55 protein-coding genes (2 of these 55 cut by a window edge) are annotated in these 56,276 nt (G+C 74.0%); 30 read left to right on the top strand and 25 right to left on the bottom strand.

Going from position 1 to position 56,276, the window contains the following annotated elements:
* The 3 genes from BMW99_RS12115 to BMW99_RS12125 form a co-directional block, all read right to left on the bottom strand.
* On the bottom strand, nt 1–386 hold the 5' portion of the coding sequence (locus BMW99_RS12115; protein WP_069461776.1) for a PucR family transcriptional regulator. It extends 880 nt beyond the left edge of the window; the window shows 386 of its 1,266 coding nt (coding positions 1–386); its start codon is at nt 384–386; its stop codon lies beyond the left edge, outside the window.
* Nucleotides 387–1,046: 660 nt separating this feature from the next.
* Entirely contained in the window at nt 1,047–3,338 is a 2,292-nt protein-coding gene (locus tag BMW99_RS12120) for a M4 family metallopeptidase (RefSeq protein ID WP_069461775.1), read from the bottom strand.
* Nucleotides 3,339–3,744: 406 nt separating this feature from the next.
* Nucleotides 3,745–4,836, bottom strand: coding sequence for a hypothetical protein (locus tag BMW99_RS12125; protein WP_069461774.1), 1,092 nt, complete (start codon nt 4,834–4,836; stop codon nt 3,745–3,747).
* A gap of 761 nt (nt 4,837–5,597) precedes the next feature.
* Between BMW99_RS12125 and BMW99_RS12130 the strand changes: the two genes are divergently transcribed.
* Nucleotides 5,598–6,458 (top strand): NAD-dependent epimerase/dehydratase family protein, encoded by an 861-nt coding sequence (locus BMW99_RS12130; protein WP_069461773.1) that lies wholly within the window; start codon nt 5,598–5,600, stop codon nt 6,456–6,458.
* 80 nt (nt 6,459–6,538) lie between these two features.
* Nucleotides 6,539–7,414, top strand: a complete 876-nt coding sequence (locus BMW99_RS12135; protein WP_075016772.1) for a LysR family transcriptional regulator — start codon at nt 6,539–6,541, stop codon at nt 7,412–7,414.
* A 103-nt stretch (nt 7,415–7,517) separates the two neighbouring features.
* Here BMW99_RS12135 and BMW99_RS40720 read toward each other — a convergent pair whose 3' ends face one another.
* Nucleotides 7,518–9,026, bottom strand: a complete 1,509-nt coding sequence (locus tag BMW99_RS40720; RefSeq protein ID WP_143080527.1) for a hypothetical protein — start codon at nt 9,024–9,026, stop codon at nt 7,518–7,520.
* A gap of 639 nt (nt 9,027–9,665) precedes the next feature.
* Between BMW99_RS40720 and BMW99_RS12150 the strand changes: the two genes are divergently transcribed.
* The 3 genes from BMW99_RS12150 (at nt 9,666) to BMW99_RS12160 (ending at nt 12,398) form a co-directional block, all read left to right on the top strand.
* On the top strand, nt 9,666–10,922 hold the full coding sequence (locus BMW99_RS12150) for an MFS transporter (RefSeq protein WP_069466939.1): 1,257 nt from the start codon (nt 9,666–9,668) through the stop codon (nt 10,920–10,922).
* Between the two features lie 224 nt (nt 10,923–11,146).
* A complete protein-coding gene (locus tag BMW99_RS12155) occupies nt 11,147–11,809 on the top strand; it encodes a double zinc ribbon domain-containing protein (protein WP_069466938.1) in 663 nt (220 codons plus the stop codon).
* Between the two features lie 124 nt (nt 11,810–11,933).
* Nucleotides 11,934–12,398: a phage tail protein gene (locus tag BMW99_RS12160; RefSeq protein WP_069466937.1), complete on the top strand. Its 465-nt coding sequence runs from the start codon at nt 11,934–11,936 to the stop codon at nt 12,396–12,398.
* Between the two features lie 64 nt (nt 12,399–12,462).
* Here BMW99_RS12160 and BMW99_RS12165 read toward each other — a convergent pair whose 3' ends face one another.
* A complete protein-coding gene (locus tag BMW99_RS12165) occupies nt 12,463–13,197 on the bottom strand; it encodes a hypothetical protein (RefSeq protein WP_069466936.1) in 735 nt (244 codons plus the stop codon).
* A gap of 249 nt (nt 13,198–13,446) precedes the next feature.
* Between BMW99_RS12165 and BMW99_RS12170 the strand changes: the two genes are divergently transcribed.
* Complete coding sequence (locus BMW99_RS12170; RefSeq protein WP_069466935.1) at nt 13,447–14,682, top strand: DUF3103 family protein; 1,236 nt, start codon at nt 13,447–13,449, stop codon at nt 14,680–14,682.
* 214 nt (nt 14,683–14,896) lie between these two features.
* Nucleotides 14,897–15,394, top strand: a complete 498-nt coding sequence (locus BMW99_RS12175) for a DUF5709 domain-containing protein (RefSeq protein ID WP_069466934.1) — start codon at nt 14,897–14,899, stop codon at nt 15,392–15,394.
* Nucleotides 15,395–15,441: 47 nt separating this feature from the next.
* Here BMW99_RS12175 and BMW99_RS12180 read toward each other — a convergent pair whose 3' ends face one another.
* The 3 genes from BMW99_RS12180 to BMW99_RS12195 form a co-directional block, all read right to left on the bottom strand.
* Complete coding sequence (locus tag BMW99_RS12180; RefSeq protein WP_143080528.1) at nt 15,442–16,194, bottom strand: hypothetical protein; 753 nt, start codon at nt 16,192–16,194, stop codon at nt 15,442–15,444.
* 75 nt (nt 16,195–16,269) lie between these two features.
* Nucleotides 16,270–16,923 carry a hypothetical protein gene (locus tag BMW99_RS12185; protein ID WP_075016776.1) on the bottom strand — a complete coding sequence of 218 codons (654 nt, stop codon included), beginning with the start codon at nt 16,921–16,923 and terminating at the stop codon, nt 16,270–16,272.
* A 478-nt stretch (nt 16,924–17,401) separates the two neighbouring features.
* The gene (locus BMW99_RS12195) at nt 17,402–18,214 is read right to left on the bottom strand and encodes an NAD(P)H-binding protein (RefSeq protein ID WP_069462089.1); all 813 of its coding nucleotides are present in this window, start codon (nt 18,212–18,214) and stop codon (nt 17,402–17,404) included.
* Between the two features lie 85 nt (nt 18,215–18,299).
* Here BMW99_RS12195 and BMW99_RS12200 point away from each other — a divergent pair, with 85 nt between their 5' ends.
* A complete protein-coding gene (locus BMW99_RS12200) occupies nt 18,300–18,713 on the top strand; it encodes a winged helix-turn-helix transcriptional regulator (protein ID WP_069462090.1) in 414 nt (137 codons plus the stop codon).
* Between the two features lie 73 nt (nt 18,714–18,786).
* Here BMW99_RS12200 and BMW99_RS12205 read toward each other — a convergent pair whose 3' ends face one another.
* The 3 genes from BMW99_RS12205 to BMW99_RS12215 all read right to left on the bottom strand — a co-directional run bounded on the left by BMW99_RS12205 (nt 18,787) and on the right by BMW99_RS12215 (nt 21,463).
* Nucleotides 18,787–19,215, bottom strand: a complete 429-nt coding sequence (locus BMW99_RS12205; RefSeq protein ID WP_075016777.1) for a thioredoxin family protein — start codon at nt 19,213–19,215, stop codon at nt 18,787–18,789.
* A 7-nt stretch (nt 19,216–19,222) separates the two neighbouring features.
* Nucleotides 19,223–19,645 (bottom strand): DUF4395 domain-containing protein, encoded by a 423-nt coding sequence (locus BMW99_RS12210; RefSeq protein WP_075016812.1) that lies wholly within the window; start codon nt 19,643–19,645, stop codon nt 19,223–19,225.
* Between the two features lie 324 nt (nt 19,646–19,969).
* Complete coding sequence (locus tag BMW99_RS12215; RefSeq protein WP_079139001.1) at nt 19,970–21,463, bottom strand: arabinofuranosidase catalytic domain-containing protein; 1,494 nt, start codon at nt 21,461–21,463, stop codon at nt 19,970–19,972.
* Nucleotides 21,464–22,128: 665 nt separating this feature from the next.
* Here BMW99_RS12215 and BMW99_RS12220 point away from each other — a divergent pair.
* From BMW99_RS12220 to BMW99_RS12250, 7 genes are all read left to right on the top strand, one after another.
* Complete coding sequence (locus tag BMW99_RS12220) at nt 22,129–23,301, top strand: ROK family transcriptional regulator (protein ID WP_107451757.1); 1,173 nt, start codon at nt 22,129–22,131, stop codon at nt 23,299–23,301.
* A 44-nt stretch (nt 23,302–23,345) separates the two neighbouring features.
* Complete coding sequence (locus tag BMW99_RS12225) at nt 23,346–24,221, top strand: ABC transporter permease subunit (protein WP_079139002.1); 876 nt, start codon at nt 23,346–23,348, stop codon at nt 24,219–24,221.
* Nucleotides 24,218–25,015, top strand: a complete 798-nt coding sequence (locus BMW99_RS12230) for an ABC transporter ATP-binding protein (protein WP_075016778.1) — start codon at nt 24,218–24,220, stop codon at nt 25,013–25,015. Before BMW99_RS12225 ends, BMW99_RS12230 begins: the two co-directional genes overlap by 4 nt.
* A 220-nt stretch (nt 25,016–25,235) precedes the next feature.
* Nucleotides 25,236–26,246, top strand: a complete 1,011-nt coding sequence (locus BMW99_RS12235) for an aliphatic sulfonate ABC transporter substrate-binding protein (RefSeq protein ID WP_075016779.1) — start codon at nt 25,236–25,238, stop codon at nt 26,244–26,246.
* Complete coding sequence (locus tag BMW99_RS12240; RefSeq protein WP_069465527.1) at nt 26,243–27,703, top strand: sulfatase-like hydrolase/transferase; 1,461 nt, start codon at nt 26,243–26,245, stop codon at nt 27,701–27,703. Before BMW99_RS12235 ends, BMW99_RS12240 begins: the two co-directional genes overlap by 4 nt.
* Nucleotides 27,704–28,096: 393 nt before the next feature.
* Nucleotides 28,097–29,506 carry a sulfatase family protein gene (locus BMW99_RS12245; RefSeq protein ID WP_069465528.1) on the top strand — a complete coding sequence of 470 codons (1,410 nt, stop codon included), beginning with the start codon at nt 28,097–28,099 and terminating at the stop codon, nt 29,504–29,506.
* Between the two features lie 137 nt (nt 29,507–29,643).
* Nucleotides 29,644–30,657: a formylglycine-generating enzyme family protein gene (locus BMW99_RS12250; protein ID WP_079138736.1), complete on the top strand. Its 1,014-nt coding sequence runs from the start codon at nt 29,644–29,646 to the stop codon at nt 30,655–30,657.
* An 80-nt stretch (nt 30,658–30,737) separates the two neighbouring features.
* Here the strand turns inward: BMW99_RS12250 and BMW99_RS12255 are convergent, their stop codons facing one another.
* A complete protein-coding gene (locus BMW99_RS12255; RefSeq protein WP_075016780.1) occupies nt 30,738–31,592 on the bottom strand; it encodes an NAD-dependent epimerase/dehydratase family protein in 855 nt (284 codons plus the stop codon).
* A 127-nt stretch (nt 31,593–31,719) separates the two neighbouring features.
* Between BMW99_RS12255 and BMW99_RS12260 the strand changes: the two genes are divergently transcribed.
* Nucleotides 31,720–32,550, top strand: a complete 831-nt coding sequence (locus BMW99_RS12260) for a helix-turn-helix transcriptional regulator (RefSeq protein WP_069465842.1) — start codon at nt 31,720–31,722, stop codon at nt 32,548–32,550.
* A gap of 63 nt (nt 32,551–32,613) precedes the next feature.
* Here BMW99_RS12260 and BMW99_RS12265 read toward each other — a convergent pair whose 3' ends face one another.
* The 3 genes from BMW99_RS12265 to BMW99_RS12275 all read right to left on the bottom strand — a co-directional run bounded on the left by BMW99_RS12265 (nt 32,614) and on the right by BMW99_RS12275 (nt 34,151).
* Nucleotides 32,614–32,985, bottom strand: coding sequence for a YybH family protein (locus BMW99_RS12265; RefSeq protein ID WP_069465843.1), 372 nt, complete (start codon nt 32,983–32,985; stop codon nt 32,614–32,616).
* A 62-nt stretch (nt 32,986–33,047) separates the two neighbouring features.
* Complete coding sequence (locus BMW99_RS12270) at nt 33,048–33,761, bottom strand: SDR family NAD(P)-dependent oxidoreductase (protein ID WP_069465844.1); 714 nt, start codon at nt 33,759–33,761, stop codon at nt 33,048–33,050.
* Nucleotides 33,762–33,908: 147 nt separating this feature from the next.
* Nucleotides 33,909–34,151 carry a hypothetical protein gene (locus BMW99_RS12275; RefSeq protein WP_069465845.1) on the bottom strand — a complete coding sequence of 81 codons (243 nt, stop codon included), beginning with the start codon at nt 34,149–34,151 and terminating at the stop codon, nt 33,909–33,911.
* Nucleotides 34,152–34,679: 528 nt separating this feature from the next.
* Between BMW99_RS12275 and BMW99_RS42020 the strand changes: the two genes are divergently transcribed.
* Nucleotides 34,680–36,023 carry a ricin-type beta-trefoil lectin domain protein gene (locus BMW99_RS42020; protein ID WP_245791402.1) on the top strand — a complete coding sequence of 448 codons (1,344 nt, stop codon included), beginning with the start codon at nt 34,680–34,682 and terminating at the stop codon, nt 36,021–36,023.
* Between the two features lie 65 nt (nt 36,024–36,088).
* Nucleotides 36,089–37,354 carry a hypothetical protein gene (locus BMW99_RS12285; RefSeq protein ID WP_218108469.1) on the top strand — a complete coding sequence of 422 codons (1,266 nt, stop codon included), beginning with the start codon at nt 36,089–36,091 and terminating at the stop codon, nt 37,352–37,354.
* 68 nt (nt 37,355–37,422) lie between these two features.
* On the opposite strand, the gene BMW99_RS40725 is transcribed toward BMW99_RS12285, so the two are convergent.
* The 5 genes from BMW99_RS40725 to BMW99_RS12310 form a co-directional block, all read right to left on the bottom strand.
* Nucleotides 37,423–37,644, bottom strand: coding sequence for a DUF7489 domain-containing protein (locus BMW99_RS40725; protein ID WP_069465846.1), 222 nt, complete (start codon nt 37,642–37,644; stop codon nt 37,423–37,425).
* A 146-nt stretch (nt 37,645–37,790) separates the two neighbouring features.
* A complete protein-coding gene (locus BMW99_RS12295; protein WP_069465847.1) occupies nt 37,791–38,219 on the bottom strand; it encodes a DUF2267 domain-containing protein in 429 nt (142 codons plus the stop codon).
* 160 nt (nt 38,220–38,379) lie between these two features.
* The gene (locus tag BMW99_RS12300; protein WP_245791403.1) at nt 38,380–38,937 is read right to left on the bottom strand and encodes a hypothetical protein; all 558 of its coding nucleotides are present in this window, start codon (nt 38,935–38,937) and stop codon (nt 38,380–38,382) included.
* Nucleotides 38,938–39,008: 71 nt separating this feature from the next.
* Nucleotides 39,009–40,445, bottom strand: a complete 1,437-nt coding sequence (locus tag BMW99_RS12305; RefSeq protein ID WP_075016781.1) for a sensor histidine kinase — start codon at nt 40,443–40,445, stop codon at nt 39,009–39,011.
* A 25-nt stretch (nt 40,446–40,470) separates the two neighbouring features.
* Nucleotides 40,471–41,151: a response regulator transcription factor gene (locus BMW99_RS12310; protein ID WP_075016782.1), complete on the bottom strand. Its 681-nt coding sequence runs from the start codon at nt 41,149–41,151 to the stop codon at nt 40,471–40,473.
* Between the two features lie 236 nt (nt 41,152–41,387).
* Between BMW99_RS12310 and BMW99_RS12315 the strand changes: the two genes are divergently transcribed.
* From BMW99_RS12315 to BMW99_RS12345, 7 genes are all read left to right on the top strand, one after another.
* Nucleotides 41,388–42,242 (top strand): DUF3152 domain-containing protein, encoded by an 855-nt coding sequence (locus BMW99_RS12315; RefSeq protein ID WP_245791404.1) that lies wholly within the window; start codon nt 41,388–41,390, stop codon nt 42,240–42,242.
* Between the two features lie 134 nt (nt 42,243–42,376).
* Nucleotides 42,377–43,204, top strand: coding sequence for an alpha/beta fold hydrolase (locus BMW99_RS12320; protein WP_069466077.1), 828 nt, complete (start codon nt 42,377–42,379; stop codon nt 43,202–43,204).
* A gap of 37 nt (nt 43,205–43,241) precedes the next feature.
* The gene (locus tag BMW99_RS12325; protein WP_069466076.1) at nt 43,242–43,757 is read left to right on the top strand and encodes a fluoride efflux transporter FluC; all 516 of its coding nucleotides are present in this window, start codon (nt 43,242–43,244) and stop codon (nt 43,755–43,757) included.
* A complete protein-coding gene (locus BMW99_RS12330) occupies nt 43,754–44,128 on the top strand; it encodes a fluoride efflux transporter FluC (protein WP_069466075.1) in 375 nt (124 codons plus the stop codon). The genes BMW99_RS12325 and BMW99_RS12330 overlap by 4 nt, the downstream gene beginning before the upstream one ends.
* 434 nt (nt 44,129–44,562) lie before the next feature.
* The gene (locus tag BMW99_RS12335) at nt 44,563–45,291 is read left to right on the top strand and encodes a TetR/AcrR family transcriptional regulator (protein ID WP_218159302.1); all 729 of its coding nucleotides are present in this window, start codon (nt 44,563–44,565) and stop codon (nt 45,289–45,291) included.
* A 103-nt stretch (nt 45,292–45,394) separates the two neighbouring features.
* Nucleotides 45,395–46,324: an alpha/beta hydrolase gene (locus tag BMW99_RS12340; protein WP_075016816.1), complete on the top strand. Its 930-nt coding sequence runs from the start codon at nt 45,395–45,397 to the stop codon at nt 46,322–46,324.
* A gap of 42 nt (nt 46,325–46,366) precedes the next feature.
* The gene (locus BMW99_RS12345; protein WP_245791405.1) at nt 46,367–46,972 is read left to right on the top strand and encodes a GNAT family N-acetyltransferase; all 606 of its coding nucleotides are present in this window, start codon (nt 46,367–46,369) and stop codon (nt 46,970–46,972) included.
* Nucleotides 46,973–47,054: 82 nt separating this feature from the next.
* On the opposite strand, the gene BMW99_RS12350 is transcribed toward BMW99_RS12345, so the two are convergent.
* Nucleotides 47,055–47,324 carry a hypothetical protein gene (locus tag BMW99_RS12350; protein ID WP_069467757.1) on the bottom strand — a complete coding sequence of 90 codons (270 nt, stop codon included), beginning with the start codon at nt 47,322–47,324 and terminating at the stop codon, nt 47,055–47,057.
* 147 nt (nt 47,325–47,471) lie between these two features.
* On the opposite strand from BMW99_RS12350, the gene BMW99_RS12355 reads away from it, so the two are divergent.
* Nucleotides 47,472–47,858, top strand: coding sequence for a hypothetical protein (locus BMW99_RS12355; RefSeq protein ID WP_075016784.1), 387 nt, complete (start codon nt 47,472–47,474; stop codon nt 47,856–47,858).
* 93 nt (nt 47,859–47,951) lie between these two features.
* On the opposite strand, the gene BMW99_RS12360 is transcribed toward BMW99_RS12355, so the two are convergent.
* Nucleotides 47,952–49,913, bottom strand: a complete 1,962-nt coding sequence (locus BMW99_RS12360) for a LamG-like jellyroll fold domain-containing protein (RefSeq protein ID WP_069467152.1) — start codon at nt 49,911–49,913, stop codon at nt 47,952–47,954.
* Nucleotides 49,914–50,115: 202 nt separating this feature from the next.
* Nucleotides 50,116–50,604: a hypothetical protein gene (locus BMW99_RS12365; RefSeq protein ID WP_079176023.1), complete on the bottom strand. Its 489-nt coding sequence runs from the start codon at nt 50,602–50,604 to the stop codon at nt 50,116–50,118.
* A gap of 647 nt (nt 50,605–51,251) precedes the next feature.
* Here BMW99_RS12365 and BMW99_RS12370 point away from each other — a divergent pair.
* Nucleotides 51,252–52,259, top strand: a complete 1,008-nt coding sequence (locus BMW99_RS12370; protein ID WP_075016785.1) for a hypothetical protein — start codon at nt 51,252–51,254, stop codon at nt 52,257–52,259.
* Nucleotides 52,260–52,407: 148 nt separating this feature from the next.
* Complete coding sequence (locus BMW99_RS12375) at nt 52,408–52,860, top strand: hypothetical protein (RefSeq protein WP_069467699.1); 453 nt, start codon at nt 52,408–52,410, stop codon at nt 52,858–52,860.
* A 75-nt stretch (nt 52,861–52,935) separates the two neighbouring features.
* On the opposite strand, the gene BMW99_RS12380 is transcribed toward BMW99_RS12375, so the two are convergent.
* Nucleotides 52,936–54,069, bottom strand: coding sequence for a helix-turn-helix domain-containing protein (locus BMW99_RS12380; protein ID WP_079176024.1), 1,134 nt, complete (start codon nt 54,067–54,069; stop codon nt 52,936–52,938).
* A 32-nt stretch (nt 54,070–54,101) separates the two neighbouring features.
* Here BMW99_RS12380 and BMW99_RS12385 point away from each other — a divergent pair, with 32 nt between their 5' ends.
* Nucleotides 54,102–54,608 (top strand): peptidoglycan-binding domain-containing protein, encoded by a 507-nt coding sequence (locus tag BMW99_RS12385; protein WP_075016787.1) that lies wholly within the window; start codon nt 54,102–54,104, stop codon nt 54,606–54,608.
* Here BMW99_RS12385 and BMW99_RS12390 read toward each other — a convergent pair.
* A complete protein-coding gene (locus tag BMW99_RS12390) occupies nt 54,592–55,533 on the bottom strand; it encodes a helix-turn-helix domain-containing protein (RefSeq protein WP_075016788.1) in 942 nt (313 codons plus the stop codon). The two genes, BMW99_RS12385 and BMW99_RS12390, sit on opposite strands and share 17 nt — an antisense overlap.
* A gap of 412 nt (nt 55,534–55,945) precedes the next feature.
* On the opposite strand from BMW99_RS12390, the gene BMW99_RS12395 reads away from it, so the two are divergent.
* Nucleotides 55,946–56,276, top strand: partial view of a helix-turn-helix transcriptional regulator gene (locus BMW99_RS12395; RefSeq protein ID WP_141726248.1) — the 5' end (the start) only. It continues 779 nt past the right edge of the window; 331 of the gene's 1,110 nt are visible here — the first part of the coding sequence; it begins with the start codon at nt 55,946–55,948; its stop codon lies off the right edge, out of view.

The raw sequence follows: 56,276 nt of genomic DNA on the forward strand, positions 1-56,276 counted from the left end.
TCCGAGGACCGCGCCAGCCCGGGCCATCCCGCATCCGCCCAGATCCTCAGCGCATGGCGCATGCCCGTCCAGTAGGCGTCGTGCACGACCTCCGGGGGGATCTGCTGTTCGGCCAGCCATGCGCCGAAGGCGGCGGCCTCGTTGTCGACGGAACGCGGAGGATCGGCGGCCGCCCGCCCGAGTACACCCGACGCCGCCAGGTGCGCGTGCACGACATGGCCGATCCGGGCCCGGAACGCCGCGCTGTTCGCGCGGTCGGCGAAGACCTGCCCGACGACGGCGTCGGCGACCGACCGGACCATCGCCGCGCGCCAGTCGTTCCGCGCCTGTTCGGCGGCGCCGCGGACATCGCTCGCATGGTCAACGGTGGTCTCAGTCGCGTTCATGACCGCTTCTCACTTTCGATCGCGCCTGGCGGCGCCTCTCGCGCCCCGGCCCTCGGGGGAGAGCACGGGAGCGGCACCGCCACCGCGTCCCGCTCCGCGGCGCGCTCGCACCTTCGGCCGAACTCCCGTGCCCCGGCCCGGGTCACAGCAGCGGCGCGCCCGGACGGTCAATGTTGATGGCGTAAACATACGAGCCGGTGTTAATGCTGTCAACATCGGTGGTGGCGGGTGTGACCAGTGCGTTGTCACATGTCTCCGGTGAGCGCCGGCGGATGTCGTGCCCAGCACGTGCGGCCCCGCACCGGGGTTGCCCCTCCGCGCATCACAGCGCCTCCGCCACCCGGCCGGAACCGGCACACCCGCGGAGGCTGACACCGCGTCGGCCGTCGCCGGCGGCCCGTCGCACAGTGGCCGCCCGGTCACCATGGCCGCGGCACTGCTCGGCGCGAGCTTCTTCGCCTCCGGTACCCGCGGGTATGCGGCTGCCCGGCAGGTCCACCCGGCGGGCGTCACAGCTCGCCGCGGCGCCCGCACGCCCGTCCCGCTCGGCGGCGCGGACACCTCAGGCGCCCCGCAGGCGCCAGTGCCCGGAGGTGACCGGGTTGTGACGCGCGCCGGGGCGGGCGCGAACGTCCGCACCCGCCCCACCTTCTCACCGCGTCAGAAGGTCATGCTCCAGCGCTGGAGCTGGCCCGGGTCCAGGTCGTAGAAGCCGGGAGTGCCGTCGGTGACGCGCAACTTCCAGGTGCCGACGGCCTGGACGGCCGAGGCGTCGACGGTGTAGGTCTCGTGCAGTTCGGGCGTGAGCACCCACGGTCCCCAGGTCTTGACGTGGAGGACGGTGCCGTCGGGGGCGATCAGGTCGATCACCATCGCGTTGCTGAACTCGTGTTCCAGGTCGATGCTCACCTTGAGGTCGCTCGGGGCCCTGCCCGGCTTCCCGTGGACGACCATCGGCGACTCGACGACGCCGAACTGCGGGATCACGTAGGTGGTGGGGTTGACGAAGAAGTGACCGCCGGAGGCGAGCGCGGTCCAGGTGAACGCGATCGTGCGGGTGTCACCGGCCGCGTCGCTGAGGGTGATGACGGAGCTGAAGTCGCCGGCCCGGTCCGGCGTTCCTGAGATCACGCCCGTGGTGCGGTCGATCGACAGCCCCAGCGGCAGGCCCTTGGCGGCGTACGTCACCGCGCCCGGGCGGCTGCTGGACGCGACGATCCGGCGGTTCACCGGCTGCCCGGTCGCCACCGGTTCGGTCGGCAGCGGTTCCACGGCGATGTGGTCGACGTAGCGGGTGCCGACGTTGACCGCCGCCCACGCGTTCGCGACGGCCTCGTAGGCGTCGCTCTGTGCGCCGTAGAGGTCGGCGGCCGCCTGGAGGGTGGCGGTGCGGGCGCCGGAGTAGTCGGTGGTGCTGGTCATGTAGACGGTCAGCGCGCGGTACATGACGTCCGCGGCGTTCGTCAGCCCGATGCCCGCGACCGGCAGCCCGTCGTAGGTGGGGCTGTCGTAGGCCACGCCGTTGATGGTCTTGGCTCCGCTGCCCTCGGCAAGCAGGTAGAAGAAGTGGTCGCCGATGCCCGCCGCCATGTGCGGCTCGTCCCGCTTGGCCTGCGGCGTCCAGTAGTCCAGCGGCGCGTAGCCGACCGCGCTGATGCCGGCCTTGGACGGCAGGTCCATGTAGCGGATGGGCTTGCCGTCGCCGTGCAGGTCGTCCAGCTCGGCCATCGTGTAGTCGGGGACGTCGTTGGGGTTGTTCGCGTAGAACTCGACGGCGGCGGCCATCATGTCGCTGACCGCCTCGTTGAGCGCGGGCGACTCACCGACGTTGCCCAGCCCGGCCGTGGCGGAGGTGACGCCGTGCGTCATCTCGTGTGCGGCGATGTCCAGGGACGTGACCGGGTGCTGCCCGTCCGCGCCGTCGCCGTAGCTCATGCAGAAGCAGCTGTCCTGCCAGTTGGCGTTGGCCAGCGGGACGCCCTGCTGCTGCTCGTAGTGGACGCGGCTGTAGCTGCCGCGGCCGTCGTCGGCTATGCCGTCGCGGCCGAACCGGTCGCGGTAGAAGTTCCACGTCGTCTGGGCGCCGTACGCCGCGTCCACGGCCGCGGTCTGCGGGTTCGCCGCGGTGCCGTCGCCCCACACGTCGTCGTCGTCCGTGAACAGCACGCCGCTGGAGGTCGTGGTCGAATCGAGGGTGCGGTGACCGCCGTGGTCGGGGTCGATCAGCGCGTACGTGCCGTCGGCCTGGCGGGTCGAACCGATCGTCACCCTGCCGCTGTAGAGGCTGTTGCCGTCGGCGGACTCCACCTGCTCGGCGTTCTCCAGGGTGGCGCCGCTGGCGGCGTCCGTCACCACGTGGCGTTCGCTGGGGGAGCCGTCCTGCTGCACTCCGGTGACGACCGTCTCCCAGGCCAGCGCCGGCCGTCCGCCCGCGAGCCACACCACCTGGCGCGGCGTGCCGTGCGCGCCCGCCTTGCGGGTGCCCTTGGCCGCGGCGCTGCTCAGGGCCGACTTCCTCGCCGTGTCCGCCGGCACTTCGGCGGTGGTCGTCGGCAGCGCCAGACGCGCCGAGGAGGCATAGGTGACGGTGAGTGCCGCGCCCTTGCCCTGGTGGACCACCAAGTCGCCGCCGATCACCGGCAGTCCCGCGTACGTGCGCTCGTAGCGGGTGTGGAGCGTGCCGTCGGCGTCCTGGACCACATCCTTGGGGACCAGCTTCTCCTTCGGGCCGAGGCCCAGCGAACGGGCCGTCACCGGCGCCGACGTGGCGGCCTGAACGAGCAACTGGCGGCGCCGCGAGGGCGACAGGCCCACGTTCACGGCTCCCGGCCGTGGTGTGGCCTTGAGCGAGGGGAGCGCTCCCACGGTCCGTCCGGAGCCGGCCGGGCCGGAAGCGGAGGCGGTGCCCGCGGGGAGCGCGGAAACCGTGAGCACCGCGGCCGCCAGCGCCATGGTGGCGGCCAGACGTCGTCGGGGCGGGCGCGGACCCTGTGGGGGCGCGCTCGTGCTGCTGGAGGAATTCACTCCTGGGTCCTTCCGTTCGGCCGCCTGCCGTCGGTGGCGGCCGCTGGGACGGGGAGGCCGGAGGGTCGGGGCCCCGCCGCGTCGATGGCGGCAGTGATCCTCGCAGCGGGCGTTTGCGCCTGTCAGCGGGTGCCGGGGGCGCGAACACGACACGGCGGTAAAGCGCCTGGAGCCAGGCGGTGACGGGCACGGGGCCGGCCGGGGTCCCCCCCCGGCCGGCCCCGCGACAGCGAGGCGCCGAGCCCGGGCGCCGTCGGCCCGGATGGCGTAGGGCTCGGACGGCGTCCCGTGTCGGGCTCGGACGGTGTCCCGGCGTCGGGCCCGGGACGGTGTGTCAGCTCGCCGACGGGCTCCACAGGGCGGCGTGGAACGGCCCGTTGGCGGTGTACGGGTCGGGTGGCGCGGTGGCCGCGGAGCCCGCCACGGCGCCGTGCGCGTCGACGGCCGCCGCCGCGGAGTTGAGGCCGCCGAGGGAGCCGAGCAGGGTGAAGGAGGCCGAGCCGGTGCGGTAGGCGAACGCGAAGGAGTCGGCCGCGAACTCGTCGCCCACCGCGACCCTGCCCCGGATCGCCAGCGGTTGTGTGACGCCGCGCGAACCGACCTCGGAGAGCGTGCCGGTCCTCAGGTCGTACGCCCAGCCGGCCTCGCCGTCCCAGCCCACCACCTGGCGGCCGGACACGCCGGTGGGCAGGAAAAGGCGGTCACCCAGGTCCGTCCAGGCCCCGGTCGGCAGGTCGTAGGCGAACCCGTGGGCCTTCGTGCCCCCGCCGGCGACCGGCACGCCGTACGTGCCGACGGCTGTGCGGCCGGACACGGCCGTGATCGTGCTGTAGGTGCCCCCGTTCGTGCCGATGTCGGTCATCGTGTGGGTGTCCAGGTCCTCGACGAAGCCGTGGGTCACGTGGGCGGGCCCGCCCGGGACGGACGAACTGCCCACGGCATAGCGGCCGTCGGCCAGGCCCACGGTCGTGCTGGCGCCGTCGGGACCGGCCAGGCTGCCGAGGTCGGTCATGGTGCGGGTGCCCACGGCGTAGGCGAAGGCATGCGCGGCCGCGTCTCCCGCCGTGGAGGCGGTGCCGACGGCGGTGGTGCCGTCGAACGCGGCGATCGTGCTGGTGCTGCCGCCGAGCGTGCCGACGTCGGTCATCGCGTGCCGGCGCAGGTCGTCGACGAAGCCGTGGGTCGCCGCGTCGCCCGCGGTGGTGGAGTCGCCGGCGACGTAGCGGCCGTGCACGGCGACGGCGGTGCTGCTCGTGCCGCCGAGGCTGCCGAGGTCGGACAGGTGGCCGCTGCCGCGGTCGTAGGCGAAGGCGTGGGTGCCGCCGTCCGCGGTGGCGGACTCGCCGACGACGGTCCTGGCGTCCAGGGCGGTGGCCCGGCTGGTGGCGCCGCCCAGCGTCCCCAGGTCCTGGACGGTGTAACCCATGGACACGGCTCTCACGGCCCTCACCGCTCTCACGGTTCCCACGTCTCCCGCCGCGTGCGCGGGAGCCGGTGCGGTCGCGCCCGCCGGCACGGCGGCCACAGCGACGAGAGCGCAGGTGAGAACGGCCGGCGCCGCGAGCGCGGCCCCGCGTGCCGGACGCCGGCGCGGGCGCGGACGGGCGGAAAATCTCCCGGACTCGATGGATTTCACGATCCCCCCAAGGGTGTGGACGGCCTCGCACCGCGGCCCCTCCCGGGCGCATGACCGTGGACCACCTTCCTACTCCTGGGAACCGGGCGGATCAGGCGTGTTGCCCGCATCTGGGACGTTTGCCGGACGGTCGCCTGCGGCAGACGGCCCTGCCGCGCTCGGACACCGGCGACGGCACAAGGGGGCCGCCCGGCCCGTTCGTCCCACGCTCCGGCGGGAGCGGTCCCCGCGCCGGTCGGGACGGCGAGTTCGGCCGGCAAGACCAGCACGACCGGCAGGGCCCGCGCGACCGGCGCCGCCAGCACGAGCAGCACGAGCAGCACGTGCCGGGCAGCCAGGGCACGTCGGCGGCCGGACCGGCCCGCGGTGCGGATCCGGGGAGCGCCGTGCGGCGCGGCTCACCTCGGAGCGTCGGCCGCCGCGATGTGATGTCGGACGGGTATCACAGAGACGGAAAGAGGTCTTGGACGCGGGTCCGGGTCCCGCCGCAGGCTGGGAGGCGAGATCACCGCCACGAAGGCTGCGACGGCCACGACGACAGGAGCGACGCCATGAAGATCTTCCTCACCGGTGGATCCGGATACCTCGGCAAGGCCACGATCAGCGCGCTGGTCCGCCAGGGGCACACCGTCGAGGCACTGGCCCGCACCGACGGCTCCGCCGCGACCGTCGCCGCCTTCGGCGCGACCCCGGTACGGGGCGGACTCGGCGACCTCGCCGTCCTCAACGCGGCGGCGGCCCGCGCCGAAGGCGTCGTGCACCTCGCGCAGGCCCAGACCGGCGACGAGGACCTCGCCGCCGCCACCGCGATGCAGGACGGCGTCGGCAGCGGCCCGTACCTGCACACCGGCGGCAGCTGGGTCTACGGCGACACCCACGGGATCGCCGACGAGACCGCCCCCTGGAACCCGCCGCCGGTCGTCGCCTGGCGCAAGCCCGTCGAGGACGCGGTGCTGCGGCGGACGCAGCAGGGAGGCCGCCCCGTCGTGCTGCGGCCCGGACTGCTGTACGGCGGCGAGAACCGGCTGATCGACCTCTTCTTCACCCAGCCCGGCACGGCGGCCGGCGCCATCCCCGTCATCGGCGACGGCGCGAACCACTGGGCCCTGGTGCACGTCGACGACACCGCCGAGCTGTACGTCGCCGCGCTCAAGGCCCGGCCGGGCTCCGTCTACGCGGGCGTCGGCGGCGTCAACCCCACCGCCAGGGACTGCGCGCTCGCCGTCGCCCGGTCCGCGGGGCTCGACGGCCGGATCGCCTCCCTCACGCTGGAGCAGGCCCGCGAGCAGATGGGCCCGGTCGCGGACGCCTTCGCCCTCGACCAGCAGCTCACCTGCGCCAAGGCCGAGGCCGAACTCGACTGGAGTCCTCGGTACACCGACCCGCTGACCGTCCTCGCCAAGGGCGCATGAGCGGGCGGGGCGACGGCACATGACGACGGCCGGGCGGCGCGACGGGCCGTCCACGATCGCACGACGGGTGGTGCGTCCGGGTGGACCTTGACCTGCGCAAGCTGCGGTACTTCGTGGCCGTGGCCGAGGAGTTGCACTTCGGCCGTGCCGCGGAGCGGCTGCACATCGCCCAGCCGGTGCTGTCCCGGCAGATCCGGAGCCTGGAGGACGACCTCGGCGCCGAGGTCTTCGACCGCGGCCGGCGCGGCACGCAACTGACGCCCGCGGGTGAGCAGTTGCTGGAGGACGCCGTCCCGCTGCTCGCGGCGGGACAGGCGCTGGCCCGCCGGGTCAAGGCCGCGGCGCAGGACACGCCCACCCTGGTCGTCGGCTTCATGCCCGGCATCACCCTCACCCCGGCCACGGCCGCGTTCACCGCGCTCCATCCCGACGTCTCCGTACGCCTGTTGCGCACCACGTGGGCCGACCAGGTGGAGGTGCTGCTCGACGGGCGGGCCGACATCGGCGTCGTGCGCCTGCCGATCGACGCGCACGGCCTGCAGGTCCGGCCGGTCTTCCAGGAACCCAGGGTGGTCATGGTGCCGGCGGGCCACCGCCTGGCCGGCCGGCCGTCGGTGACCGTCCGCGACCTTGCCGCCGAGCACCTGCTCCAGGACCCGGACGCCGTGCCCGAATGGCGCGACGTGGCGCTGGAGATGCGCGACGGCCCGCGTCCTCCCGTCCCCGAGATCCACCAGGTCGAGGAGAAGCTGGAGCTGGTGGCCTCGGGCGCCGGCATCTGCGTGCTTCCGCAGTCCACGGCGTCCTTCTACACCCGCCCGGACGTCGTCCCCCTCCCGGTCGACGACCTCGGCCCCAACGAGGTCGCCCTCGCGTGGGTCCCCACCCGCCGCTCCCCCCTGGTCCGCGACTTCGCCGACGCCGCCGCCCAGACGCTCACGGCCCCGCCGCTCTAGGGTCTGCCGCTCCAGGGTCTGCCGTTCGGATCTCCGTGTGTGAGACCGGGCCCGACGACGGCCCGGCGGCCGCACGGGGCCGCCGGGCCGGAGGAACGAGGGATCAACCGCAGCCGACCCCGAAGGAGTTGGTGCCCGAGGCGGCGGTGGGGGTGGTGGAGACGGTCAGTCCGATGTACGGGTGGGCGCTGTCCACGGAGAAGGTCAGCTTGTCCGTGAAGGTGTAGCTCTGCGCGCCCTTCGGGAACTGCGCGGTCTGCGGGCCGTTCACCGCGACCGCACCCTGCGGCGAGCGGTGGGCGCTGCGCCACCACGCGAGATGCAGCGTGCCGGCGGCCGTCCCGTCGTAGCGCACCAGGACCGTCGCGGTGGCGGTGCGGTGCTTGCCGGACGTGCAGCTGAAGTCCGTGACGGCGACCGAGGCGACCTGCGGGCTGCTCGGCTCCGGGGTCGTGGGGGTGGCGGTGGGCGCCGTGGCGCTCGCGGACGCGGGCGGCGCCGAGGCGGGAGTGCCGGCCGGCGTCGTGGCGGGAGCGGTCGTCGCCGTGGCCGGGGCCTGCGCGACCGTCGGCGAGGCGGACGGGCTGCCGCTCGCCGGCGCGGTGGTGGCGGGAGCGGTGGTGGCCGTCGCCGCGTCCGTCGCCGGTGCCGTGGCCGCGGTGACGCTCTGGGACGGGGCGGGGCTCGCGGCGGCGCTGCTCTTGTCGTTGCCCGACGCGACGGCGGTGATGCCGACGACGACCGCGACGACCGCGACCGCGGCGACCGCCACGATCTTGGCGCGCCGGCCGAAACGCGGCGGCTCGCCGCCGCCGTTCGCTCCGGCACCGGCCAGGCCCGAGGTGCCCTTTCCTTCGAGCACCGCGACGATGGCGCTGGGCGGCAGGGCCGCCTTCCTCACGTCCGCGGGCCGTGGCGCGTCCTGGGCCTGGACGGTGCTGCCCTCGGCCGGGGCGGAGCCCTCGGGTGCGGCGGGTGCGGCGGGTGCATCGGGTGCTTCGGGCGCGGTGTTCGCCGCAGCGTCCGTGGCGGCCGCGGCCGCGGCCGCAGCCGTGGTCTCCGGCTTCGCCGTGCCCTGCGCGGACGCGGTGGCGGCCTCGGCCGCGGTGTCCCCGGCCTGCGCGGGCTTCCCGGTCTGCGCGGCCTTCCCGGCCTGCGCGGTCTTCCCGGGCTTCCCGGTCTTGGCCGCGGTCGCCGCCGCGGCCGAAGTGCGCTTCGCCGCCGTGGTCTTCCTGGCGGCCGGTGCCGCCTTGGCCGTCTTCGACGCGGTCGCGGGACGCTTGTCCGTGGCGGCGGCCGGCACACTGTCGCCCGGCGCCGCGGGCTGCTCCGGCGTGCTGCTGGCAGCCGGCGAAGCCGCGGCGACGCCCGTGGCCGCCGCCTTCTTCCCGGCGGCCGGAGTGCGCTTCGCCGTGGCCGGCTCGGCGGGGGTGCCCGCAGGCGTCGCGTCGGCGGCGGGGGAGCCGGTCGCGGCAGCCGCGTTCCCGGCACTCCGAGCGGCCGGATTCGCCTTGGCGGCCGCCGCCTTCCCGGCCGGTGCCGCCTTGGCCGTCCTGGCGTTCTTCGCGGGCTGCGCGCGCTTCCGCGACGCCGGTGCGGCCGCCGGGGTCACCGGTTCCGCCGCCTGGGTCGCGGTTCCGGCCCCTGCCGCACCCTTCGCCTCAGCCCCCGCCTTCGCCGCGGACGGCTGCGGGCTCGCGGGTGCCTCCCCTGACGCCGGCTCAGCGGCGGCGGACTCGCCCTCCGGCGTCGCCGCGGCAGCAGTGGAGCCCGTGACGGAAGACGGAGCCGGAGCTGCGGCCGGAGCCGGAGCCGGAGTTGGGGCCGGAGTTGGGGCCGCGGCCGGGGCGGCGGCCGGGGCCGGCGCCTCGGACGGGGCCTTCGCCTGGGGGACGTCCGGCGCCGCACCGTCCGCGCCGCCGGGTATGCCGGTGCCGTCGATCTCGTCCACGTGATCCTGCCCCTCGCGCTGCCCCTTGCCAGGGGCCCTGTGGTCGTGTGCCCTCGACCCCAGGTCACGTGGGGTCTCGGGGAGCCCGCCCCTCCTTGAGGGCACCGCGGCAACCCCCAAGTCCCCGAGGGGGACTGCTGTGAGGATCACGAGGGTACTGCCTCCGCGGACCGGTCCCGACCACGGTCCCCGATGCCGGGAACAGGCCTGTCGCACGCCCGGCTTCGCGATCCGTCGCTCCCTTGTCCGTGGCCAGTGCTTCACTGGCTGCGCTCGCCGTCCCCTCTCCAGAGGAGTGCCATGGCCACGATCCTGCCGAGGCCAGGACCGCCCCGCGTCCTGGCGCAGGCGCAGCTCGCCAACTCCGTGGGGGACGGCGCCTTCTACGCGACCTCCGCGCTGTTCTTCACGCAGATCGTGGGGCTGTCCGCGACCCGCGTCGGACTCGCCCTGACCATCGGCTGGTTCACCGGCATGCTCGCGGGCGTGCCCCTGGGCAACCTGGCGGACCGCTGGGGGCCGCGGCGCACGGCCCGGCTGCTGGCGGTCTGCACGTCCGCGACGCTGCTCGCCTTCCTGGTCATCCGCTCGTTCCCGCTCTTCGTCGTGGGCTTCTGCCTCTACGCCTGCTGCCAGGGCGGGTTGACCTCGGCCCGTCAGGCCCTGCTGGCCGGGCTGGTCGGCGCCGAGGAACGGACCAGGGTCCGCGCCCAGTTGCAGTCGGCCGTCAACGGCGGGCTGGCCCTGGGCGCAGGCATGGGCGGCATCGCCCTGAGCGTCGACTCCAAGGCCGCGTACCTCACCGTCTTCGCGCTCGACGCCCTCATGTTCCTCGTCGCCGCTCTGGTGCTCGGCCGCGTGCCGGAGGCCCCGCCCGCGACGGCGCCCGCGTCGGGCGGGCCGCGTCTGACCGTGCTGCGCGACCGGCCCTATGCCCTGCTGACCCTGCTCAACGCGGTCCTGTACCTCAACATGCCGCTGCTCAGCCTCGGACTGCCGCTGTGGATCGCGCAGCGCACCGACGCGCCCAAGCCGATGGCGGCCGCGGTGCTGGTCGTCAACATGCTGTGCGTCGTGGTGTTCCAGGTCCGGGTGGCCCGCCAGGTCACCAGCCTGCCCACCGCGTCGCGAGCCACCGTCAGGGCCGGGTGCCTGCTGTGCGCCGCGTGCCTCGTGTACGCGCTCTCCGGCTCCTCGTTCGGCGCGGCCGCGGCGGCCGGCGTGCTGCTGGCGGCGGCGTTCGTCCAGGTCTTCGGCGAGATGATGCAGGGCGCCGGTGCCTGGGAGATCGGGTTCGGTCTCGCCCCGGACGGCCGCCAGGGGCAGTACCAGGGCTTCTTCGGCATGGCACCGCAGATCGCCCGGATGCTCGGCCCGACGGTGATGACGACGCTCCTGATCGGCTGGGGGACCGGCGGCTGGCTGGTCCTCGGCGGCCTCTTCCTGGGCGCGGCGCTGGCCGTCCGTCTGGTGGTGGCGAGGTACGGGAGCGGCCCGTCCGCGGTCGGCGGAACCGGTGCTTCCGACGCTGCCGCCGAAGCCCCGGCCGCGACGTGACCGGCTGAGCGATCATCCCGCTTTTCCCAGACGCCACGACCGAACACCGCATCAACTCCCGTTCCGTATACGTCCCTTGGGGTGTGTCACAGTGGTCCCTGCCCGCCGCGTGCCGCTGCCAGCGCAGCGCTCTGGCGGCGACCGGCCGGGCGCGGACCACGCGCGGCCGGAGCGAGGACGGCGGGGCAGGGACTCCGCCACGCGAGCGCTCGGGGAGGCGTGCAGTGAGTGGTGCGGAGATCTACTTCAGCAACAACTACCGTGACCTGTGTCAGGAGCACGGCACAGGTGCGGGCTTCCAGTTCGAGTTCTCGTGCGGGCGGTGCTACGACACCTGGCGCTCGCCGTTCGAGCCCTACGCCGGTGCCCGGATGGCCAGTTGGGTGGACAAGGGCGTCAGCGCGGCATGGGGCCTGCTGGGGCGCACCGGCAGCGGCGTGTCCAGTGCCGCCGACGGGCTGGCCGGTGCCGGATTCGGCTCGGCCCGCGACTCGGCCTTCCAGCGCGCCATCTCCCACGCCCAGGGCCACTTCAACCGCTGCCCGCGCTGCACCCACTACGTCTGCAACCGGTGCTGGAACGCCGGGCAGGGCATCTGCCTGACCTGCGCGCCCGACACGGCCGCCGAGGCGGTCGCCGCCCGGCAGCGCGGCCTCAACGACAGCGTGACCGAGCAGGCCTACTCGGCCGGCCAGCACGCGGGCGCCGGATTCGACACCGCCACGCCGCGCCAGCTGGTGTGCCCGCACTGCCGCACCGAGACGCACGGCACGCCCTTCTGCCCCGGCTGCGGCAACCGCGTGGCGCAGCAGGACGCCTGCGCCTCCTGCCGGAACCCCGTCCCGGAGGGCTCGGCCTTCTGCCCGAGCTGCGGCACCCGCCGCTGACGGTACGCCGGACGGCCCAGCGCGTGCCGGGCGCGGGCGGGCCCGCCCGGGGAGGCGGGCCCGTCCCCCAGCCGCGCGACGGGTGATCTGCGATGATGTGTCCCGATCGCCCTGAGGAGGGAACATGCCGTACACCGTCGACTTCGAGAAGGTCTCCACCACCGGCCTGGAATCGTCCCCGGTCGCGGACGCTCTCGCGGGTCTGCGCGCGAACGAGGCGCGCTACTACCGGAACAAGTACGACCACACCTTCGCCGTCACCCCCGCGAGCGAGGCGCCGGAGGTGCTCGACTACGTGAACCGCGTCCTCTCCGAGGAGCGCGACATCGTGATCTCCGCCCGCCCGCTGGAGGTGACCTCCTTCGAGGTGGACGGCCTCAGGATGGCCTACGTGTTCTACGAGTCCGGTCTGTCGATCAACGTGATGTACGGCATCGAGGACGGCAAGAAGCGCGCGGTCGGCTTCAAGCTCTCCGAAGGCATGGAAGTCCCGGAGGAGTTGGCCGAGCGCTTCAAGTTCGCCCGGCAGAAGTCGAAGCTGGCGGGCGTGATCCGCGGGTCGTTCTTCGTCATCAAGGGCGAGTACTGAGGGCCCTCCTGGCCGAGGCTGACCCGGGCTGACCCGGCCCGCGGAACCGCGCCCACCCGCGGGCCTACGGGTGCTCGCCGAGCTGCACGAAGCCCCCGAGGGAGAAGCACAGGGCGCCGAGGAACGTCCCCCAGTTGGCGATGTCCTCGTTGATCAGGCTCCCCGTGGCGGGCCGGGTGAACGCCGCGAGTGCCGACACCATGAACAGGACGGAGCCCGTCTGGTTCACGGCCACGATCCACCAGGCGCGGTCGCGCGGGCGCACGCAGGGGCGCCGCCGATGGCAGATCGCGACGAACCCCAGGTGGCCCGATGCCAGGAAGAGCACACAGCCGACCACGTCCGGCCCCCAGATGAGCCGGTTGACCTGGCGGACGCTCAGCCCCTTCAGGAACGAGTCCAGCAGGTTCACGCCGAACACCAGCGTGCCCGCGAACAGCGTGAACGCCCCCAGCCACGCCCCGCGAGTCGGATCGAATCGCCACCACCTCCACCGCGGGCCGGCCTCGCGCCCCGCGCCATCGGCACGCCGCGGGGCGTTGACCACCTGGAGCAGGGAGACGTATCCGCCGGTGGTGAAGAACAGGCCGCCGGTGAAGTAGATCGACGCGCAGGTCGTGGCGTCCCCCGAGCCGAACTGGGCGACGGCCGCACCGGCCGCGAAGAGGCCGCCGCCGATGACGAAGGCGACCGAGGCGATGGTGTTGAGCCTGCCGGCCCGGCCCTCGGAAGGACGCCGGGTCAGCCTCGTGGCGAACGGCCTCGCGGCACCCTTGGCGCGCTTCCCGGACTGACCCACGGGGGCCAGCGTAGGGGTGGTGCGGAGGGGGACGGCGCGCGAAACGCGGGCGGCGCCTCCGATGCGCGACGGGGCACCCGGGCACGGCGGGTCGTCACGTGTTCAACGGGTCTTGCCGTTGGCATGGGCATGCTCTAATTTGGGGGATCTACCCGCATAGATCGGCGGGTTGGTTCGTCCTGAACGCGCACCCCCCATCCGCCGCTCCCCACCCCGGAGCGGTTGCATCACGCATCCAGGAGGATCCCTGTGAACACACCCCTCACGCGGTGCGGAGCACTGGCACTCGTGGTGTGCGCGGCCACGGTCGCAGCGCTGCAGGGTATGACGACGGTCTCGGCGTTCCCGGCGGCGGCCGACCAGCCGGTGGGCCGCCCAGCCGGCACGGCGGCGTCACCGGCGTCACCGGCCTCACCGGCCGCGGTCGCCGCGGCCGCGTCCGCGGTGGCGGCCACCGAGGCGCGGACGGCGCGCGCCGTCGCCGCCTCGCTGGCCGATCCGGGCTGGCGGGCGCGGGTGCGCTCCGCGGCGCTGGCCTCGCACGAGGTCGACCTGAGCGCTCTGATCGCCGGCGACACGGCGCCCGCGGGCCGTCGGCTGACGTCCGAGGTCACCGCGGCCGACCGGCGCATCGCGGAGGCCAAGGGGCTCGACAAGAGCATCGGCTCCCTGCTGCGCCTGCGTCTGGGCACCCAGGCCATGGCCGCGGAACTCGACCCCGGGAACGTGCCGTTGGTCGCCGCGGCGATCACCGACGACAAGGCCGCCACGGTGACGGGCTACGACGCGCACGGCCGCGGCCACACGCTGAACGCGCGCACGGCGCCGCGGCAGGCCGTGTACGTCGTCGACATCGACGTCTCCAAGGCCGCCGCGGCCGGGATGAAGCTGGTCAGCGGGACGCTGAACGCGGCTGGTGTGGAATCCGACTCGGTGAGCGGCGCCGCGCAGGCGACGCCAAGGTCCGCGGGCGCCGCCCACCCGGCGGACGCCTCCGGCTACTGGGCCACCAAGATGGACGCGGTGTACCTCAATGACGACGAGGAGCCGTGGGTGCTGGGCGACGCGGAGATCTACTCGCTCGTCAGCGGGTTCGGCCTCGACGGCACCGTGCGCGTGGACTCGGTCGACATGCCCTACCTGGACAACGACCACCACACGTACTACCCGAACCAGCTGATCATCAACTGGTCGAACTTCAAGTACGACGCGCTCGACCTGGTGATGATGGAGTCCGACTCGGGCACCAACTACCAGCAGCTCGCCATCGCCCTCGCCGACGCCCTGCTCACCATCACCGACCAGGGCGCCTACCAGCCGCTCGTCGACGCCATCCTCAACGCCATCCCGTCCGCCTGGTACTCCAATGACGACGACTACGTCGACTCCTGGTACACGATCACCGAGCAGGAGTCCGGCACGATCCACGGCGCCCGGGGCAACGGCTGGATGACCGTCGAGCCCTACTGGGTGTCCGCTCTGTGACCCTGCGAACCCGCCGGGCGCTCACCAGGTGAACGGGGGCCGGGCCCCGGGAGACGCGGCTCTCCCGGGGGCCCGGGCACGCCTGGCGGCAGGAATCGGGTGATTTCCGGCAGGCCGGGTAGGCGGACCGGAACGTGCGGAACGGCACGCGCGGCCATGGCACCGCGCGGCAGCGGCACCGCGAGGCAACGGCACTGACGACGGGAGGCGCGGCATGAGCCAGGACGCCCGGGGAGACGACGCGTACCAGCCCACCGAGAGCAGCGACGAGCAGGACGAGGCGGCCACGCCGGACATGGAGGACGCCCTCGGCGAGGACGACTACGACCGGATGCTCGACCGCGGGTACTCGCCGCCGGAACGCCCGCTCGCCGTCGACCGGCCCGGCACCACGGCGGCGGAGCAGCGCGAGGGCGAGAGCCTCGACGCGCGGCTCGCGGAGGAGCTGCCGGACCTGGGCAGCACACCCGAGGACGCCGGCACCGGCACCGACGCCGGCACCGGCACGGATGAGGACGACGGCGCGGAACCCCTCGACCCCGAGACCGGTGGCCGGCGGTCGGGACGCCTGGTGGCCCTCGACGAAGGCACCGAACCCGTCCTCGACGACATCGAGGCCACCGACGTCGGCATCGACGACGCGTCGGCCTCCGCGGAGGAGGCCGCCGTCCACGAGATCGACGACGAGGAGTCCGGCCGTGACGCGCTCTGAACCTCCGGCCGGTACCTGACGGCGCACGCGGATCCCGACGACCGACCCTAGCCCGTGCGGCCGACGCGCCGCCGGACCCCCAGCGCGGCGCCGAGCAGTACCAGGGCCGCGCCCGCCAGTGCCACGTCGCGCGGGAGCGAGGTGGGTACGCCCAGGTAGGTGGTGATGCCGAGGATCCGGTGCAGGCCCCAGGGCAGCAGCGTCATCTGGTCGTTCCAGGCGCTCAGCGCGCGCTCGGTGCCGGTCGCCCAGGCCGCCGCGCCGCCCACCGCGAGAGGCACGTCCGCCATCGCGTCCTCGCCCGAGCGGACGCGGTCGGCGAGCCGGTACAGCCCGGCCGCGGCGCCCGCCTGCCCGGCAGCGTCCAGCAGCAGGCCGCCGTCCGAGGCCCGCAGCCGGTACTGCTCGGCGGAACTCCCGCCGCTGCCCGCGCGGACGGCCAGCACCCCGGCCGGGACGGCGGTCGGCCGGGCCCCGGAGCGGAGGGCCGGGGACGGGCGGCCGCGGGCCGCGAGGGCGTCGGCGACGGCCTGCGCCGCGAGCCTCAGCCGGGGCGAGTCCGCGCCCGTGATCGCCGTGATCCGCGGCGGGGGCTGCGGGGCGGTGGCCGGGACGGCGCCGAAATGCTCCGCAGGCACGGTCTTCGGTGTGAACGACAGCCCGAGCACGCCGTCCAGCGCCCATGCCACGAGCGCTCCCGACAGCAGCAGGACGAGGGCGGTGACCGCCGCGGCGCGGCCTCCGCCGCGACGGCGAGGGGGCCGCGGACGGCGGGGGAGGAGGGGGACGACGTGCGGCATCGCGACATCGTAGGGACGCAGCACCCTCTCCCAGAAGGGTTCCGCACGACCGAGTGCGTGACCGGCGCCGTGGCTTCAGCGCCGTCCCAGCGCACCGACGAGCGCCACGGCGTGTCCGCCGCCGCCCGCGCACCCCCACACCGCGGAACCCCGGTCCTCGCGGGCGTGCAGTCCCAGCCCGTGGCCGGGGCAGACCGGCCAGACCCGCCACGTCCGCCGCAGCAGGTCGTCCTGGACGAGACCGGCGACCGCCACGAGCGCGCCGGCGAGACCGTCGCCCGCGGCGGCGGGCAGCCCCGCGCCCCCGGTCAGGAGCCGGCCGTCGGCCAGTTCGACCCCCGCCGACACGGGAGTGAACTCCTCCAGCAGGACCAGCCGCGGCGCACCGGTGATGCCGGCGGTCGGCAGGTCCCGTGCCGCGATCCGCAGCGCTCGCCGCAGTACCGCCAGGCGCTCGGGCGCCCGGGCGAATCCCGGGTCGAAACCGGTCTCGGCGAGGACCCGCCGGGCCAGCTCCGCCATTTCCGCCGCGCCCACCTGCGCGGGGTCCCGCTCCACCACCTCGCGCACGGCCCGCCCCGAGTGTCCCCAGTCCAGCGCCTCGCAGGCCAGCGCCACGGCATCACCCGCGGCGAGCCGCCCGTCGCGAAGCCCGGCGTGCACCCGCGCGCCCAACTCGTCGATCCGCGACACGGCCGCTTCCGCCGCACCGACCGCCCCGCCGTTCACGCCCCCAGTGTCACCCGTGCGCGAGGCCGCGGACGACGGGTTTTCACGGGTTCGGGCAGGCGCACTGGCCGGAGGTCTTCATGTCCGTTCGCCCGCAGGGGAGTTGAGGGCGCAGGCCGGGCAGTTCCTACCCGTGCGGCGCCGAATGGTGCCGCACGGGGCGCTGGTCAGGACTTGCGGGCGTACGGTCTGGCCATGACGCACAGGGGTCAGCCCCGGGAGCCGTTCGCAGAGCTGCGGAAGGACCCCAGAGAGCGGTAGGGGCTTGGCGGGGCGACCTGCCGCTCCCGGAACACCTCGCGTCGAAGCGCCGGCCGGCGGACCCGGTACGGAATGCCCTGTTGATGCTGGTGCGCTGTGAGCTCCAGCCGGCGCGCACGTACCGGGTCGGCAAGGTCCACCACAATCATCGCCAGAACGCTCATGGTTGCGCGGGGCATGGCACTTCCCTGCCGGCGCGGAAGAGTTGCCGTGTGGGCTATGCGAGGGCTGCCGCGAGGGGGGAGTGGGGCGCGCGGCCCAGTAGTTGGCGCAGATCACTGCCCGTGCGGGACATGAATCCGCTCGCGATGGCGGAGTAGGTGCCCACCAGCATCGGCACCTGGAACGGCTCGGCGCCGGAAGCGGCGATGCGCGTGCGGGCCTGGGCGAGGGTCTCCGGCTCGTAGGTGACGTGTGGGCCGTGAGCGCGGGCCAGGTCGGCTCCGCCGATGGCCTGCTCGCCGACGAGTTCGTAGACGCGCCCCGCGTGAGCGGATGCCTCCAGCGTCACGCGCGCCGCGGCATCGGCCAGATCCGCCCGTGCGACGGCGGCCAGTCGGCCTTCGCCGAGGGGGGCGGTGATCCGCCCGTCGGCGGACGGCGCCGCCAGGCCGCCCAGCAACTCCGCGTACAGGCCGTTGCGCAGGATCGTCCAGTCCATGGTGCTCGCCTGGAGCCGGCGCTCGGTCCAACGGTGCGGCAGCGCGTAGGGCAGGTGATCGCCGTCGGTGGTCAGGCTCGTATAGACGACGTGTCCCACACCGGCCTTCTCCGCCGCGTCGATGGCGGCACCGTGCCGGGCTGTGACGGTGTCGTCCTCGCCGTAGCCCGCGGAGATCAGCAGCAGTACCTCCACAGCCTCGAAGCCCCCGGCGAGGGTGCCGGGCTCGTCGAAGTCGATCTGGCGGACCGGCAGCGGGGCCTTGAGCCGCTGAGGTTCACGCGTTCCGAGGACGGTGTCGTCGCGGTCGGCCAGCCGTTCGGCGACCAGCATGCCCAGGGCGCCGGCGGCGCCTGTCACCAGGATCATCAGGGTCTTCCCGTTCCGGTAGGTTCTCTTCGGTAACCGGGATCATCCTGTGGTTTTGCGGCAGGAAGCGTAAGGAGGCACTTCCATGTCAGTGGGGCACACCGGGGTAACCACCGAACCCGTCGTCAGCTGCGGCGACGAGCACGAGGACTGCGGGATCCGCGAGGTCCTCGATCGGATCGGCGACAAATGGTCGGTCCTGGTCGTCGTCGAACTGGCCCAGGGCGTCCGCCGTTTCCGGCAGTTGCAGCGCGCCGTACCCGGCATCTCACAGCGAATGCTGACGCTCACGGTGCGCCGGCTGGAACGCGACGGCCTGGTCACCCGGACCGTGCACCCCATGGTGCCCCCGCAGGTCGAGTACGAGCTCACGGCGATGGGCCACAGCCTCACCTATCTGGTCAAGGCCCTCACGGACTGGTCGGCGGAACACCGCGACGCCATCGCGCAAGCGCGCCAGGAATGGGATGCCGCATATCCCGACTCCGGAATCCGGTGAACCGGCGGGCGCAGGCCGGAAGGGCAGGGACCGCAGGGGCCGGGCGCTGCGCGAGTGACGTGTGGGCCCGGGCTCAGTGCGCCGTCGCGAGTGCCAGCGCCGACGTCACGTCGGCCCGGCTCGGTGCTCCGGAGGCGCGGCGCACGACGCGGCCCGCGCGGTCCAGGACGAGGACGGTCGGCGTGCGCATCACCTCGACGCGACGGACGAGATCGAGCCGCGCCTCGGCGTCGATCTCCACGAGGCGCACGCCCGGCGACTCGGCGGCGACGCCGGCCAGGAGCCGCCGGGTGCCCGGGCAGGTCGCGCACAGGGACGTCGAGAACTGGACGAGCGTCGCCCGCTCGCCGAGCGACGTGCCCAGATCCGCGGGCGACAGCCGCAGAGCGGCTTCGCGGCCCGTGTCGCGGAGCCTGCCGTCCCGACGGCTGCGGAACACGCCGAAGCCGGTCGCGGCGGCCAGCACGGCGCCGGCCGCGACGAGTCCGGTGGGGTCCGTCACGGCCGCCTCACCCCTCGCCCAGCCGGGCCCGGCCGCGCACGGCGAGCAGGTAGGCCTCGCAGCCCAGGCAGTAGCCGAAGGCGGCGTTGAGGAACGCGGCCGCGAGCGCCGCGGCCGTCGCGCCGATCCCCAGCCAGGTGGCGCCTGACAGGTATCCCGCCGCCCCGGCGACCGCGAAGGCCAGGCCGACGCCCTGCGCGAACCGCGGCGGCCGCTCGTCCTCGAGCTCCCCCGGCGGTCCGAGGCGCGGCCGCACCAGCCGCCGGTACACCCAGGCGTACGGGGACCGCCGCAGGCCGAGGAAGGCGCCGAGGGCGAAGACGACGGCCTGCGCCGCGAGCAGCACGCCGCTGCCCGTGGCCAGGACGAGGAACAGGACGAGCGTGGTGAGCGCGGCGGCGAACCGCGGTCCCCGCGGGTCGACGCGCACGGGCGCGCCGGGAATGGGGTCGGGCACAGGGAACTCCGGGACGTGGCGGACGGATCGTGGTGGTCGGGCGCGCGGTCAGCGACACGCGGCGGACCACACGCGACCGAAGTCGACGTAGGCCCTGATCACCAGGAAGGTCTCGGAGTACATCCCGCCATTGGAACAGCCGCCGGGGTGGCGGTCAATGGGTGCCCACCAGCCGGACAACCACGCGCGGGGACGCCGGACGGTCCTCCGCCGGGCCGCGGCGGCGTCCGCGGGAGCGGAGTGGAGCGGCGGCGTCCGCGGGTCGCCGGGGGGCGGTGACCCGCGGACCGGGCCGGTTCAGTTCAGGGCGAACTTCTGGGCCGCCGAGCCGTTGCAGTCCCAGATCTGGAGCCGGGTGCCGTTCGCGGTGGCACCGCTGGGGCTGTCCAGGCAGCGGCCCGACTGGGGATTGAGCAGCGAGCCGTCGGACTGCTGCACCCACTCCTGGCCGCCGGCACCGTCGCAGTCCCACAGCTGCACCTTCGTGCCGGCCGTGGTGGCGTTGCCCATGATGTCCAGGCACCGGCCGAGCGTGCGCAGCGAGGAGTCGGACGCGTGCGTCCAGTGCTGGTCCACGGCGTACGGCTGGCACTGCCAGAGCTGCACCGCGGCGTGGTCGCCGCCGACGTCGTCGCCGTCCACGTCCACGCAGGTGCCGCCGGGGCCGGTGACCGTCCGTCCCGAGGTGCCGTCGCCGCCGCCGGAGTACCCGGCCGCCACGATGTTCGCCTGGACGGCGCTGTCCGCGGCGTCCGTGGAGTAGCCGGAGGTCATCACCCCCTCGTAGAACGAACCCGCCGACGCGTTGCTGTTGTCGCCGCCGGTGCCCATCACGATCGACCCCTCCTGCTGCATCGGGGTGTAACCGCCGCTGGGCAGGGCGCCGTTCCACCAGGTCGACAGGGCGCCGGAGCGGGCGTCGCTGCCCTTGAGGGCGAACGCCGTCCGGCCGTCGTTCTTCAGCAGCGCGGTGACGAACGGCGTCGCGTTGCCGAGGTTCGCCGGGTTGTTGCCGCTGCCCTGGTACAGGCCGTTCTCCAGGTCCGCCGCGACCCACGGGCCGGTGCCGGTGCACGGCGGGTTGTGGCAGCGCGTGCCGATGTAGACCGCGTCCATGTGGCCGTTGCCGGTGTCGGTGACGGCGTGCTCGGCGTTGCCGTAGTCGAAGCAGCATCCGCCGTTCACGTGCGTGCCGCTGGCCACCATGTACATGGACTCCGGCCGGCCGCCGACCGCGACCCCCGCGCCGTCGGTGTGCCGGTAGCCGGTGCCGGGAGTGATCAGCACGCCGTAGACCTGGTGTCCGCCCGCGACGAGCGGCAGGGCCGAGGCGAGCGCCGGGCGGTCCGCGGCGCCCGCGGTCCCGGCGGGTTCCACCGTCAGGTCGTTGTGACGCGGCGACTGGTCGTAGATCCGGGTGATGGTGCAACTGGTCGCCGCGCAGAAGGAGTCCTGGGACGCGGCGTTCGCGTAGCCGCCCGCGGCGAGCACGCCGATGTCCCGCGTGCCGCCGTCGGAAGCCCGGGTGACCTGGTAGAGCGGGCCGCTGTAACCGCCGTAGAGGGCCCGCACCGTGCTGTGCGCGGCCACGCACGGCGTGCCCGCCGCCGCGTAGATGTCGCAGGGCTGCGACGTGGCGGCCTGGGAGCCGGCGGGAAGCGCGCCCAGGCACAGCAGCACGAGGGCGAGGACGGTGGTGGCGGCGAGAAGGACCCGGTGGGGTGCGGCCGGTGGCCCCGGCGGTGCGGGCCGCCGCGGCGAAGGACCGGTGGGGAGGTGCCATGCGGTCATGGGAAGCGCTCCTGGTGGAGGGGGAGGGACGGTGCCTCGGTCGAGGACCGCCGGAACACGTACCGGCCGCGCGCCTCGGTTCGAGCCGTGGCGGATCGGGACTCGCCGAGGGCGTGCCGAGGACGCGGAGGACGCGGAGGACATGGAAACGGCGAGGGGACCGCGCCCGCGGGCAGGGCGGAGTGCGGGCGGACACCGGGGAACGGGCGGCCGCCGCGGCCTGCTTGACGGATGCGCCGCGGACAGGCGGCGAGCCGCGGTCGGAGCGACCGTCGGCGTGCCGTGCCGACCCGCCGCAAGGGCACGGGCCCCAGCGGTGGCGCACGGGTGACACTCCGGGCGCCGTTCGTGCGGTCCGCACGGCTGCCGGCGTGCGGACGACGGGGGCGCCCGGCACGAGAAGGTACGCACCATGGACGAGCGCGTCAACGGGCCCTCGACGGCCAGCCGTTGCCCCCGCGCCGGGCGGCATCCCCGTTTCGTGAACCCCGGTAACGGCGATGCGAAGCCGGCGATAAATCCGCACCGGCGCGCTTGACCCTCCGCACGGCACCAACAGGGCCTCTCACCAGCATTTTTGAGTGTTCATCAGGCCAACGCCGGTTCTCCGCTTCTTTTTTCCGGACCGTTGACGAAAAAATCGGCGGATCTCCATCCTGGGTGCCATGCAGCAACACGACGGCCCGCTGGCGCGACTGCGGCGGGGCCACGAGGACCTGGTGCTCGATCTGCTGCGCCGACACGGGCCGCTCAGCCGGGCCGAACTCGGCGCACGCTGCGGGCTGTCCAGGACCACGCTCTACGACATCGTCGGCACGCTGGTCGCGACCGGTGCCGTCGTCGCGTCGGCACCCGACGCGGCGCCGCGGCGGCGCGGCCGGCCGGTCGAGCGGCTGGCCCTGAACCCCGCCGCGGGGCAGGCCATCGGCGTCGATCTCGCACGGCGGGCGGTGCACGTGGCCGCGGTGAACGTCGCCCACGAGGTGGTGGGCACCGCGAGCCGCGCGCACGGCCCCGACCTGGACCTGGCCGGCCGGATCACCCTCGTCGCGGAGATGGTCGAGGACCTGTCCGGGGACTCGCTGCGGCTGGCGGCACTGAGCGCGATCGGTGTGGGCGCGGTCGGCCCGGCGGTCTCCGCTCCCGGTGGCGACCGGGAACGGATCGCCGAGCTGCTGTCCGCGCGTTTCGGCGCCCCCGTGCTCGTCGACAACAACACGCGGCTGGCCGCACTCGCCGAGTCGGTATGGGGCGCGGCGGCCGGTGCCCGGGACGTGCTGTACCTGCGGCTGTCCCACGGCGTCGGCGGCGGGCTGGTCGTCGACGGCGCCCTGCACCAAGGAGCCCACGGCCTGTCAGGCGAGTTCGGTCACATCAGCGTGGAGCCCGGCGGGCGGCGCTGCCAGTGCGGCGGCACCGGGTGCCTGGAGACGGTCGCCTCGGTGGGCGCCGTACTGGAGGCGTACCGGGCGGCCGGCGGCACGGCCGCCGGCATCGCCGACGTGACGAACGCCGCGCGTTCCGGCGACCCGCGCGCGACCGGCGTGGTGGCCGAGGCCGGCCGCCATGTCGGCGCCGCACTCGCCACGGTCTGCAACGCCGTCGGACCGGGCACGGTCGTCATCGGCGGCGAACTCATCGCCGCCGGCGAGGCGTTGACCGGTCCGGTGCGCGAGGCCCTCGCCGCCGGGCTGATGCCCGTCGCCCGGCCCCTGGTCGACCTGCGGCAGGCCGTGCTCGGCGAGGCGGGCGCCGCACTCGGCGGCATCGCCCTGGTCCTGCACCGATCGCCGCTGCTGTCCCGCTACCCGAGCACAGAAGACGGAGACGAGACATGACCGCAGGGCAGCCGATGGACGCGGCGGTCGGGCGCGAGCCGGTGATGGACGGGCCCGCGCCGGACCCCGGCGAGGGCGCCGCGTCCGTGCCGGAACCCACGCCCGCGCCGGACGACGGCGAGGGCTCCGCGTCCGCGCCGAAACCCGTGGGTGTCGCGGCCCCGCACGGCGCCCGTCGCGTCCCGGCGCCGGTGCTCAACGTCCTGTCGCTCGCCGCCGGGGTGGCGGTCTGGGCGCTGCTCGCAGCCCATGGCGTGGGCGGTCTGCCCGGGCCCGAGGCCGTGGGGCGGCGGGCGGTGGAGATGCTGCGGGACGGCACCCTGGAAGGCGACATGCTCGCCAGCCTGCGCCGGGTGCTGGCCGGCTTCGCGCTCGGCACCGTCCTCGCCGTCCTCGTCGGTTTCCTGATGGGCTGGTACCCGGTGGTGCGGGCACTCTGCGAGCCGTACGTCCAGTTCTTCCGCACGATCCCGCCGCTGGCCCTCATCCCGGTCGCCGTGGTGCTGATGGGCATCGGCGAGACGCCCAAGATCTTCGTGATCTTCCTCGCCGCCTTCCTGTCCACCGTGGTGGCGACCCTGCAGGGCGTGGTCGGCGTGGACCGCACGCTGATCGACGCGGCCCGGGTGCTCGGCGCCCGCGACACCGCGGTGTTCCTGCGCGTGGTGATCCCGGCCGCGGCACCGTTCATCCTGGTGGGCATGCGCATCGGGCTCGGCTCGGCGTGGGCGACCGTGGTCGCCGCGGAGCTGATCGCCGCCCAGGAGGGCCTCGGGTTCCGCATGCAGCACGCCGAGACCTACTACGACCTCGACACCATCTTCGTGGGCCTGGTGGCCATCGGCGTGCTCGGCCTGGTCATGGACCGCCTGCTGCTGCTGGCCGAACACCGCCTCACCCGCTGGCAGGAGCGCCGATGACCGACCGTACGAGCCCGCCCAAGATCTCCTTCCGGGACGTCGGCTGCCGCTTCCCCGTCAGGGGCGGCCACTTCACCGCCGTGGACCGGGTGTCCCTCGACGTCGGCGAGCGCGAGTTCGTCACCGTCGTCGGGCCGTCCGGCTGCGGCAAGAGCACCCTGCTCAACATGGCCGCGGGCCTCGTGACGCCGACCTCCGGTGAGGTCGTCGTGGACGGCCGGCGGGTGACCGGGCCCGGTCCGGACCGCGGCGTGATCTTCCAGCAGTACGCGCTGTTTCCGTGGCTCACGGTGCGCCGCAACGTCGAGTTCGGCCTGCGCGTGGCGGGTGTCGGCGCGGCGGAGCGCCGGCGCCGGGCCGACGAGGCCATCGCGCTGGTGGGGCTCGGCGACTTCGCCGACGCGCTGCCCAAGACGCTGTCCGGCGGAATGAAGCAGCGCTGCGCGATCGCCCGGGCCTACGCCGTCGACCCTGACGTGCTGCTCATGGACGAGCCGTTCGGCGCCCTCGACTCGCTGACCCGGGTGCAGCTGCAGGAGCAACTGCTGGACACCTGGAGCCGGCAGACCCGCACCGTGGTCTTCGTCACCCACGACGTCGAGGAGGCGGTCTACCTCGCCGGCCGCGTGGTGGTGATGGCCGCGCGGCCGGGCCGCGTGCACCGGATCGTCGACGTCCCCCTGCCCTACCCCAGGACCGAGGAGACCAGGCTGTCACCGGAGTTCGCCGCGCTCCGCAACGAGGTGTGGAGCGCGGTCCACCACCAGGCCCCCGTGGAGGCGCCCGCCCGCTGACCTCGAACACCGCCCCCCTGCGTGCCCCTGTTCCCTGCCCCTTCCCCTTCCCCAGTCCCTTCGCCGCTGCCTCCGCCCGCCGCTGCCTCCGTCCGTCCTCCTGACCGCTGCTGCCGCCCCCGCCCGTCCTCCTGACCGCCGCTGCCGCCGTCGCGCGCGCGCCCCGCACGTGCACGCGTGTCTCCGCACGCCCTTGTGCGATCCCGAAAGGAACCTCCCCGTGTCCCTGACCCGTCGCGCCCTGATGTCATCCCTCTCCGCAACTGCTCTGTCACTCACCGCTGTCGGGTGCTCCTCGAAGAGCGGGTCCGGCTCCTCGGGGGGCACGAAGATCCGCTTCGGCTACATCGCCGACTTCAACGGCTCCAGCCTGCTGGCGATCGCGAACGACCAGAAGCTGTGGCAGAAGGCCGGGCTCGCGCCGAGCATCAAGGTCTTCACCAACGGGCCGATCCAGATCCAGGCGCTCGGCGCCGGCGACCTGGACTTCGGCTACATCGGCCCCGGGGCCATGTGGCTGCCCGCCGGCGGCAAGGCCAAGGTCATCGCCGTCGACACGCTCACCGACGCCGACCGGGTGATCGCCCAGCCCGGGATCACCTCCCTGGCGCAGCTCGCGGGCCGCAAGGTCGGCGTGCCCGAGGGCACGTCGGGCGAGATGATCCTCAACCTGGCACTGAAGAAGGCCGGGATGTCGGAGAGCGACGTCAAGAAGGTGCCGATGGACCCGTCCACCCTCGTCGCCGCGTTCTCCTCCGGCCAGATCGACGGCGCCGGCTTCTACTACCCGCTCATCGCGACGATCAAGAAGCGAGTGCCGAAGCTCGTCGAACTCGCCGGCGACCGCGACTTCCCCGGGAACGCCTTCCCGACCGCCTTCGTCTCCGGCCCCGGAACCGATCCGGCACTCACCCAGAGGGTCGTCGGCGTCCTCGCCGAGGCCAACGACTGGCGGGCCGCCCACAAGGACCAGGCCATCTCACTGGCCGCCAGGATGCTCCAAGTCCCCGACGACCAGGCGAGGTCGGACGCCGCCAACGTCGAACTCCTCACCACCGCCGACCTGGTGGCCAAGACCAAGGACGGCACCGTCGACGGCTGGCTCGACGGGCTGGCCCGGTTCTTCGTCGGCACCGGCCAGTTGAAGGCGGCACCGGCACCGGCCACGTACTACGACGGGGCCGCGTTCGTCCGGGCGGCCCAGGCCGGGACCAAGGCGGCCGCCAGGTGAACATCCTGTTCCTGATGACCGACCAGCACCGGGTCGACACCCTCGGCTGCTACGGCAACCCGCACGTGGACACCCCTCATCTGGACCGGCTGGCGGCCACCGGCACCCGCTTCGACCGCTTCTACACGCCCACCGCCATCTGCACCCCCGCGCGGGCCAGCCTGCTCACCGGCCAGGCCCCCTTCCGCCACCGGCTGCTCGCCAACCACGAACGCAACGTCGGCTACCTGGAAGACCTGCGCGACGACGTCTTCACGTTCCCCGAAGCCCTCGCCGCCCGCGGCTACCAGCTCGGCCTGTACGGGAAATGGCACGGCGGCACCCTCCGCAACGCCGCGTCCTACGGCTTCGAGGGGCCCGACCTGGCCGGCTGGCACAACCCCGTGGACCACCCCGACTACCTGGCCCACCTCGACGCGAAGGGACTGCCGCCGTACCGGATCAGCGACCCGGTGCGCGGCGTCAGCCCCAACGGCAATCCCGGCAACCTGCTGGCGGCCCGGCTGCACCAGCCCGTGGAGGCCACCTTCGAGCACTACCTCGCCGACCGGGCCATCGCGCAACTGGAGCGGTACGCGGCCGGGGAGAGCCCGTTCTTCCTCGCCACCCACTTCTTCGGCCCGCACCTGCCGTACCTTCTGCCCGACGCCTACTACGACCGCTACGACCCCGAACTCGTCGACCTGCCGCCCTCGGTCGCCGAGACGTTCGAGGGCAAGCCGCCGGTGCAGCGCAACTACAGCGCCCACTGGGCGTTCGACACCCTGCCGATCGAGACCACCCGCAAACTCATCGCCGTCTACTGGGGATACGTCTCCCTGATCGACGAGCAGATCGGCCGGATCCTCGACCGGCTCGACGAACTCGGTCTCGCCGGCGACACGTCCGTGTTCTTCACCGCGGACCACGGCGAGTTCACCGGCGCCCACCGGCTGCACGACAAGGGCCCGGCCATGTACGAGGACATCTACCGCATCCCCGGGATCGTCCGGGTGCCCGGCCGGGCGCCCCAGGTCCGCGAGGAGTTCGCCACCCTCACCGACTGCACGGCGACCATCCTCGACCTCGCCGGGTGCGACACCGCACCGGCCGTCGACAGCCGCAGCCTGCTGCCGCTGGTCGACGGCGGGCGGCCGGACTGGCCGCGGGAGCTCCTCGCCGAGTTCCACGGCCACCACTTCCCCTACCCGCAGCGGATGATCCGCGACGACCGGTACAAGCTCGTCGTCAACCCCGAGTCGGTCAACGAGCTGTACGACCTGCGGGCCGACCCCCACGAACTCGTCAACCGCTACACCGACGCCGAACTGCGCCCCGTCCGCGTGCGGTTGGTCCAGCGGCTCTACCACCTGCTGCGTGAGCGCGGCGACAACTTCTACCACTGGATGACGCCCATGTACGAGATCGGCGACCTCGACCACGACCCCACGCTGAGCGCCTTCGAGCCCTCGGGCTGAGCGGCCGGGGGGCGTGCGGCGGATCACGGTGCGGCGCCGGGTGCCGGGCGTCGCGGCCGTCCGTGGCGCAGCACGGCGGCGGCGTTGCGGGCGTGTGAACATGCGACGCCTGCATGAAAGGCACGTGACGGGAGGGGCCGGCGCGTTGCCGGACGCCGCGATCCGGCCGTAGCGTCGCCGGGACGGCGCGGTCCCGCTCCCGGCAGCGCAGGACCGCGCCCCGACCTCCCCGTTTCCCCGCGCGCACATCCGCCCGTCCGCACACCCGCATGCCCGCACGCCTGGACAGGTGCACGTCCTTATGTCGGCATGCCCGCATGTCGGCATGTCTTCGAGTCCGCCCACCCGCACGTCCCCATCGCACCCCGACCTTTTCGCAGAAGGGGTACCACCGTGAGCCGTAACGACCGACAGGAACTCGGACGGCGAGGATTCCTCGCCGGGGCCGCAGCCGTGACCACCGCCGCTGTGACCGGCCTGGCCACCGGGCCGGCCGACGCCGCACCGGCCGCGGCGGCCGCCGGGACCCGGCCGAACATCCTGGTCGTCCTCACCGACGACCAGCCCAACGCGACCGAGTGGGCGACCCCGAACACGGTGGCCTGGCTGGTCGACGGCGGGGTGAAGTTCAGCCGCGGGCACGTGAGCACACCGCTGTGCGCGCCGTCCCGCTCGTCCATCTTCAGCGGCCGGTACGCCCACGACCACGGGGTCCGCGACAACAGCAGCCCCTACAACCTGGACCAGCACACCACCGTGCAGCGCTACCTGCACGACGCGGGCTACCGCACCGGCCTGTTCGGCAAGTACCTCAACGCCTGGCACAACACCGACAACCCGCCGCACTTCGACGACTGGCTGCTGCTCGACCCCGTCACCTACAACAACGGCACCTACAACGACAACGGCACGGTCCACACCATCACCGGCTACAGCACCACGGTGATCAAGGACCGCGTGCTGTCGTTCCTGGACGGCGCGAAGAGCGACCAGCGGCCCTGGTTCGCGTTCGTCGCGCCGAAGGCACCGCACGCGCCCAACACGCCGGACGCCAAGTACGCCGACACGCCGGTCCCCGCCTGGAACGGGCGCCCCTCGGTGCCGGAGGCCGACCGCAGCGACAAGCCCGCGTACATCCAGAACGCCACCCACACGCTGGACGACGGGCGCACCATCCGCCGCAACCAGCTGCGGACCCTGCTCTCGGTCGACGACGCCGTCCAGGAGATCCACGACAAACTCGCCGCCCTCGGCCAGCTGGACAACACCCTCGTCTTCTACCTGGGCGACAACGGCTACTGCTGGGGCGACCACGGCTGGACCGCGAAGTCAGTTCCGTACCGCCCGTCGATCGAAGTGCCGTTCTACGTCTCGTGGCCGGCGGCCGGGCTGGACGGCGGCACCGTCGACGACCGGATCGCGGCGAACATCGACATCGCGCCCACCATCCTCGACGCGGTGGGGATCACGCCCGACACCCCGCACAACGGGCTGTCGCTGCTGGGCTCCAGGCGGCGCGACCACCTGCTCGTCGAGTGGTGGCACCGCAACCCCGGTGACGACCCGCACACCTGGGCGTCGACCGTCAGCGCGACGTACCAGTACACCGAGTACTACGCGCTGCACACCGACGCCCAGGGACAGGAGGCCGGCACCGGAGAACTCGTCTTCCGCGAGTACTACGACCTTGTCAACGACCCCTACCAGCTGACGAACCTGCTCTACCAGGCCACGCCCGCGCAGGAGGCCGCGCTCGGCATCCCGGCGCTGGCAGCGCAGCTGGCGGCGGATCGCGCCGCCTGACGCCGGGGTGTGCCGGTGCGCCCGCCGCCACCGCCGGGCGCACCGACACACTGGCACACCGCCCCACCGCTCCTGCCCGACGAACGCCCCGCGGGTCCGTCCGCCCGATCGTCCCCAAGCCCGAAGGAGGCCGGCCCATGGCCGACGCTTCACGCCCGTCCTGCTGCGCCGCCGGTCACGGCCCGGTGGCACTGGACCTGGCACCGGCCGCGCCCCCGCCGGGCCGGACGGCCACCGCGCCCCGCGGGCCCGCGGCCGCGCCGGCCCCCGCCGCCGGTCGCCCACCGCGCGGACGCGCCGCCGACCGGGCCGCACGCGGGCTGCTCGCGCTGCCCGGCGGCCCGTTCCTGATGGGGTCCGACGACCCCGACGGGGTCCCGGCCGACGGCGAGGGGCCCGTCCGCGAGGTCGAGATCGGCGCGTTCGCGGTCTCGCCGACGGCCGTGACCAACGCCGAGTTCGCGTCCTTCGTCAAGGACACCGGCCACGTCACGGACGCCGAACGGTTCGGCTTCTCCTACGTGTTCGAGGCGTTCCTGCCGGGGCCGCTGCGCTCGCCGGCCACGTCCGTGGAGGGCACCCCGTGGTGGCACGCGGTCCAAGGAGCCAGCTGGCGGGCGCCGTTCGGGCCCGGCTCGGCCTTCGCCGACCGGCAGGACCACCCGGTGGTGCACGTCTCCTGGCACGACGCCACGGCCTACTGCGCCTGGGCCGGCACCCGGCTGCCGACCGAGGCCGAGTGGGAGTACGCGGCGCGCGGCGGGCTGACCGGCAGGCGTTACCCCTGGGGAGACGAACTCGCTCCCGGCGGACGGAAGATGCTCGCGATCTGGCAGGGCGACTTCCCCCGTCCCGAGCCCGGCAGCCGGCCCGGAACCGTACCGGTCAGGACCCACCGCCCCAACGGCTACGGCCTGTTCAACACCGTCGGCAACGTCTGGGAGTGGTGTGGCGACTGGTTCAGCCCCGCGTTCCACCGCTCCGGTCCGCGCCGCGACCCGGCCGGCCCTCCGAGCGGCACCGCCCGCGTCATGCGCGGCGGCTCCCACCTGTGCCACGCCTCCTACTGCAACCGCTACCGCGTCGGCGCCCGCAGCTCCAACACCCCGGACAGCTCCACGGGCAACATCGGTTTCCGCGTCGCCCGCTGACACCGCCCCGTGCCGGCGCCGCCGCGGCGGCCGGCGCCCGCCGTGTCCGCGGGCGCCGGACGGGTCCGGGCGGGGGTCGCTCAGAGCAGCCCCGTCTGCCGGGCCGTCCACACCGACGGGACCAGCGGGCGGTAGCCCAGCTCGTGGCGGATCCGGGCCGTCGACATCACGCTGTGCCACGGGTCCGTGGCCTCCCGGTCGTAGACCTCCGGCGGCACGGGCATGTCGTGGACCTGGAAGAGGTCGACCGTGGTGACCGGCGCGTCGTCGGCGATGTTGTAGACGCCGTGCGCGCCGGGCGCGTACAGCAACTGCCGGAGGCCCTGTGCGACGTCCAGGTGGTGGCCCATGTGCAGACGCTGCATCGCGGGCCACTTCGGCGCCCACTCCATCACGGCGTCCAGGTGGGGGTCCCCGTCGCCGTACACGAACGGCAGCCGTCCGATGCGGAGGTCGTCGAGGCCCTCCATCGCGCCCAGCGCGCGCTCCGCCTCCCACTTCGACTCGGGGTAGGCGCCCCACAGGTGGGTGCCCGGCACCGTCTCGTCGCTCTCGACCAGCGGCCTGCCCCGCCCTGCCCCGTACACCAGTCCGGTGCTGACCTGCACGAAACGTTGCACGCCCGAGGCCACCGCGGCCCGGCCGAGCTCGATGGCGGCGTCGCGGTTGACCGCCCGCGCCTCCTCGTCGGGCACCCCGCGGAACGCGGCGGCGACGTTCACCACCGCGTCGACGCCGGCCGTGGCCTTGCCGAGCACCTCCGTGTCGCGCAGGTCGCCGACCAGCACCTGGGCCCCCAGCGCGGCGAACGGCTCGCCGCGGGCCTCGTCCCTCACCAGGACACGCACCTCGTCGCCGGGTGCCGCACTCTGCAGCAGTCGCGGCACGAACCGCCGCCCGACCTGGCCCGTCGCACCTGTCACCAATGTCAGCATGGCTGCCTCCTCGTCGTCGTCGCCACACCTCAAGCCTGCGCGGACCCCGGCGCCGGCGGGAGAGACGCGGTTATCCAGGGACCGCCGCTCCCTGGATACGGTCCCGGGTCCGGGGGATGCTGAGATCATGGACAGAACGGAACTCGCCGACTACCTGCGCCGCGCCCGCACCCGGCTGGCGCCCGGCGACGTGGGGCTGAGCGCCGGTCCGCGCCGCCGCACGCCGGGCCTGCGCCGCGAGGAGGTCGCGCAGCTCGCCGGGATGTCCACCGACTACTACACCCGTCTCGAGCAGCGCCGCGGCTCCCACCCGTCCCGGCAGATGCTCACCGCCCTCGCCCGCGCGCTGCAGCTCAGGGACGTCGAGCGCGACCACCTGTTCCACCTGGCGGGGGAGGAGCCGCCCCGGCCCGGCGCCTCCTCGGACCAGGTCCGCCCGGGGCTGCTGATGATCCTCGACCGGCTGCACGACCTGCCGGCCTCGGTGATCAGCGACTGGGGCGAGATGCTCGCGCAGAACACGATGTCCGTGGCCCTGACCGGGGACCACACGGGCACCAACGTCATCCGCCGCTGGTTCACCGAGCCGGGCGCCCGGGACCTGGCCCCGCCCGAGAACCACGAGCAGCACGCCCGCGCGCACGTGGCGAGTCTGCGGGCGGTCACGTCCGCCCGGCCCGACGACCCGGGCCCGGCCGCTCTCGTGGCCGAACTGCGGGCACGGTCGCAGGAGTTCGAGGCACTGTGGGCGGAGCACGACGTCGTGGTGCGGCGACCGTCGCCGAAGCGGTTCGTGCACCCCGTGGTCGGTGTCCTCGACCTCGACTGCGAGGTGCTGCTCAGCGACGGCCACAGCCAGCAGCTCGTCGTCCATTCGGCGCGGCCGGGCACGCCGACGTACGAACGGCTCGAACGGCTGCGGGTCGGCGGCGTCCAGGAGCCGGCCCCCAGCCGGTAGTGCCGGTCGGACCGGGGAGCGGGCAGGCCCGGGTGGACCCCGCCGGGGCGCGCGGGCGGGCCGTCAGGGCAACAGGGAGACCTGGTAGAGGGCGATCGACCAGGAGCCGGCCACGCGCCTGACCAGCAGGCTGAGGTTGACCGTCAGCGGCGGCCGGTCGGTGAAGGCGAACTCCACCCGCTGGTAGCCGAGCACCAGGTCGTCGGCGAGGCGCCGCGTCTCCAGGATCTCGTAGCGCGCGGTCATGCCCAGCGGCTGGGAGTCGTAGTACGCGGCGACGCCCTCGCGTCCCACGCTGTACGGGTGCAGTCCCTGGAAGATCGCGTCCTCGGTGAACCCGGCGGCGACACGCTCGGGCTCGTGCGCGTCGACGCCCGACTTCCACGCGTCGAGCACGGTACGCAGGATCGCCTCGTCGTCCGACGGACCGGTCATGGGGGTTCCTCCTCGGGGTGGCTACGGGTGCGCGGCTGCGGCGCGGCAAGCGGTCCGGGACGTCAGTGGCCGGCGCTCTGCCCGCCGTCGACGTGCGAGATCTCGCCGGTGACGAACGGCGCCTGCTCCAGGTAGAGCACGGCCCTGACGACGTCCTCGACCTCGCCCATGCGGCGGACCGGATGCAGTCCGGCGAGGGCGCCGCCGGGATCGCTCGGGTGCATCGAACTGCGGATCACGCCCAGTGCCACGCTGTTCACCCGCACACCGCGGGTGGCGTACTCGATCGCCAGCGACCTGGTCGCCGCGTCCAGCCCGCCCTTGGTCAGCGCGGCCATTCCCGCGTTCACCCGGGCGTCGGCGTTGCTGACGAGGGTGGTGGAGACGGACACCACGTGCCCGCCGCCCTCGCGTGTGAGCATCGCGGCGACGCCGCTGCGCGTGATCTCGAAGAAGCCGCGCAGGTTCACCCCGACCACCGCGTCGAAGTCCTCGTCGGTGTACTCGGTGAACGGCTTCGCGACGAAGATCCCGGCGCCGTTCACCAGCGTGTCGATCCGGCCGAACCGTTCCATCACGGCACTGACCACCCGGGCGCCGGCGCCGGGTTCGGACACGTCCGCGGGCACGGCCAGCACCGCCGGGTCGTCCGGCGCGCCGACCGAGCGGGCCACGGCAGCGACCGCGTACCCCAGCCCGCGGTAGGCCGTGACCAGGGCGGCGCCGATGCCTCGCGAGGCTCCCGTGACGACGGCGACCTTCTGTGCGGTGTCCATGAGCGGATCCTCCCCGCCCGTCCCGGTCCGCGCGCGCATTGCGGGGTGTGTCGCCGGGGAAGCCCCCTTCGCGGAGCACGGATCCCGCGCCGCGGGGTCGTGCGGGCGCTCGGCCGCCACGGGGACGGCCGGGTGCCCGCACGGGCGTCAGCCGGCCACGACGACCTGCCACACGACGGCCAGACCGGGCGGTGCCAGCAGCACCCAGTGCGCGGTGAGGCCCGGCAGGACCTCGGCGCGCAGGCCGACGCCGTCGGGCGTGCCGACCCCCATCGCCGAGGCGTCCGCCAGGCGGTCGAGCGCCTCGTGGATCTCCTGCTGCCGTTCGGCACCGTACGTGCCCAGTTCCATCGCGACCTCGGCCGTGGTCGTCACCCGTATCGCGCTCACTCGTCCACCACTCCTCACTCGTCTCGGCTGAGGTGCTCCGTGTGCGCCTCCCGCCTGCCTTTCCGTACGCCTTCCGCGTCCGCCGTGCTGACTCGCCTGCCCGCGAACCCCGCGCTCAGGCACGCGTGGTCGCCGCCGGTCCGCGCCGCTGTTTCTGAAACACGCCATGCCGTGCATATCGGACTCCGGCTCCGGCCGCCGGGACGTGCGGTGGCGATGGGGGCCGTGGGGCCGGTGGCGCCCGGGGCGGACCGGCCGGACGCGCGCGGCGGGTCCGTACGGGTGCTGACCGAAGCTTTACCTTCTGGAGTCATGGCGGCCATCCGCCGCCCACCCGCCGTTTCCTGCCTCCAAGTTGCGAACGCACCGGTCAGCGCGCCGTGACCGGACCTCCTGGTGACGGTCGGCATGATCGGTCAGGAAGGTTTCCTGCCACTCGTCTTGACGGCATGTCATGAACGCGCGCAGACTCCGCTTGCTCAGCCACCTGAAACACGCCCCGCCCACCGGCCTCACACGGAGCCCCCCATGCGTTTCAGAAACGGCATCGCCCCCGCGGCCACGACGGCCGTCGCCCTCGCGGCCACCTTCCTCGGCACCGGCCAGGCGCACGCGGCCACCGCGCTCCCGGCCCACTTCGCCGCCCCCTACCTGCAGATCGACAGCAACACGGCCAACGACATGGCGTCCGACATGAACGCCACCGGCCTGAAGTACTACACGCTCGCCTTCCTCATCCCGCAGTCCGGCTGTACCGCGCAGTGGGAGGCCAGCGGCGACGGGGTCGGCGCGTACACGTCCCAGATCAACGCGCTGAAGTCGGCCGGCGGCACCGCCATCATCTCGTTCGGCGGCGCGGAGGGCGGCGAGCTCGCGCAGACCTGCACGTCGGTGTCCTCCCTCACCGCCGCGTACGCGAACATCGTCAACACCTACGGCATCACCCGCCTCGACTTCGACATCGAGGGCGGCACCCTGGGCGACACCGCCGCCAACCAGCGCCGCAACCAGGCGCTCGCGGCGCTCCAGGCGCAGAACCCCTCCGTGCAGGTGGCGTACACCCTGGCCGTCGACCCCGGGGGCCTGCCCTCGCAGGAGTACGGCGTCCTGAGCGACGCCAAGAGCAAGGGCGTCAACGTCAGCGCCGTCAACATCATGACCATGGACTTCGGCGACGGCGAGAACGCCCTGAACGACGCCGAGTCCGCGGCCCGCGGCACCGCGAGCCAGCTCGCCGGGCTGTACGGCATCTCCACCTCGGCCGCCTACAACCGGATCGGCCTGACCCCGATCGCGGGCCAGAACGACGACAACGAGTACTTCTCCCAGTCCGACGCCCAGACGCTGGAGAGCTTCGCCGCCTCCAACGGTGTCCAGGAGCTGGCCTTCTGGGAGGTCGACTACTACGACAAGCCCGCCGGGTACGCGTACTCGCGGATCTTCAACCAGCTGACCAACGGCAGCTCCGGCGGCGGTGGCGGCACCGGCAAGACCGGCCAGATCACCGGCTACGGCGGCAAGTGCGTCGACGTCGCCGCGGCCAGCAGCGCCAACGGCACGGCGGTGCAGCTGTACGACTGCAACGGCACCAACGCCCAGCAGTGGACCGTCGCCTCCGACGGCAGCCTGCAGGCCCTGGGCAAGTGCATGGACATCACGTCCGCCGGCACCGCCAACGGCACCCAGGTGCAGTTGTACGACTGCAACGGCACCGGTGCGCAGGTCTGGCAGCACCAGTCCAACGGCGAACTGGTCAACCCCGCCTCGGGCAAGTGCCTCGACGCCACCGGCCCCAGCTCCGCCAACGGCACCCGCCTGCAGATCTGGACCTGCGCCGACAGCGCCAACCAGCAGTGGAGCATCCCCAGCTGACCCCACCGGGCCCGCGGTTCCGGACACGGACACCGCGGGCCCACCCGGCGCACTACGATCTGCCGGTGCCTTCCCTCCACCGCAGTGCGCGCCTGTCCCCACGCCCCCGCCGCTCCCTGGCCGTGGCCGCAGCGGCCGGCGCCGCCCTCGTGGGCGCGCTGACCGGATGCGGTTCCGGCGGTTCCCCCGCGGCCTCCGGCACCGCCGTCACCACGCAGGCGTCCACGGCGTCCTCCGCGTCGCCGGCGGGCGGCTCGGGCCCCTCCATCGGCTCGGCCGTCGCGACCCCGTCGCCCACCGCCTCCGCGACCCGCAGGGGCGCGCCGCGGACCCCGGCGGTGACGCAGCAGGCCGGCAACCCGCAGGGGCACGAGCCCGTCCCGGCGGGCGGGCGCGCCGCCGACACCTCGCACCCGACCCGCACGATCGGCCACGGAACGCCCGCCGGCTGCACCTCCGCCGCGGTGGTCGCGGCCGTGGCGGCCGGCGGCGTCATCACCTTCGACTGCGGGCCGCGCCCCGTCGTCATCACCCTCACCACGACGGCCAAGGTGCGCAACGCCTCGGCGCGCGTGGTCATCGACGGCGGCGGGCTCGTCACGCTCAGCGGCGGCGGGCGGCACCGCATCCTGTTCATGGACACCTGCGACCAGGCGCAGGGCTGGACCACTTCGCACTGCCAGGACCAGAGCAGTCCCGAACTGACCGTCCAGAACCTCACGTTCGCCGACGGCAACGCCACCGGCCAGACCGCGGAGGGCGGCGGCGGGGGAGCGGTGCTCGTGCGCGGCGGGCGCTTCAAGGCCGTCAACACGCGGTTCGTGCGCAACCGTTGCGACTCCACCGGGCCCGACCTGGGCGGCGCCGCCATCCGCGTCCTCGACCAGTACCACGGGCTGCCGGTGTACATCACGGGCAGCACCTTCGGCGGGGCACCGGGCCAGGGCGGCAGCTGCTCCAACGGCGGCGCGCTCAGCAGCATCGGGGTGTCGTGGGTGATCACGAACTCGCTGTTCTCGTACAACTCCGCGATCGGCAGCGGCGCCAACCCCGCCCGCTCGGGGACGCCCGGCGGCGGCAGCGGCGGAGCGGTCTACACCGACGGCAACCGCTACACCGTGCGCATCGCGGGCTCGCTGATCACCCGCAACGACGCGCGGGAGGGCGGCGGGGCCGTGTTCTTCGTCAGCAACGACCGTACGGGAACGCTCACCTTCGTCCGCTCCACCGGCCGCGGCAACCCCAGCCACGGCTTCGCCACGGCCGGCTACCCGGGCGTCTTCTTCCTGGGCGCCGGCCGCCCTGTCCTCGACGGCGCGTCGCTCGGCTGATGACCGGGCGCGTGCCGGGCCGCGGACGCCTCGTCGCTCACCGGCCGGCCACTCCTCCAGCGGGCCGGCTACTCCTTCACCGGGTCGGCGCCGGGCCTCTTGACGATCCGGTCGCCGACCTCGACCGACTTCCACAGCCGCCGGCTGATCCGGATCCTGGCGGACTCGCCGTCGGCCCGGCGGACCTCGGCGAAGTGGTACATGTTCGAGCCGTCGAGCATGCCGCGGGACTTCGCGGCGACGACGCCTTCCCACTGGTCGTCCTGTCCTGGCTTGCGTGATCTGACCATGGGGCGAGTCTAGGAAGACCGCGGGCGGGCGGGCAGTGCCCCGAGGCACGTCCTGCGGATGACACCTGTCATGCCGGATCGCTGACGCGCGTCCCCCAGCGCCGTCCCGCCGCCGAGCGGGGAGGCGGGACGTGCGGGGGAACGCGTCACGGGCGTCCTTCGTCCGCCCTGCCCGAGGGCAGCAGGTCCGCGTAGTCCACGGACAGGTCGGAGGCCACCTTGTCCATCAGCTCCGGGCTGAGCGCGCCGTCGAGCACCTCCAGCACGGCGGTGGTGTCGCGCAGCGCCGTCTCGTCGGGCACTCCGGCCCGGCCCGCGACGCGTCCGGTGAAGGCCGCCAGGCCGAACGGCTCGCCCACACCCCGGTCCCGCCCGTCGCCGACCGCGTCCTGCGCCGCCAGGCGCAGGTTCCTGCCCAGTGTCGGGGGAAGCTGCGCGGCGACGTGCTCGGCCAGCCCGGGGGCGATCCGTTCGCCGAGCGTGCGCAGCACCGCGCCGGTGGCGTTCTCCGCGGAGCCCCGGTCGGGGAGCTGCGCGAGCGCCTGCACCTTGCCGATGATCTCGTCGTGCCGCATCGGTCCTCCCTGATCGCCGTGGAGGCTCCGGACGCGGTTCCGCCCCGGAAGGCCGCTCACGGCCGCGCAGCCACCGCGTACCCCGAATGGGACGAGGCACACGGGGAACCCGCCGTCACCGCCGGTGACACGCGGTCGCGGCGCGCCCCGCCGCCGCCCGCTACCGGGGCGGTGGGGAGGGCGGGCAGGGCGAGGCGGACTGGGTCATCGTCCATCCGTCGCCCAGCACCCGGACCGTCTCGCTCGGGTCGAGGCGCTGTGCGCCGTCACCCGGGGCCGGTGCCGTCTCGGTGCCGCTGGGGGCCGCGAGCCGCGGGGCGGCCTGCGGGATCCGGGTGACCGTGCACGCGAGCTGGAGCATGGCCAGGTGGCTGAGTGCGGGGACGCCCTCGGGGAGGCGGACCGTGACGACGCCGTCGACCGACACCTCGGGCGCGCTGCCGAGGTGCGGCAGTTGCGTGGTGGCCGCGGCCTCGCCGGCGGTCGGGCCGGCGAACAGCAGCCGCACGACGAGGCCGACGTCCCCGGGGTCGAGGGCCTTGCGGATGTAGGGCGCCGGCTTTCCGTCGCGGAGGAAGTAGACGGCGACGGCGCCCGGCGCCGCGGCCCTGGCGGCGGGGGAGGACACACCGGTCGCGGGTTCGCCGGCCTCGATCACGCCGGACGACGGGACCCCGCAGGCGGTGAGGGCGAGCGCGGCCGCGAGCCCGGTCACCACCGCGGGAACCCGAGCCCGCGTCCGAGCCCGCCCACGCCCCGGTACGCGCACCGAGACGTCGCGCGCCGCCGTCACGGGGCACCACCCCCCACGTCCTGGCCGGGCAGATCCGAGTCGCGCCGCAGCGGGAGCAGGACGGTGAACGCGGCGCCGCCCCCCGGTACGTTCGCCGCGCTGATGCGCCCGTCGTGCAGGCGCACGTTCTCCGCCGTGATGGCCAGGCCCAGACCGCTGCTCTCGCTGCGCGTCCGCGCCGTGCTGGCCTTGTAGAAGCGTTCGAAGATGTGCGGCATGGCGCCCTCGGCGATCCCCGGTCCGTTGTCGGTCACCTCGATGACGGCCCACGCCGTGCCGGGCGGCTCCTGCCGCACGCCCATCGCCAGCCGGACCGGCGCGGCGCCGTGCCGCAGAGCGTTGCCGACCAGGTTGGCCAGCACCACGTCGAGCCGGCGCGGGTCCACGCGGGTCCGCAGGCCGCCCGGCGGCGGCCCCGAGGTCTCCACCTGGCCCTGCCACCCGCGGGCGGCCAGGGTGTGCCGGACGAACTCGGCCAGGTCGACCTCGTCGAGGTTCAGCTCGGCGACCCCCGCGTCGAAGCGGGAGATCTCCATCAGGTCCGTCACCAGCCCGCTGAGCCGGCTGGTGCCCTCGCTGACCAGGCGCAGCGCGTCGCCCGTCTCCCGGTCCAGGTCCAGCGCCTTCTCGTCGAGGACCTCGGTGACGGCCGTCATCGCGGCCAGCGGCGTCCGCAGCTCGTGGGAGACGTCCGCGACGAACCGGCGCGCCTGCGCCTCCAGGCGCCGCAGCTCCGCGACGGACTCCTCCAGCGCGGCCGCCGTATCGTTGAACGACTGGGACAGGTCGGCCAGTTCGTCCGAGCCGTTGACGGCCAGCCGGACGTCGAGGTGCCCCTCGGCCATCCGGCGGGTCGCCCGGCGCAGCGCCCGCACCGGGCGCAGTACGCCGCTCGCGGCCAGCAGCGCCAGCACGACACCGAGGCACAGTGCCACCAGCGTGGCGTGCTCGATGGCGCTGACGATCGCCGTGACGTACGACTGCTCGGCGCTCTGCGGCACCACCAGATACATCACGAGGCCCGAGAGCCGGGTCTGCGACCTGTCGGGTGAGGCGTACGTGACCGGCATCCCGACCACGAGGTACGGGTGCCCCTGGTCGCCGACGCGCTGGAAGACCGCCGCCCGCTTGGTCAGCACGGACCGGCGCAGCTCCGGGCTGATCTTGTCGAAGTCGTCACTCGGCGAGTAGGCGCGGTCGCTGCCGTAGGTGGCCAGGACCGTCCATCCGCGCGTCTCGTTCGCGTTGAGCACCTGGTTCACCGCCGCCTGCAGGTCGGACGCGTCCGGGGAACTCGGGGTGTAGACCGCCACGGAGTCGACGCTGGACCTGAACTGGCGGATGACGGAGTCCTGGCTCTGCTGCAGCACGCCCGTGCGCGCCTCCCGGAAGGCGAGGGCGCCGGTGGTCAGGGCGCTGGCGACGGCTACCAGGGCTCCCGCACGGAGGCCGGGCCGCTCACGGCGAGGCGAAGCTGTAGCCGAAGCCGCGCACGGTCCGGACGTACGGGGGGTCCTCGCCGAGCTTGGCCCGCAGCCGCTTCACGCACGCGTCCACCAGCCGTATGTCGCCGTGGTAGCTGTGCTCCCAGACCAGTTCCAGCAGCTGCTGGCGGCTGAACACCTGGCCGGGCGAGGCCGACAGGGTCAGCAGCAGGCGGAGTTCGGAGGGCGCGAGGGCGACCGTGTCCCCGCGGTGCGACACGACGAGCCCGGCCCGGTCGATGACCAGGTCGCCGTGCGACTCGGCGCGGGGCCGGGCGGTGACGGAGCCGGACGCGTCCTGGCGGCGCAGCACGGCACGTATGCGCGCGTCGAGCACGCGGGCCTGGACCGGCTTGACCACGTAGTCGTCCGCGCCGGACTCCAGCCCGACGACCACGTCGACGTCGTCGCCCCTGGCGGTCACCATGACGATCGGCACCTGGTCGCGGACCCGGATCCGCCGGCACACGTCGAGGCCCGAGATGCCGGGCAGCATCAGGTCGAGCACGACGACGTCCGGACGGTAGGGGCGCAGCCGCGCCAGGCCCTCCTCGCCGGTTCCGGCGGCGAGGACCTCGTGACCCTGATGCCGCAGCCCCAACACGAGCGCGCTACGGACATCCGGGTCGTCTTCGACAATCAGGACTCGTGGCACGCCGACAGTGTAGACAGCCGGTATGCGCCCGCCGAGCCCAGAAGAGCCCTGCTGAACAGCCGTTACACAACGATCACAGAGGACGCCGGCGGACCGGGCGCGACGGCCGGAGCACGGACCCCACTCGTGACGTGTTCGTGACCAACCGGGCTCATCGTCATCATGCGGCGACCCCAGGCTCGGTTGTCATGCGTTCGGTACAGCAGCGGGGACCCGTTCCGCCCACCTTGAGCACCGTGACCGCCCACCCCACCGGTGGCCCGACCCGAGGCGCGCGGCGCCAGAGCCGCCGCCGGCGGGGCCGCGGCTGCCTGACCGGCCTGGTGGTGGTCGCCGGCCTGCTCGGCTGGGCACTGGTCGCCCTCGACGGCAGGGGCGGCGACGCCGCGAGCCCCGCGCCCCGGGACATGCCGCCCGGCGGCGCCACAGCCGGCGTGCGGCCTCCCGGGGACACCCGCGCTCCCGCCGCGTCGCCGCGGAAGCCGGGAGCCACGTCCGGGCCGACCGCGCGCGGCGTGCCGGCGACGGGCAGCGGTGACTTCGCCGCCGCACAGGCGACCGGCGCGCGGGTCGGCGACGGCGGTCATCTGCTGCGCTACGAGGTGCTGGTCGAGACCGGAACCGGCATCTCGCCCGCACGGGCGGCCGAGGAGATCGCCGGCATCCTGGGCGCGCCCCGCGGCTGGACGACGAAGGGCGCCGCCTCGTTCCAGCTGGTCGGCAGCGGCCAGCCGCACGACCTGACGGTGCGGATCGCGACCGCCGGGACGGCGGACGCGCTGTGCTGGGCGGGCATTCACCAGGACACCGAGGGCGAGTACAACTGCGAGGTGCCCGGCGGTGTCGTGGTCAACCTCAAGCGCTGGGTCCAGGGTTCGCCCACGTTCGACGGCCCGATCCACGACTACCGGGCGCTGATCATCAACCACGAGATGGGCCACTTCCTGGGCTACGGGCACATGGGCTGCCCCGGTCCCGGCCGCCCGGCCCCGGTGATGATGCAGCAGATCAAGGGCCTGCACGGATGCGTGGCCAACGCCTGGCCCTACGACAGCGCCGGCCGGTTCGTCCCGGGCCCTCCGGCGACGTGAACCGGTGCCGTCCGCGGCTCGGATGCGAAATGCCCCATGTGAGGGCAAAGTGTGCCAAGAGGGCTGCGCCGCAACGCCCCTTGCCCCGCAGGCCCTCCCACCCGCCACGACACACACAGAGGACGGAATCACCCATGGCAACGTTCACCACCTCTGACGGCACCGAGATCTTCTACAAGGACTGGGGAAGCGGCCGTCCCGTCGTCTTCAGCCACGGCTGGCCGCTCAACGCCGACGCGTGGGACGACCAGCTGCAGCTGGTGGCCGACCACGGCTACCGCGCCATCGCGCACGACCGCAGGGGCGGCGGTCGCTCGGGCCAGACGTGGGACGGCAACGACCTCGACACCTACGCGGACGACCTCGCGCAACTGCTGGAGCACCTGGACCTCAAGGACGTCGTGCTCGTCGGCCACTCCACCGGCGGCGGCGAGGTGGCGCGGTGCGCCGCCGGGCGTGGCGCGCCCCGGGTGTCGAAGCTGCTGATGCTCAGCGCGATCCCGCCGCTGATGCTCAAGACCGACAGCAACCCCGAGGGCCTGCCGATCGAGGTGTTCGACGAGATCCGCAAGGGCGTCGCCACCGACCGGTCGCAGTTCTACCAGGACCTCAGCGAGGCCTTCTACGGCGCCAACCGCAAGGGCAACAAGGTCTCGCAGGGCGTCCGGGACATGTTCTGGCTGTGGAGCATGACGGTCGGCATCAAGGGCGCGTACGACTGCGTCAAGGCGTTCTCCGAGACCGACCTCACCGAGGACCTCAAGCGCATCGCCGTCCCCACGCTGATCATCCACGGCGACGACGACCAGATCGTGCCGATCGTCGCGGCGGGCGAGAAGTCGGTGAAGCTCGTCAAGGACTCCGTGCTGAAGGTGTACCCGGGCGCACCGCACGGCCTGATGGCCGTCGCGCCGTTCAAGGAGATGTTCCACCAGGACCTCCTGGAGTTCCTCGCCGCCTGACGCCTGCCCGTACCGCTCCCAGGAGGCCGGCGCGCCCATGGCCGACGCCGTAGAGACCGCCGACGCCGCCGAGGCGGTCGTGCCCGCGGCCGGCCGCCCGGCGCTCTTCCCCCGGCTGTTCTGCCGCCCGCGCACCGCCGGGCTGCACGCGCTGTGGATGACCGCGCTGGTCGCCGGGGGCGGCATGGCGGGCGCGATCGCGCGCGCCGGAGTGGGGGAGCTGGGCACGGACCCCGCCACCGGCTTCCCCTGGATCACCTTCGGCGTGAACATCGCCGGGTGCGGCGCCATGGGCGTGCTGATGGCGGCGCTGCACCGGGTGAGGCGCGCGCCGATGTGGGGCGGCCCGGTGCTGGGCAGCGGGTTCCTCGGCGGCTTCACCACCTTCTCGTCCTTCGCGGCCGACACCCAGCGGCTGCTGGGCGACGGCCACGCCGGCACCGGCCTGCTCTACGCCGCCGGGACGGTCGCCGGAGCGCTCGCCGCCTGCGCGGGCGGCCGGGCGCTGACCGCGTGGCTGCTTCACGGCCGGACCCGCGGCGACGCCCCGTGACCGGCCCCGACTGGGGCTGGCTGGCGCTGGGCGCCGCGGTCGCCTCGCCCGTGCGCTACTGGGCCGGCGTGCTGGCCAAGTCCTCGGGAGCGCGGCCCTTCCCGGCCGGCACGTTCGCCGTCAACATGGCCGCGAGCCTGCTGCTGGGCATCGCGCTGGAGATGCGGCTGCCGCAGGCGTGGATCCAGTCGCTCCTCGCCACAGGCTTCTGCGGGGCACTGTCCACGTGGTCCACGCTCGCCTGGGAGACGACCGGCTTCGTCCGCGCCCGCATGACGCTTCTGGCGGCGGCCTACCTCGCCGCGTCCGTCGCCGCCGGCGTGCTCCTCGCCTGGGCCGGCACGGCCGTCGGCCGCCAGGTCTGGGGCTGAACCCCGCCGTGCCCTGCGGTGGCAGGGGGACGCCGCACGAAACGGCCGGCGGGAGCGCCGGAGGATCTCCACGGCGTGCGGTCCGGTCGCGGCCGCCCGGGGCGGGCGGGGTGGCGGAGGCTGCGCGTCAGTGCGTCGAGGGTCCGGGACGGGCGGCACGGGCCGGTCCGGTCCGGCGGCCGCCGCTCCGGCGGGGCGGACCGGCAGGGCCTGCGGTCTGTCGTGTGGATATCCGTGGCGTCGCGGCGTCCGGCACGCACATCCGCCGACGCGTTCCCGTCGGTCGACGACGCTCCGCGTCGCCTCCCTCCTCCGTCTCGCAGCCGCACCGCACCGGACACCGCTCCTTCACCCACGGAGATCCACCCGGCAGACCGTAGGGTCGGCGGCACTGACCGGTGCGCGAGGACGGACGAACGTTGGATGCTTCCGCGGTGAACGACGGCACCACTGGCGACGGGTCGCCGGAGGGCGAAGGCCAGGGCGAGAGCGAGGGCCGGCGGCGGGGCGGCGGTGGGGCGGACGCGTCCGACGCCGAGGCCGGCGGCGCCGGCTACCGGCGTTCGGCGGGGTCGCCGCGCGGCGAGGCACGGAAGAAGGACCTGCTCGAACGCGTCACCGACGACCTCGCCGCCAACGGCCTGGTGGACTTCTCCCTGCGGCGGGCCGCCCGGGCCGCGGGCACCACCCACAAGGTGCTGCTCTACCACTTCGACGGGGTGGAGGACCTGCTGCGGCAGGCCGTCGGAGGGCTCCGCGACCGGCGCATCGCGAACGCGCTCGCGGCGGTCGCGGGCCCGCCCGAGCGGTCGCTCGGCGACCGGGTCCGCGAGGTGTGGCGCGTCCTGGTCGAGGAGGAGCCGGGCCTGTCCCTCGTCCTCGACCAGGCGATGGGCCTGGCCATGTACGACCGCGCGCGCTACGGCGACCTCAGCCGGCACGCCTCCGGGCAGTACCTGCCCTTCCTGATGTCCGTCTGCCCGCAGCGGTGGACCGGGCAACGGCGGGTCGAGGTCGCCGAGATGATCCTGGCGACCCTGCGCGGCTTCCTGCTGGAACGGTCGGCCAGCGGCGACGACGCCGGAGTCGCCGCGGGGCTCGAGGCGCTGGTCCGCGCGCTGGACCGCGAGGAGGCCGCCGACGGCGCCCAGGGCGGGGCGTAGGCAGGGGAGGGGGCGGCGTGACACGTTGCGAACCACGTGGTTCACTTGAGAAGAGGGGGAGGCCGGAAGGGTCCCGCCGATCCGCGTGAAGGCAGGCGTGCGCATGTCCATGGAACGCGAGAACGTCCGATTCACCAGCGGCCGCGACGAGTGCGCCGCCTGGTACTACCCGGGGACCGACGGGTCCTGCGTGATCATGGCCGGCGGCCTCGCGGTGACCAAGGAACCCGGCACCGACCAGTTCGCCCGCCGTTTCCAGGAGGCGGGACTCGGCGTCCTCGCCTTCGACTACCGCGGCATCGGCGAGAGCGGCGGCCGGCCCCGCCAGGTGCTGCCGATGCGGCGGCAGCGCGCCGACTGGCACGCGGCCCTCGCCTTCGCCCGCACCCTGCCCGGCGTCGATCCCGCGAGGATCGCCCTCTGGGCGTTCTCCGCGTCCGGCGGGCACGTGCTGCGGGTGGCCGCCGAGACCCGCGACGACGCGGTGCCGCCGGCCGCGGTGGTCGCGCAGACGCCGAACGTCGGCGGTTTCGCCGCCACCCGCCACACGACGCGGCATCAGAAGCCCCTGGCCATGCTGCGGTTCACCGCGCGCGGTGTGCTCGACGCGCTCGGCGGGCTCGTCGGGCGGGCGCCGCTGCTCGTACCGCTCAACGGCCGGCCAGGCGAGGTCGCCCTGATCACGACACCCGACGCCGCGGACACCGGTCCCGCCCTCAACCCCGGTGGCCGCTACCCCGAGTGGCGCCAGGAGGTCGCCGCCAGGACGGGTGTCGCCCTGGCCCTCTACCAGCCCGGGCGGTACGCCGCGCGCATCCCGTGCCCGCTCCTCGTCGTCGTCTGCGACCAGGACGCGACGGCGGCGCCGGGCCCCGCGGCAGCGGCGGCACGCAGGGCCCCGCACGGGGACGTCGTGCACCTCCCCGGGGGCCACTACGCGCCCTTCCTCGGCGCCCACGAGCAGGCACTCGCCGCCGAACTCTCCTTCCTCCGAGCCCACTTGCCCGCCGCCGACGCGGCCCCTCTCGCCTGACCCCGGCCCGCCCGCCCCCCGCCCGCCGACACCGTTCCCGTCATGCCGCACTACCCTGCGGGGGATCGCATCGGCGAAGGGGAGGACGGCATGGCCGGAAGGGAACTGCGGTTCGCCGCGTATGCGCCACGGCCGGACGCACGGCCGGACGCACGGCCGGACCCGGTGTCCGCCGTGCTCGCCGAGGCCACCGAGGAGGACGTCCCCGTGCTCGGCGAGCTCCAGGCCCGGGCGCGCGGCGGCGCCGCGGGCGACTGGGCCGACAGCATCCGGCGGGCACTCGGCCGCCGGCAGAGCCTGGTCGTCACGGCGAAGATCGCCGGTGAGGCCGTCGGATACGCGAACGCCGAGTTCCTCCCCGAGCATCCCGTCGACCGAGCCCCGGCCGGCTACTACCTCACCGGCGTCACCGTGGACCCAGACTGGCGGCGCCGCGGCATCGCGACACTGCTGACCCGGCGGCGCATGGACTGGATCCGGGAACGAGACGCGGCGGTGTGGTGCTTCGTCTCCGCGCGCAACGGCGCCTCGCTCGACCTCCACCGCGACCTCGGGTTCCGCCGCGAGCGGCCGGGCGCGTCCTTCCAGGGGGTCGAGTTCGCCGGCGGCGAGGGCTGGCTGCTGCGCGCGGACCCGCCGCGCGCGTGACCGGACCGCGCAGGCCCGGAACCCGACGCGCGGGGACGGTTCGGGACACCGCGGCACGGACGGCGGCCGGGGGCCCCGCCGTTCAAGGGGTGTCGCCCTCCCACTGCCACACCCGCCGGTCACCGGGCCGGGCCCGGTACCAGGCCCGGCCGCCCGCCCCGTAGGCGCCGATCTCCGTCAGCAGCGCGGCGCCGTCCGCCAGGTCGTCGTCGGGACGGCCCGTCACGTCCAGCAGCAGCCCGTCCAGAGGGCCGCCCGCCAGCTCCACGTAGGCGTGGTCCGGCCGCGGTCCGGGATCGGGGTCGTCATGGTCGGCGCCGTACACGCGCCGCATCATCCACCGGGCATCCATGCCACCAGCCTCTCAGCGCCCACTGACACTCCGGCCGGGCGAAGGCCTCCGGCCACGATGCTCTCGCCTTCCTCAAACGACGTGACATCGACGGCCACGCCACCCGATGCTGGGCGTGCGACACGGTGACGGCAGGGGGAGGAACGCATGCAGAGGGACGACACGGCGACCGGGTTCGTCTGGGTGATCGCGGCGATCGTCGTCGTGCTGGCGGTGGTGATCGTCGTCGCCGCGGTACGTGCGGGCCGCGGACGCGGCGGACGCGGCGGACGCGGCGGGCCGGGGGGCCGCGGCGGCGGCGGGCGTGGGCCCTTCGTGCCCGACACCCCGGACGGGCTCGACGGCCTCGGCGACTCCGGCAGCCCTTCCGGGCGCTCCCACCACGGGCACGGGCACGGACACGGCCACGGCCAGGGACACGGGCACGGCTTGGGGCCCGACGGAGGCGGCGGCTCGATCGGGCACGGCGGCGGCCACGGCGGTCACGGGGGCTTCGACGGCGGTGGCGGTCACGGGGGCGGCGGCCACGGATGAACGGAGCTCACCCTCCGCACGCCTGCCGCCTCCAGCGGGGTGGGCCGGAGACGGCAGGCGCGGGACGGCCGGCGGGGGATGCCCCGCTCGGCGCTACTCGGCGGTGAGGAACTCGCCGAGAGACAGAGGCCGGTTCACGATCCGGATGTCACCGATGTTGCCGTGGAAGACGATGTCGGTCTTGCCCGCGTACTCGTGGCCGCCCACCAGCCAGGGCAGGCCGAGCGAGGTGAGGCCGACGGACACGCGGTTCGGGTTGTCGGCGACCGGAGCGCCCTCGACGTACAGCTTGGTGTAGCGGCCGTCGTTGACCACGGCCAGGTGCCACCACTTGAGCTCCACCAGCCCGTGACCCCAGTTGGTCGTCGGGTACGTGTCGTTGAGCGGGTAGTGGTTGAACTGCGGCTCGCGGCCGTTGTTCGAGATGGCGAACTGGACCACCGGCTCGTTCGGGTCGGTGTTCTTGCCCTGCTTGCCCGCGGACCCGGCGGAGCCGCGGCGGCTGAGGATCGACGCCCAGCCGTTGTTGCCCGCGTCCCAGTCGAGCGGCATGGAGACGAACGTCTCGATGGTGTAGCCGGACCTGAACGTCTCCGCGTTCAGCGGGGCGTTGGCGCCCGTCGTCAGGTACGCGCCGTGCAGCGGGTTGCGGCCGCCCACGAACTTCAGGCTCGCGTGGCCCGGCTGGTCCGGGTGGTGGTCGGTGGACCAGGTGAGCGCGTCGGCCGCGGTGCCCGGCGTCGTCACCACCGTCAGGTCGTTGCCCTTGCCGGACAGGTCGCGGATCGTCCGGCCCGCGGCGAGCGCGCTCCCGGGTGCGCCCTGACCGTCGAAACGCCAGTACGCGAGCGTGCCCTTGACCAGTTCCTTGGCGGCCGGGCGGGAGGGACGGACCGGGATCGGGCGGAAGCCGGCGAACCGCTCGTCGAAGTCGATCGGCACGGAGAAGTTGTCGACCGGGCCGGTGATCCGGGCGTGCTCGGCGGCCAGCTTGGTGCGGGACTCCGGCGCCTGCGCCAGGATCCACGGGTTGATCGTCTCGACGTCGATCGTGTTGCGCACCAGGTCGAAGTGGTACAGCCGGATCATGCCGCCACCGCCGAAGTACCGGTTCTGGTAGTTCGTGATGTGCATGTGGACGTCGTTGCCGGCGTCGTTCTTCGAGGTCATGCGCCCGGGCGGCCAGTAGTGGCCGTTGAGGGTCAGGAAGACCTGGTCGTTGTCCTTGATCAGCTTGTCCCAGACCGTCTGCCCGTAGCCGGAGAGCACGGCGTTGTTCTCGGGGTCGCCGGACTCGTAAGGGAAAACGTTGTCATCGTACGGCGAAGCCACGATGTCGTGGGACGTGAGGATCACCGGCATCTTCGGGTTCGCCTTGATGACCTCGTTGGCCCACGCGAAGCCCTGGTCGCTGGTCCGCCAGTCGAGGGCCAGCACCAGCCAGGACATGCCGGCGGCCTGGAAGATGTGCGCGGTGTTGTAACCGGTCGGGTCGGCGCCGGCGAACGTCTTGGCGCGCTTGAACCGCTGCGGGCCCATGGTCCGCAGGTACGGCGTGTCACCGCGGCTGTCGTCGCCGCTCACGTCGTGGTTGCCGGCCAGCACGCTGTAGCCCGCGCCGTGCGCGTCCAGCATCGCGAAGGCCTTGTCGACCTCCTCGAAGGACGACGGGTCCGCGTCCTCGGTCAGGTCACCGAGGTGCACCATGAAGACGATGTTGTTGTCGGGCGTTCCGCTGTTGTTGATGATGTAGCGGAACGACTCCTCCTGCGGCGTCCGGTTGACGCTGTCCTGGCTGCCCCAGTAGAGGAACTGCGTGTCGGGCATGACGGCCAGGGTGAACTGGAGCGCGGTGGCGTCCGGCCGCCACGGGCCGGTCTTGCCGCTCTGCGCGGTGTCGGCGGCAGCGGCGGCGGCCGCGGGCGTCACGCCGAGGGCGGGCGCGCCGACGCCGATCGCCGCGGCTCCCGCGCCGGCCAGTGCCGCGTTCCGCAGAAAGCCGCGCCTGCTCTGCCCGCTGTGATCGTGTGACGGCGTGTCACCGTGCGTGCACATGGGGGTCCTTCCGGGGTGGTGGTGTCAAACGCAACGAAGCTAACCCGGAAGGGTCCAGACCTGGGCAGACAGGGGATGACGAACAGGGATCGAGTGGCTGACCAGGGCCGGAGCACCCGCCCAACTGTGGACGGCGGGGCGTCACCCGTGCGCGGACAGCGACTGCCGGGGGCGGTCGCGGGCCCGGCGGTCGACCTCGCGGTCACGGCGCGGGCGCCGCGCTGGTGCAGGTGGCGCGGCCGTAGGCGCCGTAGGCGGTGGCGTGCTGAACCGCCGTGCCGTGGAGGGTGAGCGCGCAGGTCGCGTGACCGCCCTCCGGTCCCAGGACGACGGCGACGCTGGCCGGGCCCTTCGCCGCCAGCTCCGCCGTCTGCTGCCAGGGCAGGCGGACGCTGAGGCTGCGGCTCGTGCCGTCGGGCCGGGTGTAGGTGATCCGTGCGGTGCCGCTGCCGGTGACGGCGTAACCGACGGGAACGGTGGGGCGGGCGGCGGTGCCATGGCCGGGGTGCGGGTCGCCGTGCGGCAGCGTCAGCCAGACGGCGCCCGCGGTGGCGACGGCGAGGATCGTGCCGACGGCGGCGCCGGCGCCGATCGAAGGCCGCCGACGCGGAACGGTCCCGGCCTCGGGTGGGACGCCGCCGGTGGCGGCCTCTCCGGATTCGGCCGGCCGGCCGGTATTCGCGAGGGTCAAGGAATGTCCTTTCCTGCCGAACAGTAGTCGCGAGATGCCCGGTTGTTTATACCCGCCGGGTGTGACTTCCGGCAGTGGTGAACGCCGAAACGGAGAATCCCGGGTCCTGTGCGGTGTTCCGCGGGGGAGAACGGAGCGCGGAGTTCCGGTGCAAATGTCCGAACTCAGGTCAAGGTTTGGCAATGCCTGGTTCAATGGAGATCACCTGACGGTGGCCCTGAATGTGCCTCAAATCCGGCCAATGCCGCAGGTGGTGTGACGCTGTGTACTTCCCGTGCCCGATTTGACGGCTAATCAATTGAGGTGGGCGGCTGGTTGACCTCGAGCTCGGGGAAAACCTTGAATCCCGGATCGGTCGGGCGTCCGTGGTCGTGCCGCGGGTGTTTCCAGGCCGTGCGACCAATGCGCCGCCGCGGGCTCCGCCCGATGCCCTGGACGTTTTCAAGCGCCACAACTGGGGCAACGTGGCCGGAGGCGAGCCGCGTGACCATGTCGGCCCCGGTCGTCTGATTCCGCGGAAGGACCTGGCACGGCTGTACACCGACGGGTACGCCCAGGACCTCGACGTCCGGGGCAGCACCACCTTCTGAGCACGAACGGCCCCCACCCACTGGGCCGTTCCCGCTCGGGTTCAGCGTTGTGAGGAGATGACGATCACGTACGCGGGTTCCCCCGGTGCCGGGGACATGAACCGGTCCGCACCGGTGGGTTGGCGTGGAGTGACGCTGCTGGGACTCGCCGGAACGGTCGCCGCCGCCCTGCCCGTCGCCGGCCTGTCCCTGTGGGTGGGAGCCGGAGCGTCGGACCGGACACGGGAGATCGAGGCCGTGGCCGTGGCGGGCGTCGGGCTGCTGCTGGCCGTCCCCGTCCTGGCGGCAGGCCTGCGCGCGATGCGGCGGGCCTGGCCGGGCCGGCCGAAGGCGGTACTGGCCGCGGCGTTCGCGGCCGACCTGGCGGCCATGGTGGCGCTGGACCGGCTGCTGCCGTTCCGCTGGGGACTGCTGAGCTGCCTGCTGTACGCCGCGCCCGCGCTGCTGGTGGCGGCCGCGGTCCTCCTGCGCTCGCGGAGAGCGGTGGTGACGGCGGCGGTGGGCCTCGCCGCCCTCCTGGCACTCGCGGCTCCCGTCCGCGCGCTCCAGCAGCAGGTGGCCGAGCGGGAGTGGGTGCGGACCAGCGGGATCCCCTCCCGGTCACTGGCCCAGGTCGTCTCCTTTCCGGGGATGCGCCAGGACCGGTACGTCTGGGACGGGCACACGCTGACGGCGATGTTCAGCGCTCCCGTCGGCCCTTCCGACGCATGGCTGGCCGCGGAGACGGTACGGCCGGGACATGCCGACCCGTGCGGGCCGGTGCTGACGGCCGACGGCGACGGGACCCGGACGGAGACGCTGGACTGCGTCCAGGAGGCGCCCGGCCTCTGGTACCGCGGCGACCCGGACGACGCCGTCGGGTACGTGCTGCAGCGTTCGGGACTGACCATCACCGTCACCGGGGGCGTCTGGCCCCGCACGCACCGGGCCGCCACCGCGCAGGCCGCCGACGACAGGGCGGCCCTGCGGCGCACCGTGCTGGCCGCCAGGACCGCCACCACCCGCGACCTGTGGACCCGCACCCGGCCCACCCGGCCCACCCTCCTGAGCGCCGTCCTCCTCTGAACGGCGGCCGGCGGGCCCCCGCCGGCCGCCGAGGGAGCTGTGCGGAGGGTGTGACGGTTTCGTGCCGGACAGCGCTCCCTTGGTGGGACCTTCGAGAGGCGCGGTTCCGGGACGCCGCGGCCGGTGGCAGCGGCAGAGGGGGGATGTCATGACGGCCGGTGCGCAGCCTTCGGGGAGTGGCAGGGTCCAGGGCGGCCGGCAGGACGGACCGCGGTGGGCGGCGGAGGCCGTCGCCCTCGTCGCCACGGGCCCGGCCCGTGGCGACCGTGGCGTCCGGCTCGACTACTCGGTGCGCAGCCTGGTGCTGGTCGACCGGATCGTCGAGAGCGCCCGCCGGCAGAACACGCCGTACGAGAAGGTCGCGGGCGTCCTGCTCGGGTTCGGCGCCTACACGGGCGAGGTGCTGGTGAAGGCGGCGGGTGCCCAGTGGGTGGACTTCGACGAGGCCCAGCAGTGCTTCTTCGGGCGGCCGTTCGGGGTGCGGACCCCCGACGGGCGGGTGTGGAACCCGCTGGGAAAGGCGTTCAAACGGTTCCGCCACGGCCCCGAGGAGTCGCTGCACCGGTTCTGCCTGGCGGTGATGGGCCAGGCGCGGATCTGACCGCGGCCCGCCACGGTCGGGGGCTCGCGCCTCCCCGGCCCGGCAGGTCCACACACGCCTGGGGGCGGAGCCGGGTCAACTGCGCGTCGAAGAGGCGTCGTTCGTGGCGGCCGGCGAACCCGACGGTGACGGCGAACCCGACGGTGACGGCGTGGGGGTGAGCATGGACGCGGGTGGGTTGGGTACCTCGGTGAGGTGATGGGTGCCGCCCCATTCGGTGCAGGCCTGGCGTCCGGACGTCAGCACGACGCAGGCCCTGGCCGTCGAGGGACTGGACGCGGCGACCATGTCGCTGAACGTGTCGGTGTCGTAGGTGACCTTCCGCCGGTACGACCGGCCGTCCGTGCCGACGACCTGGGCGACATCACCGGGGACACCCCAACTGATGCGGGACCAGGCGGCCTTGCAGGCGTCGCTGTAGCGCAGCTCCACGTACACCCCGTCGAACCTCTTCTTCGCGGACGTCCACACGTCGCCGCAGCCGGCGTCCCTGGGGTTCATGCCCTCGCAGCTCTGCGCGAAGCAGCTGACGTCGACCTGCCGGGTCGGCGAGTCCGCCGCCGCGCCGTCCTTGCCGTCGCGCCCGCCGGAGGAGCGGCTGAACGCGCCCGCCAGGGCAGCGGCCGACACTCCGGCGGTGACCAGGGCGAGCATCACCGCGGCCGCCCACAGGAGCCGCCGGTCACCGTGGAGCCGGTCACCGAAGCGCCGGCCCGCGGGAAGGCGTTCGGCGACGGGCGGTTCGGGCCGGCCGGCCGGTGCGGCCGCCGGTGTGGCCGCCGGTGGGGCAGTGGGCGCGGACGCGGCTGAGGTGCTCACCCCGGTTCCCGCCCCGCCCGCCCCGGGTGCCTCGCCCTCGCGCCACGCACTGTTCGCCAGGTCCCACAATGCGTTGAGCCGAGCCGGGTCGGCTTCGGCGAGCTTGCCGAGCGACGTCACCGCGTGCTGCGGCGGCAGGGCCTTGCCGTTGAGATACCGTTCCCAGGACGACTTGCTGTACGGGGTGCGGTGGGCGAGAGCCGACAGGCTGAGCCCGGTGCGGTCCGTCAACACCCGTAATTCGAGCACAAGACGCCGGACGTCCGAGGCGAGACCGTCGGGTAACGGTTTGCGTCCAGTCACGCACGCCTCCGGCGATCGTGCACATCGTTCTCCATGTCGAGTCCCCAAGTATGGCGTGCCGTACAGCTGGTAGCGATGATTGCGCACAACCGACCCTGGAATGAAGCAGAGTTGACATCATGACGGTGCGACGGTCGCAAGGGCTGCGACGTGCGTCGCTGTCCGTGGTGCTGCTGGGAGCGGTGTGCGCGGGCGCCGGGGCCGCGCCGGACCATCGGCCGAGCGGGCTCCACGGCGAACTCGTCGCCGCCGGCCTCACCACCGCCGGGCAGCTGACGGTCGGCGGCACCCCGCCGAGCGACCTGGTCGGCCTGTGGCAGAGCGTGCTGTGGGCCGACGGGTACGCCGCGCCGTCGTCCGTCACCTGCGCCTACGACGAGGCGACCGCCGCCGCCACCCGCATCTGGCAGAACAACCACCAGCTGAGCCCGGACGGGATCGTCGGGCCGGCCACGTGGGGCGTCGCGGCCGAACGCATCGCCCCCGCCGGCCGGTGGATGGCCTACCTCGGCGAACGCCACGGCCTCCCCCTGCGGTTGGACGGCGACGGAACCTACGAGGTGTACGACGGTGGCCGGTTCCACCGGCTGCGCACGGACATCGTCACGCTCACGCACTGCCGCTGACGTCGTCGACCCAGCTGTCGTAGCGCGCGACGCCGAGCTGGTGGCCGCGGACGACGACGGTGGCCCGCGTCGCGTCCGGCCCGCTGCCCACCATGGTCGTGTACGCACCGCCCGCCGCGGCCGGCCGCTCGTCGCCGCCGGTCGTCGCGATCCGCAGCCCGGTCGTCCCCGCCGGGGCGTCGACCTCGGCCCAACTCGCCCGGCAGGACGGGCTGTACCGCAGGCTCAGCACGTGCCCGTAGGCGCGCATGCGGTGGACGGCGACACTGTCGCGGTCGCACTTCTCGCGGTACGGGTCCAGGTTCCGGCAGCCGCCCGCCCGGCACCCGGCGGCCGCCTGGTCCCCCGCGTCGCGCAGGTCCCACGGCCAGGCCGGCGCGCCGGAGGGCGCGCCCGCCGGCGCACCGGTTCCGGCGCCGTCGTCCCACGGCCCGGCGAGCAGCACGGCGGCCAGCAGCGCGCAGGCCGCGCCGGCGGCGGTCAACGCTCCCTTGCGGTCCCGCGTGCGGCCGGTCCGGGGCGGTGGCGCGGCGGGTGCGGGGCCGGCCGCGCGTGCCGGCCGGGAAGGGCCGGGCGGGCGGTCGGTGTCGTCGGCCGGGTGGTCGCCGGGGAGGTCCGTGCCGTCCGGCGGGGGGTCGGTGCCACCGGCCGCGCTCTCGCGCGTCCAGACGTCGGCCGCCGACTCCCAGAGCACGCGCAGGTGTTCGGCGTCCGCCTGGGCCAGGCGTCCCAGGCCCGCGACCGCCGGCCAGGGCGGCAGCCGCCGGCCGCTGAGGTAGCGCAGCCAGGAGCTGCGGCTGTACCCGGTCCTGGCGGCGAGGGCCGCGCTGTTCAGCTCGCAGCGGTCCACGTACTGCCGCAGCTCGCGTACCAGCCGGGCCGCCTCCGGCGGAAGGTCGGCCCGTAGCGGCTGCCAGCGTCCCACGTCGGCGCCCTCCCCTTCTCCGGCGTCCCAACTGTCCCACAGGTGTCCCGTTCCGACGCCCGACCGTCAGGCGTTCGCGCAGGTCAGCGAGCATTCCGTCCCCGGAATGAGGCATCGGGCGCCAGACGCTGGCCCGTGCCGCCCGCCCGCTCCAGACTCGGAACCGGCACCAGCGCCACGGCCCCACCAGGACCCGTGCGCGGAACGTCCCGCCGGGAGGGGCGGTCGCCTCGGCGGTCCTGGGGGCCGCGGACGCTGGTGCACTCGGCCAGGAACCGGGACCGGGACCGGCCGCCGAGGTGCGGCGCCACGAATGCGGCTTCGCGCGAGGCCGCGAGCACCGCCCGGGGAAGCGGCCGCGGGCGCGCACCACTTCATGCACGGCACGGGGAAACGGCGGGGAGCACAGCACATGACGGCCGATGGGGGCTCGTCCGGCGCGGACGAGCGCGAGACAGCGAACGCTTCGGCGACCACGACGGGCAAGCGGCGCAGGCCGCCCGCGGTGAGACGGCCGGGCATGCGTGCGAGGCGCCGCCCCCGGGGCACCGAACGCCCGGCGGTTCCGGAGGGCACCAGCGCCGCCCCGCTGGTCACGCGGACGGCGGGCCACCCGGCGGATCGCCGGCACATCGACCTCTGGCCGGTGCGGCTGTCGCTGGTCGAACCGCCGGCGCGGCCCGGCGCGACGGAGGTCGCGGGCCCGTACGCGGAGGGCGTGCCGCGGACCTGGCACCTGGTCT

It is taken from the genome of Actinacidiphila rubida, from assembly GCF_900110255.1.
Taxonomy (GTDB): Bacteria; Actinomycetota; Actinomycetes; order Streptomycetales; family Streptomycetaceae; genus Actinacidiphila; species Actinacidiphila rubida.

What these genes read in the sequence shown, in the direction of transcription:
- BMW99_RS12120 (WP_069461775.1), bottom strand. Translation starts at nt 3,338, where the DNA reads ATGGCGCTGGCGGCCGCGGTGCTCACGGTTTCCGCGCTCCCCGCGGGC.
- BMW99_RS12125 (WP_069461774.1), bottom strand. Translation starts at nt 4,836, where the DNA reads ATGGGTTACACCGTCCAGGACCTGGGGACGCTGGGCGGCGCCACCAGC.
- BMW99_RS12130 (WP_069461773.1), top strand. Translation starts at nt 5,598, where the DNA reads ATGAAGATCTTCCTCACCGGTGGATCCGGATACCTCGGCAAGGCCACG.
- BMW99_RS12150 (WP_069466939.1), top strand. Translation starts at nt 9,666, where the DNA reads ATGGCCACGATCCTGCCGAGGCCAGGACCGCCCCGCGTCCTGGCGCAG.
- BMW99_RS12160 (WP_069466937.1), top strand. Translation starts at nt 11,934, where the DNA reads ATGCCGTACACCGTCGACTTCGAGAAGGTCTCCACCACCGGCCTGGAA.
- BMW99_RS12175 (WP_069466934.1), top strand. Translation starts at nt 14,897, where the DNA reads ATGAGCCAGGACGCCCGGGGAGACGACGCGTACCAGCCCACCGAGAGC.
- BMW99_RS12180 (WP_143080528.1), bottom strand. Translation starts at nt 16,194, where the DNA reads ATGCCGCACGTCGTCCCCCTCCTCCCCCGCCGTCCGCGGCCCCCTCGC.
- BMW99_RS12195 (WP_069462089.1), bottom strand. Translation starts at nt 18,214, where the DNA reads ATGATCCTGGTGACAGGCGCCGCCGGCGCCCTGGGCATGCTGGTCGCC.
- BMW99_RS12200 (WP_069462090.1), top strand. Translation starts at nt 18,300, where the DNA reads ATGTCAGTGGGGCACACCGGGGTAACCACCGAACCCGTCGTCAGCTGC.
- BMW99_RS12215 (WP_079139001.1), bottom strand. Translation starts at nt 21,463, where the DNA reads ATGACCGCATGGCACCTCCCCACCGGTCCTTCGCCGCGGCGGCCCGCA.
- BMW99_RS12220 (WP_107451757.1), top strand. Translation starts at nt 22,129, where the DNA reads ATGCAGCAACACGACGGCCCGCTGGCGCGACTGCGGCGGGGCCACGAG.
- BMW99_RS12225 (WP_079139002.1), top strand. Translation starts at nt 23,346, where the DNA reads ATGGACGGGCCCGCGCCGGACCCCGGCGAGGGCGCCGCGTCCGTGCCG.
- BMW99_RS12230 (WP_075016778.1), top strand. Translation starts at nt 24,218, where the DNA reads ATGACCGACCGTACGAGCCCGCCCAAGATCTCCTTCCGGGACGTCGGC.
- BMW99_RS12250 (WP_079138736.1), top strand. Translation starts at nt 29,644, where the DNA reads ATGGCCGACGCTTCACGCCCGTCCTGCTGCGCCGCCGGTCACGGCCCG.
- BMW99_RS12255 (WP_075016780.1), bottom strand. Translation starts at nt 31,592, where the DNA reads ATGCTGACATTGGTGACAGGTGCGACGGGCCAGGTCGGGCGGCGGTTC.
- BMW99_RS12260 (WP_069465842.1), top strand. Translation starts at nt 31,720, where the DNA reads ATGGACAGAACGGAACTCGCCGACTACCTGCGCCGCGCCCGCACCCGG.
- BMW99_RS12265 (WP_069465843.1), bottom strand. Translation starts at nt 32,985, where the DNA reads ATGACCGGTCCGTCGGACGACGAGGCGATCCTGCGTACCGTGCTCGAC.
- BMW99_RS12270 (WP_069465844.1), bottom strand. Translation starts at nt 33,761, where the DNA reads ATGGACACCGCACAGAAGGTCGCCGTCGTCACGGGAGCCTCGCGAGGC.
- BMW99_RS42020 (WP_245791402.1), top strand. Translation starts at nt 34,680, where the DNA reads ATGCGTTTCAGAAACGGCATCGCCCCCGCGGCCACGACGGCCGTCGCC.
- BMW99_RS40725 (WP_069465846.1), bottom strand. Translation starts at nt 37,644, where the DNA reads ATGGTCAGATCACGCAAGCCAGGACAGGACGACCAGTGGGAAGGCGTC.
- BMW99_RS12295 (WP_069465847.1), bottom strand. Translation starts at nt 38,219, where the DNA reads ATGCGGCACGACGAGATCATCGGCAAGGTGCAGGCGCTCGCGCAGCTC.
- BMW99_RS12320 (WP_069466077.1), top strand. Translation starts at nt 42,377, where the DNA reads ATGGCAACGTTCACCACCTCTGACGGCACCGAGATCTTCTACAAGGAC.
- BMW99_RS12325 (WP_069466076.1), top strand. Translation starts at nt 43,242, where the DNA reads ATGGCCGACGCCGTAGAGACCGCCGACGCCGCCGAGGCGGTCGTGCCC.
- BMW99_RS12340 (WP_075016816.1), top strand. Translation starts at nt 45,395, where the DNA reads ATGTCCATGGAACGCGAGAACGTCCGATTCACCAGCGGCCGCGACGAG.
- BMW99_RS12345 (WP_245791405.1), top strand. Translation starts at nt 46,367, where the DNA reads ATGCCGCACTACCCTGCGGGGGATCGCATCGGCGAAGGGGAGGACGGC.
- BMW99_RS12350 (WP_069467757.1), bottom strand. Translation starts at nt 47,324, where the DNA reads ATGGATGCCCGGTGGATGATGCGGCGCGTGTACGGCGCCGACCATGAC.
- BMW99_RS12355 (WP_075016784.1), top strand. Translation starts at nt 47,472, where the DNA reads ATGCAGAGGGACGACACGGCGACCGGGTTCGTCTGGGTGATCGCGGCG.
- BMW99_RS12360 (WP_069467152.1), bottom strand. Translation starts at nt 49,913, where the DNA reads ATGTGCACGCACGGTGACACGCCGTCACACGATCACAGCGGGCAGAGC.
- BMW99_RS12370 (WP_075016785.1), top strand. Translation starts at nt 51,252, where the DNA reads ATGACGATCACGTACGCGGGTTCCCCCGGTGCCGGGGACATGAACCGG.
- BMW99_RS12375 (WP_069467699.1), top strand. Translation starts at nt 52,408, where the DNA reads ATGACGGCCGGTGCGCAGCCTTCGGGGAGTGGCAGGGTCCAGGGCGGC.
- BMW99_RS12385 (WP_075016787.1), top strand. Translation starts at nt 54,102, where the DNA reads ATGACGGTGCGACGGTCGCAAGGGCTGCGACGTGCGTCGCTGTCCGTG.